Source organism: Oceanospirillum sediminis, from assembly GCF_014164585.1.
GTDB lineage: Bacteria > Pseudomonadota > Gammaproteobacteria > Pseudomonadales > Halomonadaceae > Oceanospirillum > Oceanospirillum sediminis.
Genome location: NZ_JACJFM010000036.1, coordinates 1 through 49812 on the forward strand (window position 1 = coordinate 1; position 49812 = coordinate 49812).

General features: G+C 46.3%; 40 protein-coding genes. 18 read left to right on the forward strand and 22 right to left on the reverse strand.

The window, feature by feature from the left end; genetic code table 11:
* Positions 1-362 precede the first annotated feature (362 nt).
* A complete protein-coding gene (locus H4O21_RS19555) occupies positions 363-539 on the forward strand; it encodes a hypothetical protein (protein ID WP_182810582.1) in 177 nt (58 codons plus the stop codon).
* A 112-nt stretch (positions 540-651) separates the two neighbouring features.
* On the opposite strand, the gene H4O21_RS19560 is transcribed toward H4O21_RS19555, so the two are convergent.
* Entirely contained in the window at positions 652-2550 is a 1899-nt protein-coding gene (locus H4O21_RS19560) for a propionyl-CoA synthetase (protein WP_182810583.1), read from the reverse strand.
* 411 nt (positions 2551-2961) lie between these two features.
* On the opposite strand from H4O21_RS19560, the gene H4O21_RS19565 reads away from it, so the two are divergent.
* The 5 genes from H4O21_RS19565 to H4O21_RS19585 all read left to right on the forward strand — a co-directional run bounded on the left by H4O21_RS19565 (position 2962) and on the right by H4O21_RS19585 (position 11584).
* Positions 2962-3291 (forward strand): ArsR/SmtB family transcription factor, encoded by a 330-nt coding sequence (locus tag H4O21_RS19565; RefSeq protein WP_370463940.1) that lies wholly within the window; start codon positions 2962-2964, stop codon positions 3289-3291.
* A gap of 343 nt (positions 3292-3634) precedes the next feature.
* Positions 3635-5359 (forward strand): hypothetical protein, encoded by a 1725-nt coding sequence (locus H4O21_RS19570; RefSeq protein ID WP_220495756.1) that lies wholly within the window; start codon positions 3635-3637, stop codon positions 5357-5359.
* Between the two features lie 2 nt (positions 5360-5361).
* Positions 5362-8667 carry a response regulator gene (locus H4O21_RS19575; protein WP_182810585.1) on the forward strand — a complete coding sequence of 1102 codons (3306 nt, stop codon included), beginning with the start codon at positions 5362-5364 and terminating at the stop codon, positions 8665-8667.
* Positions 8660-11098 (forward strand): EAL domain-containing protein, encoded by a 2439-nt coding sequence (locus H4O21_RS19580; protein WP_182810586.1) that lies wholly within the window; start codon positions 8660-8662, stop codon positions 11096-11098. Before H4O21_RS19575 ends, H4O21_RS19580 begins: the two co-directional genes overlap by 8 nt.
* 39 nt (positions 11099-11137) lie before the next feature.
* Complete coding sequence (locus H4O21_RS19585; RefSeq protein ID WP_182810587.1) at positions 11138-11584, forward strand: response regulator; 447 nt, start codon at positions 11138-11140, stop codon at positions 11582-11584.
* A gap of 60 nt (positions 11585-11644) precedes the next feature.
* On the opposite strand, the gene H4O21_RS19590 is transcribed toward H4O21_RS19585, so the two are convergent.
* Positions 11645-12586 carry a DMT family transporter gene (locus H4O21_RS19590; protein ID WP_182810588.1) on the reverse strand — a complete coding sequence of 314 codons (942 nt, stop codon included), beginning with the start codon at positions 12584-12586 and terminating at the stop codon, positions 11645-11647.
* A gap of 542 nt (positions 12587-13128) precedes the next feature.
* Here H4O21_RS19590 and H4O21_RS19595 point away from each other — a divergent pair.
* The gene (locus tag H4O21_RS19595; protein ID WP_182810589.1) at positions 13129-15078 is read left to right on the forward strand and encodes an acetoacetate--CoA ligase; all 1950 of its coding nucleotides are present in this window, start codon (positions 13129-13131) and stop codon (positions 15076-15078) included.
* Positions 15079-15347: 269 nt separating this feature from the next.
* The gene (locus tag H4O21_RS19600) at positions 15348-16382 is read left to right on the forward strand and encodes an IS481 family transposase (protein WP_182810590.1); all 1035 of its coding nucleotides are present in this window, start codon (positions 15348-15350) and stop codon (positions 16380-16382) included.
* Between the two features lie 94 nt (positions 16383-16476).
* On the opposite strand, the gene sohB is transcribed toward H4O21_RS19600, so the two are convergent.
* Positions 16477-17538, reverse strand: a complete 1062-nt coding sequence (gene sohB / locus H4O21_RS19605; RefSeq protein WP_368737576.1) for a protease SohB — start codon at positions 17536-17538, stop codon at positions 16477-16479.
* Positions 17539-17713: 175 nt separating this feature from the next.
* Here sohB and H4O21_RS19610 point away from each other — a divergent pair, with 175 nt between their 5' ends.
* Positions 17714-18028 (forward strand): SCP2 sterol-binding domain-containing protein, encoded by a 315-nt coding sequence (locus H4O21_RS19610; protein ID WP_182810591.1) that lies wholly within the window; start codon positions 17714-17716, stop codon positions 18026-18028.
* Positions 18029-18265: 237 nt separating this feature from the next.
* Here the strand turns inward: H4O21_RS19610 and ppnP are convergent, their stop codons facing one another.
* The 16 genes from ppnP to H4O21_RS19690 form a co-directional block, all read right to left on the reverse strand.
* Positions 18266-18547, reverse strand: coding sequence for a pyrimidine/purine nucleoside phosphorylase (gene ppnP, locus H4O21_RS19615; protein WP_182810592.1), 282 nt, complete (start codon positions 18545-18547; stop codon positions 18266-18268).
* A 116-nt stretch (positions 18548-18663) separates the two neighbouring features.
* Positions 18664-19467, reverse strand: coding sequence for a polyphosphate kinase 2 (gene ppk2 / locus H4O21_RS19620; protein ID WP_182810593.1), 804 nt, complete (start codon positions 19465-19467; stop codon positions 18664-18666).
* 155 nt (positions 19468-19622) lie between these two features.
* Positions 19623-20990: an MATE family efflux transporter gene (locus H4O21_RS19625; RefSeq protein WP_368737577.1), complete on the reverse strand. Its 1368-nt coding sequence runs from the start codon at positions 20988-20990 to the stop codon at positions 19623-19625.
* Positions 20971-22563 carry a sensor domain-containing diguanylate cyclase gene (locus H4O21_RS19630; RefSeq protein WP_182810594.1) on the reverse strand — a complete coding sequence of 531 codons (1593 nt, stop codon included), beginning with the start codon at positions 22561-22563 and terminating at the stop codon, positions 20971-20973. Before H4O21_RS19630 ends, H4O21_RS19625 begins: the two co-directional genes overlap by 20 nt.
* A gap of 155 nt (positions 22564-22718) precedes the next feature.
* Positions 22719-23519 carry a crotonase/enoyl-CoA hydratase family protein gene (locus tag H4O21_RS19635; protein WP_182810595.1) on the reverse strand — a complete coding sequence of 267 codons (801 nt, stop codon included), beginning with the start codon at positions 23517-23519 and terminating at the stop codon, positions 22719-22721.
* A 208-nt stretch (positions 23520-23727) separates the two neighbouring features.
* Complete coding sequence (locus H4O21_RS19640) at positions 23728-24699, reverse strand: branched-chain amino acid ABC transporter permease (protein WP_182810596.1); 972 nt, start codon at positions 24697-24699, stop codon at positions 23728-23730.
* Position 24700: 1 nt separating this feature from the next.
* Complete coding sequence (locus H4O21_RS19645; protein ID WP_182810597.1) at positions 24701-25588, reverse strand: branched-chain amino acid ABC transporter permease; 888 nt, start codon at positions 25586-25588, stop codon at positions 24701-24703.
* Between the two features lie 146 nt (positions 25589-25734).
* On the reverse strand, positions 25735-26955 hold the full coding sequence (locus tag H4O21_RS19650) for an ABC transporter substrate-binding protein (protein ID WP_182810598.1): 1221 nt from the start codon (positions 26953-26955) through the stop codon (positions 25735-25737).
* Positions 26956-27077: 122 nt separating this feature from the next.
* Positions 27078-27803, reverse strand: coding sequence for an ABC transporter ATP-binding protein (locus tag H4O21_RS19655; RefSeq protein WP_182810599.1), 726 nt, complete (start codon positions 27801-27803; stop codon positions 27078-27080).
* Positions 27804-27817: 14 nt separating this feature from the next.
* Positions 27818-28573: an ABC transporter ATP-binding protein gene (locus H4O21_RS19660; RefSeq protein WP_182810600.1), complete on the reverse strand. Its 756-nt coding sequence runs from the start codon at positions 28571-28573 to the stop codon at positions 27818-27820.
* A gap of 378 nt (positions 28574-28951) precedes the next feature.
* Positions 28952-30856, reverse strand: a complete 1905-nt coding sequence (locus tag H4O21_RS19665; RefSeq protein WP_182810601.1) for a propionyl-CoA synthetase — start codon at positions 30854-30856, stop codon at positions 28952-28954.
* A 214-nt stretch (positions 30857-31070) separates the two neighbouring features.
* Positions 31071-31961, reverse strand: a complete 891-nt coding sequence (mmsB, locus tag H4O21_RS19670) for a 3-hydroxyisobutyrate dehydrogenase (protein WP_182810602.1) — start codon at positions 31959-31961, stop codon at positions 31071-31073.
* A 203-nt stretch (positions 31962-32164) separates the two neighbouring features.
* The gene (locus H4O21_RS19675) at positions 32165-33292 is read right to left on the reverse strand and encodes an enoyl-CoA hydratase/isomerase family protein (protein WP_255487387.1); all 1128 of its coding nucleotides are present in this window, start codon (positions 33290-33292) and stop codon (positions 32165-32167) included.
* Positions 33277-34089: an enoyl-CoA hydratase gene (locus tag H4O21_RS19680; protein WP_182810603.1), complete on the reverse strand. Its 813-nt coding sequence runs from the start codon at positions 34087-34089 to the stop codon at positions 33277-33279. Before H4O21_RS19680 ends, H4O21_RS19675 begins: the two co-directional genes overlap by 16 nt.
* Complete coding sequence (locus tag H4O21_RS19685) at positions 34086-35252, reverse strand: acyl-CoA dehydrogenase family protein (protein WP_182810604.1); 1167 nt, start codon at positions 35250-35252, stop codon at positions 34086-34088. The genes H4O21_RS19680 and H4O21_RS19685 overlap by 4 nt, the downstream gene beginning before the upstream one ends.
* Positions 35253-35568: 316 nt before the next feature.
* A complete protein-coding gene (locus tag H4O21_RS19690) occupies positions 35569-37062 on the reverse strand; it encodes a CoA-acylating methylmalonate-semialdehyde dehydrogenase (RefSeq protein WP_182810605.1) in 1494 nt (497 codons plus the stop codon).
* Positions 37063-37255: 193 nt separating this feature from the next.
* Between H4O21_RS19690 and H4O21_RS19695 the strand changes: the two genes are divergently transcribed.
* The 5 genes from H4O21_RS19695 to H4O21_RS19715 all read left to right on the forward strand — a co-directional run bounded on the left by H4O21_RS19695 (position 37256) and on the right by H4O21_RS19715 (position 43835).
* Entirely contained in the window at positions 37256-38137 is an 882-nt protein-coding gene (locus H4O21_RS19695; protein ID WP_182810606.1) for an AraC family transcriptional regulator, read from the forward strand.
* A gap of 210 nt (positions 38138-38347) precedes the next feature.
* Positions 38348-38755 carry a MerR family transcriptional regulator gene (locus tag H4O21_RS19700; RefSeq protein WP_182810607.1) on the forward strand — a complete coding sequence of 136 codons (408 nt, stop codon included), beginning with the start codon at positions 38348-38350 and terminating at the stop codon, positions 38753-38755.
* A 184-nt stretch (positions 38756-38939) separates the two neighbouring features.
* Entirely contained in the window at positions 38940-40625 is a 1686-nt protein-coding gene (locus H4O21_RS19705) for an AMP-binding protein (RefSeq protein WP_182810608.1), read from the forward strand.
* A gap of 115 nt (positions 40626-40740) precedes the next feature.
* On the forward strand, positions 40741-41598 hold the full coding sequence (locus tag H4O21_RS19710) for a class I SAM-dependent methyltransferase (RefSeq protein WP_182810609.1): 858 nt from the start codon (positions 40741-40743) through the stop codon (positions 41596-41598).
* Positions 41599-41879: 281 nt separating this feature from the next.
* Positions 41880-43835, forward strand: a complete 1956-nt coding sequence (locus H4O21_RS19715) for a methyl-accepting chemotaxis protein (RefSeq protein ID WP_182810610.1) — start codon at positions 41880-41882, stop codon at positions 43833-43835.
* A 143-nt stretch (positions 43836-43978) separates the two neighbouring features.
* On the opposite strand, the gene H4O21_RS19720 is transcribed toward H4O21_RS19715, so the two are convergent.
* The gene (locus H4O21_RS19720) at positions 43979-44674 is read right to left on the reverse strand and encodes an adenosylcobinamide amidohydrolase (RefSeq protein WP_182810611.1); all 696 of its coding nucleotides are present in this window, start codon (positions 44672-44674) and stop codon (positions 43979-43981) included.
* Between the two features lie 84 nt (positions 44675-44758).
* Complete coding sequence (locus H4O21_RS19725; RefSeq protein WP_182810612.1) at positions 44759-45361, reverse strand: GNAT family N-acetyltransferase; 603 nt, start codon at positions 45359-45361, stop codon at positions 44759-44761.
* A 466-nt stretch (positions 45362-45827) separates the two neighbouring features.
* Here H4O21_RS19725 and H4O21_RS19730 point away from each other — a divergent pair, with 466 nt between their 5' ends.
* From H4O21_RS19730 to H4O21_RS19745, 4 genes are all read left to right on the forward strand, one after another.
* The gene (locus tag H4O21_RS19730) at positions 45828-46601 is read left to right on the forward strand and encodes an energy-coupling factor ABC transporter ATP-binding protein (RefSeq protein ID WP_182810613.1); all 774 of its coding nucleotides are present in this window, start codon (positions 45828-45830) and stop codon (positions 46599-46601) included.
* Positions 46576-47187 carry an energy-coupling factor transporter transmembrane component T family protein gene (locus H4O21_RS19735; RefSeq protein ID WP_182810614.1) on the forward strand — a complete coding sequence of 204 codons (612 nt, stop codon included), beginning with the start codon at positions 46576-46578 and terminating at the stop codon, positions 47185-47187. Before H4O21_RS19730 ends, H4O21_RS19735 begins: the two co-directional genes overlap by 26 nt.
* Before the next feature lie 3 nt (positions 47188-47190).
* Positions 47191-47748, forward strand: coding sequence for a biotin transporter BioY (locus H4O21_RS19740; RefSeq protein ID WP_182810615.1), 558 nt, complete (start codon positions 47191-47193; stop codon positions 47746-47748).
* A gap of 89 nt (positions 47749-47837) precedes the next feature.
* Positions 47838-48362: a peptide-methionine (S)-S-oxide reductase gene (locus H4O21_RS19745; protein WP_220495758.1), complete on the forward strand. Its 525-nt coding sequence runs from the start codon at positions 47838-47840 to the stop codon at positions 48360-48362.
* A gap of 157 nt (positions 48363-48519) precedes the next feature.
* Here the strand turns inward: H4O21_RS19745 and H4O21_RS19750 are convergent, their stop codons facing one another.
* Positions 48520-49572 (reverse strand): right-handed parallel beta-helix repeat-containing protein, encoded by a 1053-nt coding sequence (locus H4O21_RS19750; RefSeq protein WP_182810616.1) that lies wholly within the window; start codon positions 49570-49572, stop codon positions 48520-48522.
* Positions 49573-49812: the final 240 nt, after the last annotated feature.

The following is a 49812-nucleotide window of genomic DNA, read 5'->3' on the forward strand; positions in this document are numbered from 1 at the left end:
ACAGCTTACCGCTCCTGGTCGAAATGATCCATGCCTGAATAGCTAATTTGTTTTAAAAACAGTCTATTAAGGGCTTTTCAGGGCTGACTACATACAGAAACCCTGGAATAACGATGACCTGTTACTGACACTTGAGCAGTCACTGCAAGGATTACAGCTCAAACGGGAAAATGAGAAACTCAGTCACCAGCTATCTCAGACAAACAAGGAGCTTGAAGCACTTAACGGCAACCTGGAAGAAAAGGTTCAGCTCAGAACACAACAGATAAGACAAACTACCTTTAATCGCTGATAAAATTTCCGGAAACGAACAACTCTCGAATGATGAGCAGAAACTGCGTGTTTCAGAAGTCAAACCAGGCATGAGACTGACCAGAAATTTACTGAATGCAAATGATATCCTGTTACTTGCCGAAGGACATACCCTGACATCGGACAGCCTGGTTCGCTTAAAAACCTTTGATACAGACCGGTCACACCCCCTGGAGCTATTTGTCATTGCCCCGGTGACTCAGGAAGAACAAAAAGAAGCGGAGTAAATCAGAGCAAGCGGTAAAAAGCAGAATCAGATGCAACAGCAGCCACCAGAGTGGCTGCCACATACCTGAACTAAAGGTAGTTTCAGTTATTATTCAGCTAAATATAAAAGACTTATGCCGTAGCAACACCAATGTTATTTTCAGCCATAATCGCTTCAATCTCTGGTAAACTGGCCGGATCATCAATAGTAGATGGCACCTGATACTCTTTACCGTCAGCAATTGAACGCAGAATATTACGCAGAATCTTACCAGAACGCGTTTTAGGTAACCGATCCACCACGATAGTCTGCTTATAACAGGCCACAGCACCAATCTCTGAACGCACCAGAGCCGCTAATTCTGCTTCAAGTGCCTCATCAGTACCCTCGTAACCATCTTTAGTGATAACCAGACCAACAGGCAACTGCCCTTTAAGCTCATCATTGATACCAATCACTGCACACTCAGCAACACCCGAATGAGAGGCTATAATTTCTTCCATCTCACCGGTTGAGAGGCGATGCCCTGCCACATTGATCACATCATCAGTACGCCCCATGATAAAGACATAACCGTCCTTATCAATATAACCACCATCACCTGTCAGATAGTAGCCATCAAAAGTTGACATATAAGAATTTCTGAAACGACCATGATCACCATATACCGTGGTCAGACATCCAGGCGGCATCGGCAATTTAATACAGACACTCCCCTGTTCACCAGCAGGCATTTGGTGACTCTTGCTGTCAAGAATCTGCACATTAAAGCCAGCGGTAGGTACTGTTGCAGAGCCAGCCTTGGCTTCTCTTGGCTCAATACCCATCTGATTAGATGCAATCGCCCAGCCTGTTTCTGTCTGCCACCAATGATCAACAACCGGCACCCCGACCAGCTCTTTCAGCCAGTGGAATGTCGGGGGATCCAGTCTTTCACCGGCCAGGAAAAGATTTTTCAGAGAAGAAATATCATATTTCTTCAGCGCTTCACCTTCCGGATCTTCTTTTTTCACTGCACGGAAAGCAGTAGGTGCAGTGAAGAAGGCTTTAATCTTATATTCTTCAATCAGTCTCCAGAAAGCGCCACAATCCGGCGTCTTAACAGGCTTACCTTCATAAACAATTGTAGAGCAGCCTGCCAGTAAAGGCGCATAAACGATATAAGAGTGGCCAACAACCCAGCCCACATCAGAGGCCGCCATAAAGACTTCGCCCGGATTCATATCGTAAATCGCTTTCATACTGTACTTCAGAGCAACAGCATGGCCACCGTTATCACGCACAACACCTTTAGGTTTACCCGTTGTGCCTGAAGTATACAGAATATATAAAGGATCGGTTGCCAGCACGGGGGTACAAGGTGCAGGACTGGCATCCGCAACCAGCGACTGCCAGTCATAGTCCCGGCCTTCGATCAAAGAAGCGGTTTCCTGCTCACGCTGTAACAGAACGCAAAAGTCAGGCTTATGCCCAGCCAGTTCAATAGCCTTATCCAGCATCTGCTTATATGGAATAACTTTCTGAACCTCAATACCACAGGAAGCTGATACAATAGCTTTTGGCTGAGCATCATCGATTCTTACTGCCAGTTCATGAGGGGCAAAACCACCAAACACAACGGAATGAACAGCACCCAGGCGCGCGCAGGCCAGCATAGCAACAACAGCTTCGCTGACCATCGGCATATAGATAATAACCCGGTCGCCCTTTTCGATGCCTTTAGCAGCCAGGGCTCCAGCAAAAGTGGCAACCTGATCACGCAATTCGGAATAGCTCAGCCGGGCTTTAATCCCGGTAACCGGCGAATCATAATAAATAGCGATCTGATCACCACGCCCATTTTCAACATGATAATCCAGCGCAGCGTAACAAGTATTCAATTCACCATCAACAAACCAACGATCAGTTCCCTGTTCATCCTTACCCAGAATCCGGGTTGGTCTTTTATACCAAGGAATATCTGCAGCTTTTTCAGCCCAGAAAACTTCAGGTTGGTTAATTGATTTTTCGTATTCGGCCTGATAGGTCATAGCAGGAGACCTCTTTTGTAGTTGTTATAGAGTGTTTAACTGTTGAGGCAGTGATTGTCGACACATACCCCTTAAAATCGTCGACAACTTTAATAGATTAATACGCTATTGAAACTAAGACCAAAGGTGAACAATCCCGCAATATAGAGCCTAACGAGATGTCCCTCTTAATAATTCTCTTTTTAAATCCCCTACATAGAATGTCGACAACCCTGTATATTAGACAAACACAGACTAAAGACCAAAGCCAAAAATGTTGACAATATTAATAAAGTGAATACTCGGCTTTCCTAGAAAGCAAACTCCCTTTATAATCAGGCACTTTGCGGGAATAAGATTGATTATCTATTGATTTCCGTAATAACTGTACTAACATTTATAAAAACTAAATTAGTTCTAGCGAGTAAAAAAATGGCAACTTTCGAGGATGCAGCCCAGGAAAAAACGGGTCTGGCTTCAATGCGCGATAATGCTAAGGAGGCAACCGCGTTATTAAAAGCTCTGGCTAATGAAAATCGTCTTATGATCCTATGCTATCTGGATGGAAAAGAGTTATCGGTCAGTGAACTGAATGAATCTCTGGATCTGAGTCAATCCGCATTATCACAGCACCTGGCGGTCTTAAGAAGAGACAACCTGGTAAAAACCAGAAGAGAATCACAGACAATTTATTATTCACTGAATGGTGACAGAGCGGGCACCGTTATCCGAACACTACATCAGATGTATTGTCCCTCCTGACATCCCTGCTTGAGTGTTGACCGCAGGGACGCGGGAAGCATGCTTTAAGTATGCTGCCTGTCAGCAATAGTGTCTTCTGCCTCGATCAATCAGAAAAAACTACATTAAATTATAAACATAACCAGATAACATCCACTGGCGTCAGATTTTATTAGTATTGACTTTCCGGTTGATAGTACTCAAAATTAATGAAACCTTATATATTCAGCTTTGCCACAAAGGACTGGGAATGCGCCCCTCTTGCTTCTTCAATAAGCAGCTTCTGACTTTTTTCCTGATTTCAATTACTTTACTACTCAGCCCATACAGCTCGGCACGGTTTATCGCTCCAGCCAGAACTCCGATGGATAACTATGCACTGGTATCTCTGCTACACAATGATCTGACTCAGCTCTATCAGCTCTATAGCAAAGACGAAAAAGCAGTTACTCAGCCTGTCAGCACTCAGAAGCAGCCTCGCCATGTTTATCAGAAGGCTTTGGAGGTACTGGGAAAAATCAATCGCCTGAGAGTCATTAAAGGCCTTGGCCCTGTTGCCACCCCACACTATCCGGTGCGCTTAATTACCCCGGATGAAGTTTATGGGCTGGTCAAACATGTGCGAAATGAACTTCATCTGCTGATACCTGAGGATCAGCGCAAAAACAGAACTACTCCAGTTATTCATAAAAACATAGTTCCAGGCGATGTTTATTCAAGTCTGCAATGGGCTTCCCTCAGAATCGACCCTCTGTTAGGTGTAAGAGGATACACTCCTAATGAGGTGTACCAACTGGCAGAGTACATTGTTGAGCAGATCCGTTTTCTGCGTTTGAGCCAGAATCTTGCAGAAATACGCAAAAAGCCAGCAAAAACATCTGGCAAACACCCTAACCATGCTCTGAAAGCAGCTATTGATCTACAACAAAAAGTCTTTCAGGCGCAAATCAACCTATGGATGCCTCTTCCGGAAAAACCGCCTGAGATACCCCACAGAGTGATCAGCCCTACGGATGTATACGATGCTTTGCAGGTGATTCTGGCAGAGTTACAGCGCATGAAATATCGATTAGGTGTTAACAGAGAGATACCCTATCCAGCACTAAAAACAAATAAAACACCAGATGATGTTATCCAGTTACTGGTATACGCCAGCAACCTGATACCATCGTTTAATAGCGAAAGAGCCATAAGACAATACGATAATAATCAACTGGACAAGACACCGGATGATAGTTTCCGGGTTGCCAGTGAAGTATTACATATGCTGACTGAACTGAACAAAGCCAGAGGCATCACTGTTCGGGCTGAGCATGAAGAGATATATCAGGACATCACACCCAGACACGCTTATCAGGCAGCCCTGCATAATGTTCGCCGGACAAATGAGCTGAGAGCGATGTCAGGATATATTCCGGGCAACACTCCTTCACTCCCCCTCAGAACCATTACACCGACAGATATTTACGAAATAACCAGCCGATTAAAGCAGGAAATAGAGATTTTCTTTGCCAGCACAGGCTTTAACTACACAACAAAGCATCAGGATACGTTTTTTGGTAAGAAGCCAGAAGATATTTTTATTCTGATGCGCGCTATTCATGAACAACTGAATGCACTATCCGGAGCAGATACAGTCGGAGCCAATCCGATCATTGCTGAAGCCGATGACATCATTGCAACACTGAAAAACATCCATCAGCATCTGAGCTTTGAGTTACCAGAGTTCCCTGAAAAAAAAGAAGAAAATGCGCATCTCATTCTCAGCAAGCCGGGGATACATAAGAAGAGTATTCAGTTATTGAACCTGACAGATCAAGTCAGGGAAAAAGCGGGAAGTTTTGCACAGGTTGCTCCGGGCTATTCTGATCCCGGAAAATCCAGCTATGCAGCTATTTACGCCAATATGTCACAAATTCATGATGAATTGATTGCCATTAAACCTCATATTGGTATTTTTTCCGTCCACAGAAAACCTTCCACCATATCAGCAGAGAAGTCGGATGAAGAGAAAGCCTTACAGAAGTTGAATGACCGGCTACAGCTCATTGAAATCTATCTGAAAAACCTTCTGAATCCAGGGCACTGAAAATGCGCGAATTCCTTTATTCCACTCCAATGCGCTTTGGTATTTATTCCCTGCTGATTAGTCTTATCGGTATGATGGCTATTGCCTTTCTGACCTATGACAGTTCTGCAAAACTACTGGAAACGCAAGCTCTGGCCAGATTAAGTGATGACCTGCAACGTGAAGAGTCTCTGTTTATGGAGCAGGTCAGAACCCTGAAAGACGACATTAGGTTGCTGAGTAACAATGCCTCAGTATCGGGTATAGTCAGGGCTCGCCAGGGTAACGGTTATGATGAACAGGAAAATATGACACTGGCGATGTGGCAACAGCGCCTGTCATCAATGACAGGTACGGTTATGCAACAACGCAGTACCTATCAGATTGTTCAGCTCAGAGCATTATCAGATAATAGCCTGCTATTGAATATGGAGAGACAGGACAACGTTGTATTAACACTTCCAACATCTGCTTCAACCGCTGAATCTCTGAACGAAGCTTATGAACGCGCAAAAATATCCCTGATCAACCAGATCGATATCAGCAACCCTGTACTACTGAAAAAAGATCAACGGGTTGCCTTCCCTCCCCAGTCCGCCATTTTTGCCAGTCGATTAATCAGGGACAATCAAGGGCAGCCTTATGCGATCCTGGTAATCCAGGTCAACTTTGATCTTATGGCCTCGAACCTGAAAGCATCAAAAGATGATATATCCTACTTTGTTGCCAATGAAGCAGGGCAGTATATTGCCCATTCTGACCCTTACCGGAATTGGGGCGCAGAACTGAACCCTCAGTACACGATAGCTAAAGACTTTCCTCTACTGGATGATATCAGCTATCGCCAGAACAGTTATTTCGAAAAGAAATCCATTGAAACCCTGACAGATGATAGCGGACTGGTCATCAGACATATTCCTCTTCGCTCCGAAGGTTTTACTGAAGGGCTTCTTATTGGAGCTAAGGCTAATCTGACTCACATACACCAGCAATCACAGGATCTTTTCCGTAATATAATGCTGCTGATGGCTATTGGAGTACTGATCATAGGACTGGTTACCACTGCAGCAGCCTATCATCTGACCCGCCCCCTGTTGAGATTAAAAAAGGCGGCCGATGAGATCACTGCAGGCAATAACCAGACTACGATTCCTATTGAAGGTAAAGATGAGATCTCATCTTTGGGGCGCTCAATTAAAGCAATGCTTGAGCACCTGGATTTATCCCGACAGGAACTGGCAGAGATTAATGCCTCCCTGGAGCAGAAGGTAACAGATCGGACCATTGAGCTGGAAATTGCTCTGGACCAGGCCAACGCAGCAGCTATAGCCAAAGCACAGTTTCTGGCTACAATGAGTCATGAGATCAGAACCCCGCTGAATGGCGTTCTGGGTATGACAGAGCTTCTGCTTAATACCCCTCTTAACTCCTTGCAACAACGTCATCTGGAAACAGTCAAACGTTCCGGAGAAACATTACTGAATCTCCTTAACGATATTCTGGATCTGTCAAAAATTGAAGCAGGGAAACTGACCATTAATCATAGCGAGTTTAATCCAAACGAGCTCATAGAAAATTGTGTCATGTTATTTGCCGATACAGCAGGTAAGAAAGGGCTGGAAGTGATACCTGCCACTCTTCCAAATATGCAATACATGCTAATTGGAGACCCTGACCGTATCAATCAGGTTCTGATGAATCTGGTTAACAATGCTATTAAGTTCACAGAGCAAGGACAAGTTGTCGTCAGCATTGAAATACTGGATGAAAGAGATAAGCAATTCCTGCTGAGATTTAAAGTTGAAGATACCGGCATAGGCATTTCTGAAGAAGCCCAGCAGAGACTGTTCCAGAAATTTGTACAGCTGGATAATTCATCAACCCGAAAATATGGTGGCACAGGTCTGGGGCTTGCTATATCGCGCCAGCTGACAGAGTTAATGGGCGGACATATTTCTATGCACAGCCAGGAAGGCTACGGTACCAGCATCTGGTTCGACCTCCCCCTTGATAAAGGCCGCAGGAGTATCAGCCTGACAGCAGAGCATCAGACATTACTCAGTCAGACATCAGCCTTGATTATTGATGATAACAGCACAAACCGAGAGCTTCTCCATCACATCATGGAATCCTGGGGTATTCAGAACGATTCATCAGATAATGCTCACTCGGCATTTACGCAACTGACTCAGCAAGCAGAATCAGGGAATACCTATGATCTGATTCTGCTGGATCAGATGATGCCAGACATGACCGGCCTGGAGCTGGCCCGGAAAATCAGGCAGCATCCCTTAATGCAGAACCTGCACATTGTCATGCTCAGCTCAATGGAAATCGGATCGGAACAGGAATGGCAACAAAGTGGTGTTGATTTTTATCTGCGCAAACCGTTCAGACAATCGGAGCTGTACAACGCCCTGATATCAGTATTGTCAGGTCAAAAAAATCAGATATTGCCAGCTCAATCCGGCACAAATGATAACCCTATATTCAACCTCACAGAAAAGCAGGGCTGCAGAATACTACTCGTTGAGGACACACCAGTTAATCAACAAGTGTCACTGGGGATGTTGAGTCAGACCGGTATCACAGCAGATTTAGCCGAAAACGGCAGCGAAGCTTTAACGCTATACCAGAAAAAAGAGTATGACCTGATCCTGATGGATATTCAGATGCCAGTGATGGATGGCTATGAAGCCACTGCACATATTAGAGCATCAGAACAGAACAGCAAACACCACACTCCTATCATAGCGCTGACGGCACACGCTATGAATGGTGATAAAGAGCTATGTATCAGAAGAGGCATGGATGATCACCTCGCCAAGCCCCTGACCCGAAGAGCTTTGCTTGAAATGCTGGCTAAATGGCTACCCAACAGAACTCAGGAAAAATCCGTATACAGATCAGAGAAAAACGGCAGAACCGAACCTGCTGCCTTGCCGCCAGGTGAAGACCGGGAACAGAACGAATCGATTGTTCTTGATAAAAATGTACTGCAAAAACTATCTGAAGATCTTGGTGGTCAGAGCCTGCAGCCCGTATTAAACACTTTTTTATCTGGTTTACCTGAACTGGAAAGCAATATAATAAGTGCATTTAAAATAAAAGATTACGATAAAATGAAAAAATCGGCGCATCGACTGAAAGGCAGCGCCAGAAGTCTCGGAGCCTGCCAGGCTGGCGATCTGGCTGAACAAATAGAACAACACGCCAGATCAGAAGATTATAGCGAGTTAAAAGCTACAACCGAGCAACTGGGTCCTGCGATTAAAGCACTGGAAGAAGCCTTACAGGATTTGAATATTGAGGCATCCTGCAATGAATAATAGAGATACTAACAGAGTTCTGATCGTCGACGATGACCCTCTGTTTCTGATGATGCTTGAACAGTTCCTGGTAAACCAGGGCTATGCGGTTTTCAAGGCGGATTCAGGTGTTCAGGCTGTCAGCATCTTTAAGGAGTATCTGCCGGATGCCGTGCTCCTTGACGGTGATTTACCCGACATATCAGGAGTCGAAGTCTGCCAGCAAATTAAACAATTACCTGAAGGTCACCATATACCCGTCATTATGGTCACAGCCATGAATGATGAGAGTTTTATTGATCAATCATTTCACTCTGGTAGCAGTGACTACATCACGAAACCAATTCATTGGGCTGTACTTAAGAACCGTCTGAGCTATCTGCTACAGGTTAAAGAAACCACATCAGCTCTGCAGATCAGTGAAGCCAGAAAAAGTGCCATTCTGAACTCTACCGCAGACGGTATCATAACCGTTTCCCCACTGGGTAAAGTGATTGATATCAATCCATCGGCCAGACAGATTTTCGATCTGCCTGAAGATGATACCGATTTACTGCTACACCGCTATCTGCCCTCCTTTCAGGAGTTATTGGCAATTCTGCCTGGCAGCAATAATATATCCAGAACAAAAGCGATTCGCTTTAATCGGAAAAACCCTGAGGGAGAGCTCTTCCCAATCGAGGTATCCTGTAGTCGCATCATGCACTCATCTCAGGAACTGTACTCTCTGACGGTCAGGGATATCAGTGATCGAATTGCTCATGAAGAAGCTATGAAGCTGGCCAGTTCAGTGTTTAATAACACTTCTGAAGCCATCGTCATTACGGATGATAAAAATGTTATCCGCTCTGTGAATCCCGCATTCTGCAAAATTACCGGCTTTGCTGAAGAAGAAGTGATAGGTGAATCTCCAGCCCTGTTATCCTCAGGCCGTCATGCAAAAGAGTTTTATGACCAGATGTGGAAGCAGTTGCAAACTGAGGGCTCATGGCAAGGCGAAATATGGAACAGAAGAAAAAGCGGAGAACTCTATCCGGAATGGCTTTCTATCAACACAGTAAGAAACAGTGAAACCAACGATGTACTACGCTATATCGGACTGTTCAGTGATATTACTCAAAGAAAAAAATATGAAGAGGATATCTGGTATCAGGCTAATTACGATGCTCTGACCGATTTACCTAACCGTACTCTGTTTTCAGCCAAGCTAAAAGAAGCCATTGTACGCCAGAAACAGGAAGGCCGTCCTTTTGCCCTTATGTTTATTGACCTTGATCGCTTTAAAGAAGTCAATGACACCCTGGGACATTCCTATGGCGACCTATTATTACTGGAAGCCGCCAGACGACTGCAAAAAATTGCAGGCCCGGAAAACCTGGTTGCACGACTGGGTGGCGATGAATTCACCGCTCTGATTGATCAGAAGTATACAGTACAACAACTGGAAAAAATTGCTGAACGTATCGTCTCTGAGTTGAGAAAGCCCTTTGTCCTTAACGGCCAGGAGCTTAGCTATATCAGCGGCAGTATTGGCATCACCTTCTGTCCAGGCGATGCGACAGATATGGAAACCCTGCTGAAGCACGCTGACATGGCAATGTATCGGGCAAAGGAAGCCGGCAGAAATACGTATCGATTCTACACCGAAGAGATGAACAGCCATGCGCTGCACAGAATTCGTCTCGAAGAAGAACTCAGGTACGCAATAGAACATAAAGAGTTTATCCTTTTTTACCAGCCTAAACTGGATTTGACCAGCAATGATATTCATAGTGTCGAGGCCCTGATTCGCTGGCAGCATCGAACCAAAGGCCTCATTCCCCCCATTGAATTTATACCTTTTGCCGAAGAAACAGGCCTGATCAATGAGATCGGGGAGCAAATACTGGATATTGCCTGTAAACAGCTTCAACAATGGCAGCAGAAGAGTTCTCCTGTTGAAAAAATTGCGCTTAATATCTCCAGCTGTCAGCTAGACAAGCCAGAACAGTTTTTCAGCGGCCTTGAAGACAGACTGAATCGTTACGGGCTGCGACGTGATCAGATAAAACTGGAAATAACCGAACATCTGCTGATGGGCAAAGACGACAATGTGATCGCCCAACTGCATCATCAGAGACAATCAGGCTTGTCTGTTGCTATTGATGACTTCGGTACAGGATATTCATCCCTCAGCTATCTGCAGGTTTTCCCATTAGACGAGCTGAAAATAGATCAGTCATTTATCAGAAACCTGTCTGAAAATTCCAAAAACAAGACCCTGGTTCAAGCGATTATTACCATGGGACATGCTCTGAATATGAGCGTTATTGCGGAAGGGGTTGAAAATCAGGAACAGATGGATTTCCTGATCGATAATGGCTGCGACCAGGCTCAAGGCTACTTACTGAGCAAACCATTACCAGCAGAAGCTCTGGATAACTGGCTAGCAGACAATTTTTGTCGCAACTAATATAATACAAGAAACTTAACATTTTAAACCGGGCTGACAATGGAAAAAATCAGAATTCTTGCCGTAGACGACACAGAGGCAAACCTTAAGCTTCTTAAAATGTCGTTAAGTCGCCAGGGACATGACGTTATTACAGCTGTAAATGGAGAAGAAGCCGTCAAACTATTCAAACAGGAGAAACCTGACCTCATCCTGATGGATGTAATGATGCCTGTTATGAATGGTTTCGAAGCGACTAAAGCGATCCTGCAACAGGAAACTGACAAATGGCTTCCTATTATCTTTTTGTCGGCGGCAGCAACAGAGGATCATTTTTTTCAGGGCTTTGAAGCAGGTGGTTTTGATTATCTGTTTAAACCTATCAATCAGAAGATTCTGAAATCCAAAATTGATAATGCCATAAAAATTATCTCTATTCAGAACAAGCTGATACAAGAAAACAATGAATTAAAACAGCAAATTGCTGAATATCAGCAAGCGGACTGAGGGGCAAGAGCTTTACAGCAGAAACACTCCTGTAAAGCTCTTCTCAGACAGGCAAACAGGCTATTGTGCTTTATCAGACAGAGCATGGACATCCGTCACTGCGGTTGATTCCTTACTTTTACGTCGTTCAACTGCAACACGGAAGTGATCTCCCATAAAAAAGAGCATACTGAGCAAAATAACTGCAGCGCCTGACAGCATTTTTATTGTTACCGGCTCATTATTCAGCTGATTTCCCAGCATAAGTGCAAGAACCGGGGTAATCAGTGTGATTAACGAAACATATGCCGGAGGCAGATGACTGATAAGATAGAAATAAGCCACAAACCCGACTAAAGATCCAAAAACAGCCAGATAAGTCACACCAGCCACACTGGTCAACGTGATCTCGCTGATAACCAGCCCGGTACCAGTAACAAGACAGGCCAGCACATAAAAAGGTAAAGAAACCCATAAGGCTCCGACAGTCTGCTGCAACGGGTGCAGGTGTCCGCCATATATTTTCATCAGCACATTACTAATACTGAACAGAAAGACAGCCAGCAAAGAAAAAAGAATCCCTTTAATACCAAATCCGGATACCAGGATCTGATCAGTAAAGACAATAGCTAGTCCGGCTACCCCCATAAAAACAGCCCCCCACTGCTTCAGAGTAAGTCGGCTATTCTCCAGCAAGAAATGCCCAAGCAACCCTGTAACAATAGTCGTCAGGCCAAAGAGAACAGAAATAAGACCAGAAGGGATCCATTGCGCGGCCTGATAGGTTGCAGCCATTGCGCCAAAAATCCCGACCACCGATGCCAGATACGCTTTTAATGCACGCCAGTGCCAGCGTAGCTCCAGCGCTAAAAGTCTGAGCAGAACAGAACCCAGCATTGCAGCCAGTGTCATGCGTAGAAAAGCAGACATCAAAGGAGAAATTGAATCATTACTGAAAACAATGGCCAGAGGAGTCGTGGACCAGATAGCAATAGCTAATCCGTAGGCCAGAGAAACTGACATAGCGCTTTCCTTTTTAATATTCCAGAAATGCAGCGACCAGCTCTTAATAAAAAAGGCCGCTGTTACGAGCGACCTTTTGAGAGAGAATAAATCAATAAAGTCGCAGACGGACAAAAGCATTCCAGCATGCCAGTGCATACCAGTGCATTTTTGCCATCACTCTAGCAACTTTTATTGAAAACATAATATTCTCCGAAAAAATCAGACTTTCAACCCTATTGTAATCAGTCTGATTTGTACAACTATTTTTTTACAGCAAATAGTTCAAACGATTGTTTAATACGCTAAATACAGCTGACCTATAGAGCAAATACAGTCTGTATCACACCTCTGATACACTATCACCAGGACATAAACCTGATTTCAGACATGTCATAAACATAACTACAATAGCCACATAACCTTTACGTAAACGTAAACATAAAGTACATTAAGTAAACATAAAAAATACCCTCTCAGGAAAGGCAAAATAAGCGACAGAACGCCTTCCGGGATACGTTGAAAAATACTCAGAACCCGCCAGAATATCAGAGGAAATAATAATGAATAGCGCATTATGGCAGCCTGATAATACCCGCATTGACAACGCAAATCTGACTAAATTCACCCGGTTAATCAACCAGAAATACAGGCTTGATCTGACGGATTACACCTCACTTTATCAATGGAGCATTGATAACCCGGAAACTTTCTGGTCTGAAATGTGGGATTTTGGTGATATTCGCTCTGAAAAGAAAGGCACAGAAGTACTTCAGGATGCTGATAAAATGCCAGGTGCACGCTGGTTTCCTGACAGCAAGCTGAACTATGCAGAAAACTTGCTCAAATTCCGGGATGACAGAACCGCTCTTGTTTTTCGCGGAGAAAAAGATCAAAGAGAAGCCATCAGCTACAAAGAACTGTATAACCGGGTTGCGCAACTGGCATCTGCATTGAAAAAGACGGGCGTGCAAAAGGGTGATCGTGTTGCAGGCTTTGTCCCCAACTGCAATGAAACAGTGATTGCGATGCTGGCTACAGCCAGTCTGGGTGCAGTCTGGTCATCCTGCTCTCCTGACTTTGGCATTAACGGCGTGCTGGATCGTTTTGGACAGATTAAACCCAAAGTACTCTTCACTACAGACGGCTACTACTACAGCAAAAAAACACTGAACAACCTGGAACGTGTGGAAGGCATCCTTGAACAACTTCCAGAGATTGAGACCGTCGTTGTCATTCCGTTTACAGCCCCCCAGCCAGACATCAGTGCTATCAGAGGTGGGATACTACTCCAGGACTTTACCGACACCAGTGCTACAGAAATTACTTTTGAGCAGGTAAACTTCGACCACCCTCTCTATATCATGTACTCTTCCGGTACAACAGGGGTCCCGAAGTGCATTGTCCATTCCGTGGGCGGTACCCTGATTCAGCATCTGAAAGAACATATCCTGCAAACAGATGTTAACCGGGACGATGTACTTTTCTACTACACCACTTGCGGCTGGATGATGTGGAACTGGCTGATAAGTGGTCTGGCAACGGGCTGCACTATCGTGCTATACGATGGTTCCCCTTTCCATCCTCGCCCGGCTATTTTATGGAATATCGCTGAAGAAGAAAAAATCAGCATCTTTGGTACGTCAGCCAAATATATTGCAGCTCTTGAAAAAGTGGGTGTAAAGCCCCGTGAGACCCATAACCTTGAAAACCTGAAAGCAGTGTTATCTACAGGCTCACCGCTTTCCCACGAAAGCTTTGAATATGTTTACCGGGATATCAAGCAGGACCTGTGCCTGTCTTCAATCTCTGGTGGTACAGACATTATTTCGTGCTTTGCCCTGGGGTGTCCTACTCGCCCGGTATATGCCGGTGAGCTTCAGTGTCGGGGACTGGGCATGGCTGTCGATATCTTTGATGATGATGGCAAGCCCGTTCGTGGTGATAAAGGTGAGCTGGTCTGCACCCATCCATTCCCTTCAATGCCGATTGGCTTCTGGAATGATGATGGCGCAAAATATCACAACGCCTACTTTGATTCTTTTGATAATATCTGGGCTCATGGTGATTATGCTGAAATTACTGAACATGATGGTCTGATCATTCATGGCCGCTCAGATGCGGTTCTTAATCCGGGCGGAGTACGTATCGGAACAGCTGAAATCTATCGTCAGGTTGAAAAGGTGGATCAGGTGATGGAAAGCCTGTGTATTGGCCAGCAATGGAAAGATGATGTGCGGGTTATTCTGTTTATCAGAATGAAGGAAGGCTTTGAACTGACTCCGGAAGTCGAAAAAGAGATCAGAGATACTATACGAGCTAACACGACTCCCCGTCACGTACCGGCAAAAGTGATTTCTGTTACTGATATCCCAAGAACCATCAGCGGAAAAATCGTTGAACTGGCGGTAAGGAACGTAATTCATAACCGTCCGGTTAAAAATACAGATGCTCTGGCTAACCCGGAAGCACTGGAGCTATATAAAGACCTGCCTCAGCTACAGGAAGACTGATATAGCAAACCTGTCCAGTTCTGCTCTGACAGTTCAGAGCAGAACAGATAAGGCTGAGGCTGTAATCCCCGTATCAACAACGACGACTACAGCAGATTTATTGTTAGTCTCTTTTACCGGGACTAACAATAAACCATAACTTATCCTGTGCTTTTATTATGTGTATTAGTTCAGACCAGATCTGACACCGCTCAATGAATAAGTGAGAGTTACCGGTTTTGATTGATGGTGACCAAACCTGTAATCAAAACACAACAGAGGTAACTCTCATGCTCCATACTAACGATAAAATCATTCAACACAAAGTTGGCTTACTGAACCTCGCTGAAGAGCTGGGTAATGTGTCTAAAGCCTGCAAGATGATGGGCGTATCCAGAGATACATTCTATCGCTACCAGGATGCTGTAAAAGAAGGTGGTGTACAAAACCTTTTCGATCAGAACCGAAGAACGCCTAACCACAAAAACAGAGTCGATCCTGCTGTAGAAACAGCCGTTGTCGACTATGCCATTGAAGAACCTGCTCATGGCCAGGTCCGTGTTTCAAATGAGTTGCGTAAACAGGGTATATTTGTATCGCCCAGTGGTGTGCGCTCAATATGGCTTCGACATGATCTGGCTAACTTTAAACAGCGCTTGAAAGCCCTGGAAGCCAAAGTCGCTGAAGAAGGTATTATCCTGACAGAATCTCAGGTACAGGCTCTGGAGCGCAAGAAGCAGGATGATGAAGCCTGCGGTGAGATTGATACGCAGCATCCGGGCTATCTCGGGTCGCAGGACACTTTTTACGTAGGAACCTTTAAGGGTGTAGGCCGCGTCTATCAGCAAACCTATATTGATACCTACTCCCGAATAGCACAGTGTAAGCTTTACACAACGAAAACACCGATTACTGCTGCAGACCTGTTAAATGATCGGGTCCTGCCATTCTATGCTGAACATGAACTCCCGGTGTTACGCATTCTGACAGACCGTGGAACAGAGTATTGCGGTAAGGCAGAACAGCACGATTATCAGTTATATCTTGCGATCAATGACATTGAGCATACGAGAACCAAAGCCAGACACCCTCAAACGAATGGTATCTGTGAACGTTTTCATAAGACGATACTTCAGGAGTTTTATCAGCCTGCACTGAGAAGAAAAATTTACGGGACAGTCGAAGCCTTACAAAAGGATCTGGACGACTGGCTGGAATACTACAATAATGAGCGTTCCCATCAGGGAAAACGGTGTGATGGAAGAACACCGATGCAAACGCAGAAAGAAGGGAAAAAGATCTGGCAGGCGAAGTTTATGAACTGAATCTGACCTGACAGACACCGTCCTGAAAAACCGGTAACTGTCAGATCAAGTCTGGATTAGTACATATTATGAAATCCAGGATACAAGCAGATAATCAAAGCTCAATTTCAGAGCGACGAGCTTTAGTCAGGAATCGGTCGGTTGTTTTTTCTGCGGCAACCGACACCATCTCTCCTATCTTATCCATAAGACCTGTCTTCTGCTCATAACTCACCAGATAGACATCGGACTCTTCACAAGCAGCAAGCAGGTACTCATCACTGGTTTTCAGCTCATCCACCAGCCCCAGTTCCAGGGCCTGAGAGCCGTACCATACATCGCCATTAGCCACTCTTGTCAGATCCAGCGATGGTCTCTGTTGGTGAATAAAGTCCTTGAACAGATCATGAGTCTCATTCAGATCATGAACAAACTTTTTACGGCCCTCGTCTGTGTTTTCACCAAATACGGTCAGTGTTCTCTTATATTCACCGGCCGTCAGAACCTCAAAATCAATGTCATTCTTTTTCAATAAGCGATGAAAATTCGGCACCTGAGCAACGACACCAATAGATCCGACAATAGCAAAAGGTGCTGCAATCACTTTTTGTCCTGTGCATGCCATCATATAGCCACCACTGGCTGCAACTTCATCGATACACACCGTTAGCTCAACGCCTGCACTGGTAACACGCAGCATCTGAGACGCAGCCAGTCCATAGGAATGGACCATACCACCACCGCTTTCCAGCCTGACAACAACTTCGTCCGTACCTGGTCTGGCGATAGTTAGTACAGCAGAAACAGATTCCCTCAGAGAAGCCACATCAGACGCCCTGATATCGCCGTCAAAATCCAGAACAAAAATCCTTTTCCCGTCTTCTTCTCTGACATTGTCTTTCTGCTTTTTAGCCTGTTTTGCTTTTTCCTTATCAGCCTTTTTCTCAGCTTTCAGCTCATGCTCAAAAGCCTCTTTATCCATAACGGCTGACTTAATTGCCTTCTGTGTTTCCGACAACTTATCATTCAGATGCTCTATCTCAATTTCACCTTCACCATGTTTTTTCTTCCCATGGCTGGCAGCCAGTATAATAATGAGGATAGCGCCGATAAAAATTACGGCCAGAGTAATGGTTTTGGCCAGAAAAAGTCCGTAGTCACTAAAAAATTCGTACACAGATAACTCCATCACTTTCAGATTCGCCGCAAGCATACCCCATACTCATAACGGTTTGTATCGCTTTATCCCATTGTCACAAACAAAAGTGTTATAAGCAGGAAAAGGAGCTTGATTCAAACGTATGTTTGAAATATGCTGTAATTATCAACAACAATGAATCAGGATTTATATCATGACAGACGTAGCCAGCACACTGAGCAATTTACAAGCAAACTTTAATGCAGATGCTGCAGCGGGAATGGAAGAAGTGTTTCAGTTTGATATTTCAGATGCCGGTGAGTACTACATTGAAATTAAAGATGGCACCTGCAATATCGCTGAAGGTGAGCATGATGATCCATCCGTTACACTGAAAATGAATAAAGACACCCTGAAAGGCGTTCTGAGCGGTGAAGTAAATGGCATGACTGCATTTATGACAGGTAAAGTAAAAGCTGAAGGTAACATGATGCTGGCCACTAAACTGAATAGCCTGTTCTCTATCTGATCTATTCAATCGCACGCAAAACAGCTGTACACAAAACAACCCGCTATTGACAGCGGGTTGTTTGTTTATATCAATCAGCTCCGGTCACTTCAGCCCACTCAACACTGCCTCCGATTATATAGTGATATACCTGAACAAAAATTTTCTCTGCTAAAGCCTGAGAATATCAAAATGTTTCTGGCCAGGTTGTATCCAGAGAAAGTTCACCCGGTAGTCCTGGGAGGCTGAGAGAGAGTATTAACGATACTGACAAAGATAAGCTGTTTGTTCAGCAACTTTCAGATCAAAACTCTGATCGGCATCGACCTCAAAACGCTCACCCGCAGCATAAGTAACCCACTCTTCACTGCCTGGCAGTTTAACCGTCAGAGCACCGGATACCACAGTCATCGTTTCATGCTGGCTGGTACCAAATGTATATTCGCCCGCTTCCATAACACCTACGGTCAGCTGCCCCTGGTTATTCTCCAGAGCAATTGATTTTACACTACCGTCAAAGTATTCATTTACATTCAGCATTAGCTAGTCTCGCATTATAGTCAGAATAACAGCAGGGCTATAACACCCTGTTATAAAAAAAGAAGTGGGAGCAATTGCTCCCACTGGATATGTATTCTATACCACACTGCTGAATATCAGTACTTTTCCGGAACAAACGTCAAAGTATCAATAGGAGGACGCACATAGCCTGTGTCTTCCTGGCGCGGAGGTAACTTAATAGGTTCAGGTGTCAGATCTTCATAATCAATGACTGACAGCAGATGACTGATAACATTAAGACGGGCGCGCTTTTTCACCTCACCATCGACGACATACCAGGGTGCTTCTGGAATATCCGTATGCATAAACATATTATCTTTAGCACGTGAATACTCAACCCAGCGAGTACGGGACTGCAGATCCATCGGACTCAGTTTCCAGCGCTTATGCGGACGATTAATTCTGTCTTTAAAACGCTTCTCCTGCTCTTCATCCGACACAGAAAACCAGTATTTAATCAGGATAATCCCGGAGCGCACCAGCATGCGTTCAAATTCAGGACAAGAGCGCAGGAATTCATGGTATTCCGCATCAGAACAGAAACCCATCACGCGTTCGACACCGGCTCTGTTGTACCAACTACGGTCAAACAGAACAATCTCTCCTGCCGATGGCAGATGCTCGACATAACGCTGGAAATACCACTGTGTTTTTTCCCGCTCAGTCGGTGCTGGCAACGCCGCAACACGACAAACACGAGGATTCAGTGCTTCGGTAATACGCTTAATGCTGCCACCTTTACCGGCCGCATCACGCCCTTCAAAAACAACAACAACTTTCAGTCCTTTATGCTTGACCCACTCCTGAAGCTTTACCAGCTCCATTTGCATACTTTCCAGTTCGGCTTCATAGAAAGCTTTATCAATTTTCTTTTTCTTAGTCTTTTTTTCTTCAGCCATAAGAAAATTCCTTTTCATATTGTTACAAAACCTGATACGACAACTATTCCATAACAACAGGTTCTATCTCAAGTAGTTAAAGAAAAATTCACACACTATTCATAAAGTTATGTTAAGAACATTGACCCTGATCTATGTTTAAAATCAGATAAGCTCTATTTATAATTTTCAGCCAGAGATACAGCATTCAGATACTTTCTTACTGTCAGCAGAGAAATACCACACATCAGTATGTTCGCGACAACAGCCCCCCAGAATAAGCCATGCAGGCCAGCCAGCCAGGCGCCCAGCATACAGATGGGCACATAAAAAATAAAAAGCCGTAAGAAGCTGAGCTTCAGAGCGACCATAGGCTCATGCAACGCATTCATCGTCGAGTTTGCCAGAATAATGATCCCCTGCATGCCAAGCCCCAGAGGAACACTCCATAGAAACCAGCTCAGGTTTTCAGACAGTACAGGGCTATCTGAAGCAAACATATTCAGAATGCTGCGTTCAAATAACAGCAGAAGCCCCCAGATAACAGCCTGCCAGATAATCACAAAGCGAAAACTGCCAAAAACCCCCTGACGAACCCGGTCGAACTGCCCTGCTCCCATATTCTGGCTGACAAAAGGAGGAACCGTCATAGACATTGCAAACACGATAATCAAAGAGACAGACTCGATTCGACTGCCCACCCCATAGCTGGCAACAGCCTCATGGCCAAACCCGGCTACAATTCGGGTCAACATTGCCGCACTGATGGGAGTCAGGATACTGGAAACAACAGCAGGCAAAGCGATATGCCCAATAGCAGCCCAGCTTTCTTTCACTTCTTGCCACCGGGGAGTAACAAAACTTAATAAGTCCTGACGCACATCTTTCAGACTGAAAATCCCAAGGGTCAGCACACACCAGGCAATCAGGGTGGCCAGCGCAGCACCTTTAACACCCATAGCAGGTATTGGGCCATAACCAAAGATCAGGATTGGATCAAGAATTCCGTTAACCACTCCTGAGGCTATCATTACCAGACCGGGAACCAGAGTATTACCTGAAGCCCTCAAAGCACTACTCATAACCCTTGGCAAAATAACGAACAAAGTCCCCAGATACCAGATTGACATATAGTCATGAATCCATGGTATCAGATCTTCACTGGCCCCAAGAAAACGAAACAAAGGATCAATGGAAACCCAGCCCGCTACTGTCAGCAAAAGAGATAGTACCACTGCCAGCACTGCTGCATCTGTTACACGGCGCTTAACCAGCTGAAAAGATTTTTCTCCCAATAGTTTACCAACAACAGCGGATGTCCCTATTCCCAGCCCGATAGATAAAGAAATAATGGTAAAGGTTACCGGGAAGGTAAACGTGACAGCAGCCAGCGGAGCTGTGCCCAACTGACTGATAAACCAGGCATCAACCAGATTAAACAACATCAGGGTGATAATCCCTCCCATTACAGGAAGAGTCATACGAAACAGCAGAGGAGCAATAGGATCTTTTAACAGATCAGGCTTAGTACGTGTCAGACTCACCGGAAGCGGTTTCCTTTATTTCCTGAGCAGAGCACACCTGGTTACGACCATTTTCCTTTGCTTTATACAAAGCTCTGTCTGCCTGGCGGATAATTTCTGAGATATCAATATTAAGCGATGGAATAATAGTACAGATTCCCATACTGACAGTAACATATGGCGAAACCCTGGAAGCCGCATGTACCAACTCCAATGCCCGAATTTTTTCACAGCATTGCTCAGCCAGAGTAATTGCGTTCTCATTCGTATCTGGCAACAGAACAGCGAACTCTTCTCCACCATACCTGGCAACCAGGTCCATTGGACGTGAAATCATCTTCTTTAATGACTGAGCGACACGCCTGATACATTCATCCCCCTCAAGATGCCCATAATAATCGTTATAGAGTTTAAAGCAGTCTATATCGACCATAACCAGCGTCAGAGGTGTATTATTACGGATAGCACGTTTCCACTCACGCACCAGCACTTCATCAAAGTAGCGCCGGTTCGCTACTCCTGTCAGAGCATCTGTTCTGGAAATCTCTTCCAGCTCCTGATTTGAAGTCATAAGCTGACGGGACTCTTTTTCCATCTGCTCACTATGAGATGCAAAAATAATAAATAAGCGCATAATCAGCAAGGTTGAAGCCAAACCCGCCAGAAACACCAGATGCGGTAGCCATGTTTTCTTACTATCAAAATAATAAAATGTCGGAATCGCTTCCAGCTCCCACTGCCTCTGGCCAACCATATTAAGGGGCATACTCATTGATGCTGTTACTTTAAGCGGAAGTCTTGTTCTGCTGGGGTGAACATGCAGCAACGCTGGAGCACCGGGTTCAGTAATATCCCAGAGTTTCATATCAATGCCACTGACACGAATATTCATCAGAGCATCTTCGAAGGTCTGCGCCAGATTAATAACGGCAACAATAAACCCTGACACCTCATCAGAGGTCATCGTTTTATAGACGGGTAGTACAGCCTGTAACAGCGTTGCTTCTGTACTCTGGCTACTTCGAATCAAACCAGGAGACAGAACAAGCTGACGACTTCTGGCTGCCAGAGAAAACACCTCTTCCATAACAGGATCAGAGGTCAGATCCTGACCAGCTGTGATATAGGAAAAAGCCTCAGGTTCCTGATACAGAACCGGATGGTACATCAGCTTATCACCCGCAACTTTCAGCTCACCGGATTCCGACTTTTCCAGAACAGAAAAGTCCGGATCAGCCAGCATCTGCCGTATCATACGCTCAGATGTTATACGGTGTTCGCGATTCATCACACCAACCCAGTAAAAAGCTTCTATATACGGGTGACGTTGTCTGGATTGTAAAGATAACTGTGAAAATAATTGATAGTCAGGCAGTTCACGTTCAATGAACAATGCCCTCATAGTGTACAGTGCTTCAAGAGACGTAACGATTTCCCGATCCAGGCTTGCAGCCCGGTCCGCAACATCCTTTGCTAAAAGATGTCTTAATTGCTCTCTTTCAGAGAAGTGCAGCAGCCATGCCGACCCTACGGACAAAACCATGCCCAGAATTAAAATCAGAAAAACCCAGTGTCTGGTGGCATTTTCTTTCATTGTCTAACGCAGCTGCCCAAAACGACCTGTGTCGTCGTAAAGATGGATTCATAAAAAGGGCCGTGATTATTGCAGATACGGCCCATCAACTGAATAAAAAACTCGTTTTTTTTAATCATGTGTGAAATTTATTAATAAATCCATGCCATCTGAAATCAATTACCACGGAAAATTGCGGTCCTTTTTTCCAGCATAGCAGCAATGGCTTCTTCATGATCTGCGGTATGATGGGCCAGGGCCTGCATAGACGCAGACAGCTCCAGTAATGTTTCCAGAGAAACTTTCTGCCCCTCTTTAAGCAATTTCTTCGTCATTCTGAGAGCCCGCGGTGGATTAACCGCAATTCTTTCTGCCAGATGATTCGCTCGCTCCAGCAATTGATCCGGCGTAGTCACTTCTGACACCATCCCCCAGGACAGCGCTGTTTCAGCATCGACAGTTTCCCCGGTAAAAGCCATTTCACAAGCTCGGGACATACCGATAACCCTGGGCAAAAACCAGGCTCCACCATCTCCTGGAATGATGCCTATTTTCGCGAAGCTCTCAGCAAATTTTGCACGATCAGAAGCAATTCTCATATCACACATCATTGCCAGATCACACCCGGCACCAATAGCAGGCCCATTAACCGCAGCAATTAAGGGCACCTCCAGGTTATGCATTGCCAGAGGTATTCGCTGAATTCCACGTTTGTATCCTTCCCTCAGTTCAACAGGTGTTCCACCAAACATACCCGATTTATCATTCATATCCTTCACATTACCACCAGAGGAGAAAGCTTTGCCTTCCCCGGTCAGAATAACGACAGACACACCATCATCCTGGTTAATTTTTCTGGCTGCAGCCTCAAAGGCATCAATCATTTCATCACTGGAGATCGCATTTCGGGTATCATCCCTGTTCATTGTCAGAGTAACAATACGCCCTTCTTGTTTATAAAGCAGACACTCACTCATAAGAACCTCATATAGTCAGCCAGATATTTAATTGATCAGACTCAGGCCAGATTTTCCGGCTGGGTTGCAAAAAATAGCAACATACAGAAAAGCAGACACCAGACAAAAGCTGGTGTAAAACAGAAAGTCTGGTGTAAAACGAAAAAAAGCCTGTACAAAACGCACAGGCTTACAGGCACAAAGTGTAATACGAACAGCAATGGTTAAATCAACTGAAGTTCTTTTTCGCGAACTTCTGAATTTCGCCTACGATACCGCTACGGAAGATCAGTACGCAGATAACAAAGATAAGCCCCAGAATTACAGGTACCCAGGATGCCAGAGGCCCTTGAGACAGATAGTTCTGCAAGGTAACAACGGTTGCTGCACCAACTACAGGGCCAAAGATTGTCCCAACACCACCTAACAGTGTCATCAGAATAACCTCACCGGACATATGCCAGTGCGCATCCGTCAGAGATGACAGCTGGAACACCAGACTCTTAGTAGATCCAGCCAGGCCAGCCAGACCTGCAGAGATCACAAAAGCAACCAGCTTATACTTATCCACATCATAACCAAGAGAAACCGCACGAGGCTCATTTTCACGAATCGCTTTCAGGATCTGACCAAATGGTGAATGAATCGTACGGTGAATCAGAGCAAAGCCCAGTACAAAAATCGCAAATACGAAGTAGTACATTGGCATATTGTCAGCCAGGCTGATCACACCAAACAGTTCGCCACGAGGGATACCCTGCAGGCCATTCTCACCACCAGTAAACGGTGCCTGTACATACAGGAAGAATACCAGTTGCGATAAAGCCAGAGTAATCATCGCAAAGTAAATACCCTGACGACGAATAGCCAGCTTGCCAAATACAAACCCCATCGCAGCAGAGCAAAGAGTACCAATCAGAATACCAATCTCAGGTGTAACCCCCCACTGCATTACCACGTGCCCTGTGATATATCCGCCTGTCGCCAGGAAAGCAGCATGGCCAAATGACAGCAATCCGCCGTACCCCAGCATCAGGTTGAATGCACAGGCAAAAAGAGCGAAACACAGTACTTTCATCAAAAACACAGGGTAAATTGCCAGTGGAGCAACCAGCCCGAGGAACAGAAGTACAGCGTACAGCATCCTGTTTTTAGAGACACTTTTATCCATAGCAGAAGAATCCAGAGTTTGAGTCGTCATGTTACGCCTCCTTACCAAACAGGCCAGCTGGACGCACCAGGAGAACCACGATCATTACCAGAAAAATTACGGTCGTTGATGCTTCCGGATAAAATACTTTTGTCAGACCTTCAATCAATCCCATCAACAGACCGGTTACGATGGCTCCCATAATCGATCCCATACCGCCGATAACCACTACCGCAAATACCACAATCAGCAGATTGGAACCCATAACCGGGCTTACGGAATAGATAGGGGCTGCCAGTACCCCGGCAAATGCTGCCAGCGCTACGCCATAACCATATGTAAGCGTAATTAACAGAGGTACATTAATACCAAATGCCTGCAACAGTTGAGGGTTTTCAGTACCCGCACGCAGATAAGCCCCCAGCTTGGTGCGTTCAATCATGTACCAGGTACCAAAACAGATCACCAGAGAGGCCACAATAATCCATGCACGATATGTAGGCAGGAACATGAAGCCAAGATTATTACCGCCTGTCAGAGCCTGTGGCACGGAATATGGCTGACCAGAAACACCGAAGAAGTGAACAAACGAGCCCTCAATCATAAGAGCCAGACCAAACGTCAGCAAAAGGCCGTACAGATGATCTTCTTTATAAAGACGGCGTAACAGCGTTTTCTCAAGAGCAATACCAATAGCTGCAACAACCAATGGAGCCAGAATCAGAGAAACCCAGTAGTTTACACCCAGAAACTTAAGTCCTAACCAGGCGACAAAAGCACCCAGCATATACTGCGCTCCGTGCGCAAAATTGATGATATTCAACAAACCAAAAATAATTGCCAGCCCAAGGCTCAGCAGTGCATAGAATGAGCCATTAATCAGCCCAATCAGCAGCTGACCAAATAGCACTTGCGGCGGAAAACCAAGTAACTCAGCCATAACAAAACCCTTTAACGCTCTTGAAGACGCAACCACCCGGCAAACACAGGTGTAGTTATTTTTATTGTTAACAGATGAAGCAGATATCCTGGAGAGCCCAGGTGGTTGATGAGCGGCTCTTAATGAGCCGCTCAGTTCAGATCTGATTAACGACCTGCAACCAGTTTACATTTTGACTCAGACAGCGGACGGAAAGCCTTGTCTGCCGGGATAGTGCGCAGAATTTTGTACAGATCCCATTCACTTTGTGATTCAGATGGTTTCTTAACTTCAGCCAGGTACATATCATGAATCATACGGCCATCATCACGAATCTGGCCATTGGTAGCAAAGAAGTCATTGATAGGAGTCTTCTTCATCTGAGACATTACCGCCTCAGTGGCATCTGTACCTGCTGCTTTCACTGCATTCAGGTAATGATTAACTGAAGAGTAAATACCGGCCTGAACCATCGTCGGCATAGCACCAGTACGCTCTTTGTAGCGCTCTGCCCATGCACGAGTCTCAGGAGTACGGTCCCAGTAGAAACCAGTAGTCAGCTGCAGACCTTGCGTGGTTTCAAGACCCAGACTGTATACATCGGTCAGGAAGATCAGCAAACCGGCCAGTTTCTGACCTGCCTGTACAACACCAAATTCTTTAGCCGTTTTCAGAGCGTTAGTCGTATCAGCACCCGCATTAGCCAGACCTACAATTTTTGCACCTGAGGCCTGAGCCTGCAGAATAAATGAAGAGAAGTCATTAGTAGCCAGAGGATGACGTACACCACCGACTACTTTACCGCCACTTGCTTTAACAACACTGGTTACATCACCTTCCATTGCATGGCCAAATGCATAATCAGCGGTCAGGAAGAACCAGGTATCACCGCCTTCTTGTACAACCGCTTCACCTGTTCCGTGAGCCAGTGCATAGGTGTCATACACATAGTGTACAGAGTTAGCTGTACAGTACTGGTTGGTGATAGCGGAAGAAGCTGAGCCAGAAACAATAGAGATCTTGTCCTTTGCTTCAACAACCTTGTTCACTGCAATAGTTACCGCTGAAGAAACCATACCAGCAACCATGTCGATATTATCAACATCAATCCACTGACGTACTTTATTCGCACCGATGTCAGGCTTGTTCTGGTCATCAGCACTTACGATGGTGATTTTTTTACCATTCACTTTGCCGCCAAAGTCTTCAATAGCCATCTTAGCCGCTTCCAGACCACCAGAACCTGCCAGTGCGCTATATGTACCAGACATGTCAGCCAGGTAACCGATGCGAACCTCGTCATCAGAAATACCTTTAGCCTGCGCAGCTCCTGCTGCTGCCATAGCCGATACAATTGCACTGCACATCAGTTTTTTCAGCATTTTCATAGTCCACTCCATCGCTTTCGCGTTTGTTTTTTTATTGTTGTGTTTCAGTTGTGGTTTTAAATTGCCAGAATTCTGGCTTTTGGTACTCATTATTCTTATTTATCAGCTGCATTATGCAGCGGTTAAACACCCAGGTAGGTATTCAGGATATCCATCTTGTCTTCCAGTTCATGACTGGCAATTTCTTCTACGATAGAGCCGTGCTCCATCAGATAGTGGCGATCAGCCAGAGGCGCTGCAAAACGAAAGTTCTGTTCTACCAGAACAATCGTCAGACCTTTTTCTTTCAGCTTGGTCAGCACTTCAGCCAGCGTCTGGACAATAACAGGAGCCAGACCTTCAGTGATCTCGTCCAGTAGCAACAGATTTGCACCTGTACGCAGAATCCGGGCCATTGCCAGCATCTGCTGTTCACCACCTGACAGGCGGGTTCCCTGACTCATCCGGCGTTCATACAGGTTAGGGAACATTTCGTAAATTTCTTCAATGCTCATTCCACCACTACGCACAGTGGGTGGCAGCATCAGGTTTTCTTCTACGTTCAGGCTAGAGAAGATACCCCGCTCTTCCGGACAGAAACCGACACCAAGATGGGCAATCTGGTGAGCAGGCATTCCCACGGTTTCATTACCATTAATCATGATGGAACCTGTGCGCTTACCCACCATATTCATGATTGATTTCAGTGTGGTAGAGCGCCCGGAACCATTCCGGCCTAACAGAGTAACCAACTCGCCCCGGTTAACCTTCATATCAATGCCGTGCAGGATATGAGATTCACCGTAAAAAGCGTGCAGATCAGCCACTCTTAACTGCTCGACACCTGTTTTATGTTCGTTGTCAGACATTTTCACTTCCGCATTCATGCCGCTTCACTCCCCATGTAGGCTTCACGAACATCAGGGTTCTGAGAAACCTCTTCATAAGGACCTTCAGTCAGTACAGCGCCACGCTGCAGTACAGTGATCCGGTCAGACAGACTGGAAACAACATGGAGGTTGTGCTCAACCATCAGGATAGTTCTGCCAGCAGACACCTTTTTAATCAGGTGCATCACTCGCTCTACATCTTCATGCCCCATCCCCTGAGTCGGCTCATCCAGTAGCATCAGTTCGGGCTCAAGTGCCAGAGTAGTCGCCAGCTCAAGGGCGCGCTTACGACCGTAAGGCATTTCGACAGTAATGGTGTCAGCCCATTTCCCCAGATCAACTTCTTCCAGAAGCTCCATTGCTCTGTCATTAAGTACGTCCAGGGATTTATCTGACTTCCAGAAATGGAATGAAGTCCCCAGCTTTCGCTGCAGGGCAATTCTGACGTTATCCATGACGGTCAGATGTGGAAACACCGCCGAAATCTGGAATGAACGCACCATTCCCATTTTGGCAATATCAGTAGGTGAGCTATGAGTAATATCCTTACCATTAAATAAAATGGTGCCACGAGTTGGCGTCAGGAACTTAGTCAGCAAATTGAAGCACGTTGTTTTTCCAGCACCATTCGGGCCAATCAATGCATGGATATGTCCACGCTGAACCTGAAGGTTGACATCATCAACTGCTGTAAACCCTTTAAACTCTTTTGTTAAGCTCTGGGTTTCCAGCACAAAATCCTGGCTCATACCAAAGTCCTCGTTAGCCGGGAAGCCAGCTTATTCGCTTCTTCCCTGTTTTTGTATTTGTTATTTTTCTTAAGAAAACCAGTTCGACTTTATTATTTTTATATCGCCAGAACAGAGATCTCTTTTCTTTTTGGCTATGGCAACAGAGCTTTTCTGTCGCATATAACCTTTACGTAAACGTAACATTAAAGGGTTTAAAAAAACCGTACAATCCCTTTTTTCAGCCTTTAGACTAAAGGCTTATATCAAATCAAAACTTATGACCAATTTCAGTCATTCGTTACAAAAAAGGGACTGTACAGTCACCAATAAAAATACAAAAAAACCTTTTAAATCAAGTAAATAATAAAAAGATCAAAAAATCAATCCCGTGACCAATTAGTCTATCACTGCATCCGGGGCCAAACCTTCTTCAACCATTTTTTCAGTGATCTCCGGCAAAATTGACTCATCATCAATCGTTGAAGGCATCGCATAGTCTTCACCATTAGCAATTTTACGCAGTACAGCCCGCAGAATCTTACCCGAACGAGTTTTCGGCAGCCTGTCGACGACTACAGCCCGGTTAAAACAGGCAATCGCTCCGATCTGCTCACGAATCATAGCGACCAGCTCTGCTTCCAGCGCTTTATGGTCTGCATCAACCCCATCTTTAAGCAACAGAAGACCAACAGGCACCTGCCCCTTTAAAGCATCATGAACGCCAATAACGGCACACTCAGCAATAGCCGGATGTTTGGCAACCAGTTCTTCCATCTCACCAGTCGACAGCCTGTGTCCGGATACATTAATCACATCATCAGTACGCCCCATGATGTAAACGAATCCGTTTTCATCAATATAGCCACCATCACCGGTATGGTAATAGCCCGGATATTCGCCGAGATAAGAGTTCAGATAACGCTCATGATCATTCCACAGCGTTTGCGCACAGCCCGGCGGTAAAGGCAGCTTAATCGCGATACCGCCATTGGTGTTTGCATCAAGCTGAGTGCCCATTGGATCAAGTACCTGAACGTCATAGCCAGGCACAGCCCGGTTAGTCGAACCGACCCGAATGTCCGTTGCACCCAGAGCGGTTGCAGGAGCCGTTACCGGCCAGCCTGTTTCAGTCTGCCACCAGTGGTCATAGATAGGCTTCTGGGAAATTTCATGCAACCAGTGATATGTTGGAGAGTCCAGCTTTTCACCCGCTACGAAAATATGCTTCAGGGAAGATACATCGTACTGACGGAACTTCTCGCCTTCCGGATCTTCTTTCCGAATCGCCCGGAATGCGGTAGGCGCAGCAAACATACCGTTTACTTTATATTCTTCAACCACACGCCAGAAAGTACCTGCATCTGGAGTACGCACAGGCTTACCTTCGAAGAATACTGTTGTACAGCCCCCCATCAGAGGCCCATACATAATAAAAGAGTGGCCAACAACCCAGCCAACATCAGAGCAACCCATCCAGACATCACCAGCCTGCATGTTATAGATATTACGCAGAGCATAATGCAGCGCTACGGCATGACCACCATTATCACGTACAATCCCCTTTGGTTTACCTGTCGTGCCTGAGGTGTACATAATATATAAAGGATCTGAGCTGTTCATTGGCGTACAACCTACCGGCTCAGCCTTATTGAAAACCTCATACCAGTCCAGATCACGACCTTCCTGCATCTGAGCCTTAGCCTGAGGCCTCTGCAAAACAACCACTTTTTCAGGCTTATGCTCAGCCTGATTCATCGCCTCGTCAACCAGAGGCTTATATTCAATCACTTTAGTAAATTCGATACCGCAGGATGCCGTCAGAACCACTTTCGGCTTAGAATCATTGATACGAATTGCCAGCTCGTGGGGAGCAAAACCACCAAACACAACGGAGTGCACTGCACCTATCCGGGCACAGGCCAGCATAGCAATACCCGCTTCAGGAACCATCGGCATATAGATGATGACGCCGTCACCCTTACCTACACCAAGCTCCGTCAGTGCCCCGGCAAACCGGGCAACCTGGTCGCGCAATTCAGTATAGGTGTATTGCTTTTTAGTATTGGTAACAGGGGAATCGTAGATAAGTGCAGTTTGTTCGCCTCGTCCCTGTTCAATCTGATAATCCAGCGCAAGATAAGCACTGTTCAGCTCACCATCGCCAAACCAGCGATGAGTACCATCATCCAGACTTTCAAGGATTGTTTCTGGCTGCTTAAACCAGGCAATCTTACTTGCCTGATCTGCCCAGAATTTTTCCGGCTCATTTAAAGAACGCTGATGTTCACTTGCATAACTCATTTTCGGCCTTCCATTTGTTATTGTTGTGGTTAACCGTCAGGCTATCGGAGCCCATGGGGCTAAGATCCCCTGAGATTATTATTCGTCCATGTCGACTAATGCAGGCTTGTTCTTTTTATTGCCCACAGAACCATCTTCCCATAGCGACAAAGTGCCGCATTGTCATAAATCAAAAAGGGTCAGACCACTGTAGCAGAGGACTGACCCATTAGTATTAATCCAGATCTGAAAACATCTTCTGGATGCTGGAGAAGTCCAGACCACCGTTACCATTTGCAGCATGCAGAGCAAACAGATTACGGGCCATGGCTCCCATAGGGATACTGGATTGAGATTTCACAGCCGCATCAAAAGCAAGTCCCAGATCTTTAGCCATCAGATCAACCATAAAACCGCCCTGATAGCCATTAGAGGCTGGCACACCATCCATGACGCCCGGATACGGATTATAAACCTGCAGCGCCCAGTTATTGCCTGAACTCTTAGACATAATATCCGATAGAACAGCCGGATCCAGGCCATTCTTCACACCCAGGCCAATAGCTTCTGTCGTACCGGCCATCAGAATACCCAGCATCATGTTGTTGCAGATTTTAGCCACCTGGCCCGCACCGGCATCACCCGCATGAAAGATGTTCTTGCCCATTGCTTCCAGAACAGGCTTAACCAGTTCAAATGCTTCTGCAGTACCGCCCACAATGAAGGACAGAGTACCGGCTTTAGCACCGCCAACACCACCAGATACAGGCGCATCAACCATAGCAATGCCACGCTTTTCGGCTTCTTCTGATACACGACGCGCAGATTCAGGAGCGATAGTACTGGAGTCAATGATAACGGTGTTTTTATCGACAATATCCAGCAGACCAGCACCATCAACATACAGACCTTCAACATGCTTATTTGCTGGCAGCATAGATACCACAAAATCTTTATCTTTGGCGGCGTCTTCTGCACTTGCTGCTGCAGATGCACCTTCAGCAACCACACTTTCAACGGCGGCAGGCACCAGATCAAATACGGTCACTTCATGGCCTGCTTTAACCAGATTAATGGCCATTGGGCCACCCATGTTACCTAAACCTATAAATGCAATTCTGGACATAATCTTCTCCGATTTTATTTTTCTTGTAACAGGATTCCGTTCTGACCTGTAGAAACGTGTTTCTGCCAGGCTCAGCAGGGAGCACCGGGCTCCCCATTTCAATACACAACTCTTACGCCTGAAAGAACGTCTGTGTCAGCAGCCCGCATATGCTGCGATAACTGCAGATAAACACAGAAACAACCCTGATCAGGCATACATAATCAATACAGATCTGTCAGAGGGTGCTCACCTTCCCATGGAGACTGGAAGAAACCATCAATCCAGCTGACCTCCACATCGGCCAGGGTTGCAGCATGCCATTTTGGCTCTCTGTCTTTATCAATCAGCAGAGCACGAATACCTTCAGCAAATTCACCTTTATTTGCCGCCTGCACAGACAGATCCAGTTCAGCACGGAATACTTCTGCCAGAGACATCTGACGCGTCAGTTTTAACTGGCGCACAATCAGATGCATCGCCGTTGGCGAGCCTGCAGCCAGGGCACCAGCAGCCTTTGAGAACCATTTATCATCTGTAGAGACGGAGGTAATATTCTCAACAAGGCCAGAAACATCATCAGCATCGGTCACCTGCTGAATCAGATCAAACTGATTACGCACATTAGACTCAGGCAACGCCGACTGGCTCTCTTTTTCGCGCTGACGCAATACGCGGTTCACCACCTGTTCTGCATCTGCATCCCATCCGGCTGCCAACAGATCACCCATCACAGCATCACGCTTATCATGGGTTACAAAACGATCTGCCAACCCGACAAACAGGGCGTCAGCGGCATTAATGCTGGCACCGGTCAATCCCAGGAATAAACCTGTACGACCAGGCATACGATTCAGGAAATAGCTGCCACCCACATCAGGATAAAGACCAATAGTGATCTCAGGCATCGCAATACGAGAAGACTCTGTAACCACCCGATGACTGGCACCAGCCGTCAGACCCAGACCACCGCCCATTACAATACCGTTACCCCACAGGATAAAAGGCTTGCTGTAGGTATGAATCAGATAGTCCAGTCGATACTCATCGGTAAAAAACTTCTCGGCATAAGGATTCGGGCCGCCGGGATGCTCAACCATAGAGTTATACAGCTGAACAATATCACCACCGGCACAGAAAGCTTTATCACCACTTCCCTGCAGCCAGACCGCTACAACCTTGTCGTTATCCTGCCACTCCAGCAATTGTGGATATAACAGATCAATCATTTCAAGGCTCAGCGCATTCAGAGCCTTAGGGGCATTCAGAGTAGCCACCCCAACCAGGTGGCCATCATTGGTTGCCTTCTCTTCAAAAATGACAACAGCGTCAGACATTAAGCGTTCTTCCATTCTGGCTTACGTTTTTCCAGGAAGGCATTGACACCTTCTTTCTGGTCCTGAGTGTCGAACAGGTCAACAAACAGCTCACGCTCCTGCATGCAGCCCGTAGCCAGAGAATTATTGCCACGAGCGTTGTGTACCAACGTTTTACATGCCGTGACAGCTACCGGGCTCTGTTTAGCTACTTTTTCAGCCAATGCGATAGCGGTTTCCAGCCCCTGGCCTTTGGCGACCACTTCTTCCACCAGGCCGATCTTCTCGGCTTTCTCTGCAGTAATACGCTCACCGCACAGAATCATACGTTTTGCCCAGCCTTCACCCACCAGCCAGGCCAGATTCTGAGTTCCTCCGGCACAAGGCAGCAGACCTACCGCTGCTTCAGGCAGAGCCATTTGAGCCTGTTCTTCTGCAATGCGAATATCGCACGCCAGAGCACACTCTAAACCACCGCCCATGGCATAACCATTAATTGCGGCGATAGAAACACCACGGAACTCAGACAGGGTTTCAAACGCTTCACCGAAGATGCGTGCCATATGACGGGCAACCGCCTTGTCACCATCAGCAAACTTGTTCAGATCAGCACCTGCCGAGAAAAACTTCTCACCCTGGCCGGTGACAACCAGTGCATAGATATCCAGATCCGCATTCAGGTCTTCGATCAGTTTTTTCAGTGCTGGCAGACTTTCGTCATCCCAGGTATTCGCCGGAGGATTGTTGATGGTCAGGATCGCTGTATTGCCCTGAACTTCCAGCAGTAGTTTTTCAGTTGTAGATTTCACACTTGATTGATTAGAACCGCTCATCGAATGACCTCCAGCACGCCGTCCATCATGACACGACGAGATACAATTAAACGCATAATTTCGTTAGTGCCTTCCAGAATCTGGTGCACACGGGCATCCCGCATATAACGCTCAAGCGGGTACTCTTTGATATAACCGTAACCACCGTGCAGCTGAATCGCATCGTTGGTGACGTCAAAACAGGCGTCCGTAGCAAAACGTTTTGCCATAGCGCAGTAAAGGGTTGCTTCGGTATCTTTCTCATCCAGCTTAGTTGCCGCTAAACGTACCATCTGACGGGATGCCACCAGATTGGTGACCATATCAGCCAGTTTGAACTGCAGCGCCTGGAAGCTTGCCAATGGTTTACCGAACTGCTCACGCTCCTGCATATAACGCTGGGTATCATTGATCGCCGCTTGAGCTGCACCCAGTGAACAGGTGGCGATATTGATACGACCGCCATCCAGACCTTTCATGGCGATCTTAAAGCCGTCACCTTCGTTACCAATCATATAACGGGCAGGGATACGCACATCTTCAAAGGTGATCAGACGGGTCGGCTGGCTGTTCCAGCCCATTTTCTCTTCCGCTTTACCGTAGTGAATGCCTTCCGCATCCGCGGGGACAACAAAGGCAGAGATACCTTTAGGACCATCTTCCTGCGTTCCGGTACGTGCCATGACGACCAGCACATCAGTACTACCGGCACCAGAGATAAACATTTTGCTGCCATTCAGCACATAATCATCGCCATCGCGACGGGCAGAAGTACGCAACGAACCGGCATCGGAACCGGCGCCCGGCTCAGTCAGACAGTAGGAGCCCAGTTTCTCACCCATCGCCATCGCTGGTGCAAACTCATCACGCAACGCATCATCAGCAAAACTGGCGATCATCCAGGTGGCCATATTGTGAATGGTGATATAAGCCGTGGTTGAAGTACATCCCATCGCCAGCTCTTCGATAATCACACTGGCATCCAATCGACTCAGCCCCATGCCGCCTGCTTCTTCGGGCACATAGATACCACAGAATCCCATTTCACCGGCTTTCTTGATCACTTCTACCGGAAAAATGTGCTCAGCATCCCACTGAGCCGCATGAGGAGCCATCTCATTCTGAGCAAAAGCACGAGCCGCATCGCGGAACGCAACCTGATCTTCGGAAAGATTAAAATCCATACTCAATACCGTCTGCTTTCGTTATTCTTTTAATCGGACTTCTCTACTGAAAGTTTTTTCAGTGATTACCTGCTGAAAGGCGCTTTCAGCCACATGCGCTGCTTAAACCATGAAGTCCAGCACTTTTAATCAGATCATCTTTTTTGAAAATTCAGTTATCTGACAAGAGAAACCCTGCTACCTGTTCTGAATTTTGAAAAAAGATGACGTTTACGTCAACTGAAACACATAGAAAAAAATATATTTAGCGAAAAAGAGGGAAATTAAAGCAGGCGAAGGGGCAGCTTCGCCTGCTTTAAAGTTCTCAATAACTGAATTACTTCAGATTGATTGAGAAGTTTGGACCAGATTCGATATCTTCATTGAACCAACGAGCTGTAACTGTCTTGGTTTCAGTGTAGAAACGAACGGCCTGTTTACCATAAGCGTGCTGATCACCGTAGAAAGAACCTTTCCAGCCAGTGAAAGAGAAGAATGGCAGAGGTACAGGAATCGGAATATTGATACCTACCTGACCTACTTCGATTTCATGCTGGAACTTACGTGCAGCCGCACCAGAAGCAGTAAACATAGAAGTACCATTACCGTATGGAGAGTTATTGATCAGCTCAATCGCCTCATCCAGGGTATCAACCTCTACCAGACACAGTACAGGGCCGAAGATCTCTTCCTGGTAGATAGTCATTTCAGGCTTAACACCGGCAAACAGGGTTGGACCTACCCAGTTACCATCCGGGTAACCTTCTACAACACAGTCACGACCGTCCAGCAGCAGCTCAGCGCCTTCGTCTACACCCTTCTGGATCAGACCACAGATACGCTCTTTTGCCTGAGGGCTGATAACAGGACCATAGCTGGCACCCGGATCGTTCCATGCACCCGGACGCGCCTGCATCAGAGCTTCTTTAATCTCGTGCTTCCATTCGCGGGCTTCACCCACCAGAACGGTGACAGAGATCGCCATACAACGCTGACCAGCCGCACCAACAGAAGCACCCGCGATATTGTTGATTACACGCTGTTTAGCGGCATCTGGCATTACAACCATGTGGTTTTTAGCACCGGCGAAGCTCTGTACACGCTTCATGTTGTCAGTACCAGTCTTATAGATGTACTGACCTACAGGCACAGAACCTACGAAGGAGATCGCGCGGATATCTTCATGGTGTAGCAGGAAGTCTACCTGCTCTTTACCACCGTGCAGAATCTGCAGAACGCCTTTTGGCGCACCGGCTTCTACAAACAGTTCAGCAAGACGCATTGGCGTCAGCGGATCCTGCTCAGAAGGCTTCAGAATAAAGGTGTTACCCGATGCGATCGCCATTGGGTACATCCACAGCGGGATCATCGCAGGGAAGTTAAACGGCGTGATACCAGCACATACACCCAGAGGCTGGATGTAGCTGTAAGTGTCGATCTCACGTGCTACGTTTTCTACCGTCTCACCCATCATAAGGCTTGGGATGTTAGCAGCGTGTTCTACTACTTCAATACCACGCCACAGATCGCCTTTAGCATCTTCGAAAGTCTTACCGGTTTCAGAACTCAGAATCTCTGCAATCTCATCATGGTGCTCTTTTAACAATGCCTGATAGCGCATCATGACACGGGCGCGGTCAGAGATCGGCGTTTCTTTCCATGTTTCAAAAGCGGCTTTAGCACTTTCGTAGGCAGCTTCCATTTCGCTCTGAGTCGCGAAAGGTACTTCACACAGTACTTCCTGCGTCGCAGGGTTCGTGACAGGTATAAACTGTTCAGACTGACTCTGAACAAATTCACCGTCGATAAAAAGAGGGACGCGTTTTGTCATAGTATTCACCTTTCGACTAACCGGTAGTCCGGTTTTTTATTTTTATTGCTGGCCTGTTAATTCACATCAGCGCTTAAACAAACCTAGCGATTGCTTGGATATTTGTAAACTAGCACAGCTGAAAAAGGTCAAGGATTGACTAAATTGCCCACTTGATGGACTATATTGCTGTTAGCAATTGCGAGATAGACTTATGTCGAATACCTCTGACTGGCCGCTGCCATCTGATAGCATCCGCTATCTGGTTCCTCAGTTCCTATGTGATAAATTGCGCCAGCACCCTCTCACCTGTGGTCTGTATCCGGTATCCTTCGGGAATTATAAAAAAGCGCGCGGACACGAGATGCAGCGCAGTAATCATGATGATTTTCTATTGATCTACTGCATTCATGGCCGAGCCGATTTATGGCTTTCTGATGAATATCATCAGATAAGAAGTGGCGACCTTCTTTTACTACCGCCGGGTGTCAGTCATCACTACAAGACCCTTGATGACGACCCATGGACCATTTACTGGTTACATATGAACGGAGAGGATTGCGCTCTGGCAGCAGAACACGCCGGTTTCGAAAAAGGTGCCTATATCCACCATTACGGCACACATCCCGGCCTGATTCAGGACTTCGACCGGCTGATCGACTGCCGTTCTAATGGCTACAATCTGAACACATCTGTCTACTCGGCCAGCCTGCTTCGGCAGATTTTTTCCTTCCTGGCTCTGTTACAACCATCTGCGCCCTCCAGCCGGGGTTCTCAGCTTAATCTGGATACCGTTCATGCCTTTATGCAGGAAAACCTGCATACCCGGCTTGAACTGGAAACTCTGGCCAGCAAGGTCAATCTGTCTAAATTTCACTTTGTGAATAAATACAAAGAAATGACGGGGCTCACCCCTATTCAGCACTTCCTGCATATGAAGATCGAACGTGCCTGTTACCTGCTGGATATCACTCAACAAAGCGTCAGTGAGATCGGCTACAGTCTGGGATATGAAGACAGTTACTACTTTTCCAGATTATTCAAAAAGGTGATGGGAATAGCCCCCACTCAGTACCGGCGCAATCACCTGAAATAAAGTGACCTCCCGGACAAATGAATAAGAACAGCTCATGCACAGACAAGGCATTTTTTTGATAAAATCCCTCCCCTTTTCAACAGATTAGCCCTCACCTTCCAGATAACCGGGCTAAAGGGGCAAAGTGAAACTGCATTCACTTGCAAATTTTCACCTTTACGTAAACGTCAACATTGGATAGAGTTAGCTTATTCAGACAGGTAGATAACAATGATTACAATAAAGACATACAGTATCAGTGAACTGTCAAAAGAGTTTGGAGTTACGACCCGGACGATACGCTTTTATGAACAACAAGGCCTGATCAATCCGGGAAGAAATGGTCAGACACGAATTTACAGCGAAAAAGACAGGGTCAGATTAATGCTGACCTTACGTGGTAAAAGATTAGGATTCAGCCTGGCAGAGACAAAAGAGTTGTTTGATCTTTATGATTCAACACTCGAGGGAGATGAAAAACAGCTGAAACTGATTCTGGGTATTCTGGACGCAAAACGTCAGGAACTTGAGCAACAACTGCAGGACATTATAAAAGTTCGCCAGGAGCTTGACAGTGTGACCGACCGATGTCAGAAAGCCCTTGAAGTCGTCGTCAATAAAAAACAGAAGTCGGCTTAATATTATTTAAATATCAGCCTGCTTTTAATATCTGCCTGTTATTTGTCAAGAACATACCTCTGCACAATAAAATAATAAAAAGATTCTTGCAGAACACATTAAAAGGTCCGGGACTTCCGACACAAGAAGCACCCGAGACTCTGTTTTAAAACAACAATAAAAGATCAACCTTGGAAGGTGGGTTATGACAACTAATGCTTTGAGCTATGTAAGCGGTACCAGTGAAACTCCTCTGTTAGGCATGACCATTGGCGACATGTTTGATCAGACCGTTGCAAAATATCCTGATAATGATGCATTAATCTCTCGACATCAGGGTCTGCGTTACACCTATAAACAGCTGCAGGCTGAAGTAGATAAATGTGCAAAAGCCTTAATGCATATGGGTGTTAAAAAAGGTGACCGTGTAGGCATGTGGTCGCCCAATAACGCAGAATGGTGTATCACTCAGTTTGCGACGGCAAAAATCGGTGCAGTTCTGGTTAATGTAAACCCAAGCTATCGCACCCATGAACTGGAATACGCTCTGAAGCAGTCCGGCACCAGCACTCTGATTCTGCAGGGTGAGTTTAAAGCTTCTCACTACGTCAACATTATCTGTGAACTGGCACCAGAACTGCGCCGACAGATTCCGGCAAAATTCACTTCAGAGCGTCTGCCGGAGCTAAAACGGGTGATCTGTCTGGATGATGACCTGGCCACCGAAGGCATGTGGACCTGGTCCGATCTGATGTCAATGCATGACCAGACTACAGATGCCGAGCTGCGTGACCTGCAAGCAACGCTGCAGTTTGATGACCCGATCAATATTCAGTACACCTCGGGTACAACCGGTGCTCCTAAAGGCGCTACCCTGAGTCACCACAACATCCTGAATAACGGCTACTTTGTCGCACGCGGCATGGACTTTACCGATCAGGATCGTCTGGTTATTCCTGTGCCGTTATATCACTGCTTTGGTATGGTGATGGGCAACCTGGGTTGCGTTACTCACGGTGCGACCATGATCTACCCAGCGGATGGTTTTGATCCGGTTACCACCCTGCAGGCTGTAGCCGAAGAAAAAGCGACAGCTTTATATGGCGTACCCACCATGTTTATTGCTGAGCTGGAACACCCAACCTTCAATGACTACGACCTGAGCACCCTGCGCACAGGTATTATGGCCGGTTCCATCTGTCCGATCGAAGTGATGAAGAATGTTATCGCTAAGATGAACATGAAAGATGTGACCATCTGCTACGGCATGACAGAAACCAGCCCGGTGAGCTTCCAGACCAAGATGGACGCCCCGATTGAAAAACGTGTGTCTACCGTAGGTACTATTCACCCGCACCTGGAAGTGAAACTGGTTGATCCTGAAACCGGTCGCGTGGTTGAGCGTGGTGAGAAAGGCGAACTGTGTACCCGTGGTTACAGCGTTATGCTGGGCTACTGGAATAATGAAGAAGCGACAACTAAGTCCATCAGCAACGGCTGGATGCACACCGGTGATATGGCCGAGATGGATGAAGAAGGTTATGTAGCAATTACAGGCCGTATTAAAGATATGATTATCCGTGGTGGTGAGAACATCTACCCGCGTGAAATCGAAGAGTTCCTGTATACCCATCCGGATGTCAGTGATGTTCAGGTGATCGGTGTACCGGATCAGAAATACGGTGAAGAAGTGATGGCCTGGGTGTCTCTGCACGAAGGCAAAGACCTGACAGAAGAAGCCCTGCGTGAATTCTGTAAGGGCAAGATTGCTCACTTCAAGATTCCACGTTACTTCAAGATCACCCGTGACTTCCCTATGACGGTGACGGGTAAGATCCAGAAGTTCAAAATGCGTGAAATCAGTACGGAAGAGCTGGGACTTCAGGGCTAATAGCCCTTGAGGCAGCTCAGCCAACAGCCACAAGAACTGTTCAGAAGCAGCCACCCGGATAAACCTGAAGCGGTACTGTATTCATTCAGTACCGCTTTTTTTATGGACAGCAAATATGACTCCGACAATTACCGATCATTATCAGGCTCAACAAGAGATCACCCTGCTCTGGGAAAAAATATGCCAGACACTCAACGACGCTGAAATTGATATACAGCATATCACTTCAGACCTGCTGGCACCGGTAGATCAGCTGCATACCGGAGGACGAAAAGCCTCAATAGCCTTACTGGAGAAGACCTCTCTGCCATCCGGCTGCAGTATCGTTGAGATTGGCGCCGGGCTGGGTGGGACGGCCAGAGTATTAGCAGATAAATTAAACGCTCATGTCACTGCGGTTGATATCACACCTTCATTCTCTTACGCCTGCCAGCAGATCAACCAGCTGATGCACTACAACAGCATTAATACTGTTTGCGCCGATGCCTGTCGTCTGGATCAAATAGAGAGTAACAGCCAGGATGCTGTCTTGAGCCAGCACACCATCATGAATATACCGGACAAGTCTGCTGTACTGGACACTATTCAGCGTATTCTTAAACCAGGTGGACAGCTGTTACTACATGAGATTGTCGCCGGAACCAACAAAGACCCTATTACCCTGCCCGTCCCCTGGGCCAGTGAGCCTGAACACAGCCATTTACCGGATGATGCCCGGTTCAGAGCACTGTTTGAAAGTCATGGTTTTACGATCAGATCCTGGGAAGATATCAGCGATAACGCTCTGAACTGGCGCAAAAAGCACTCAGAAAGGGAAAACGGTGAGCGAGAAACGGGGCACACACAACAAAAATCCCCATTAAATCCAACACTTATTTTTGGTGCTCGCTTTCAGCAAATGGGAAAAAATGTTCAGCAAAACCTGGCCAATGGCAGAATCAGCATCATCCAGGCCGTACTGGAAAAACAATAAATATTTCTAAAAAACCGCAGCAATCCAGTTTTTTTAGTCTGACAATAATCGACTATCGTCATTATGACATTATTATTCATCTGCCAGCCCGGTCAGCCGGGCGGCGTTCTTTTCCTGTTATCACAGCATTTACTAAAAAAGAACTATTGAAAAAACAACTTTATTTAATCAATATTTCCAATAACATAGCTTATGTGATGTAGCACCCGATACAAGACAAAAAGAAGTTAAAGAAACATTATTTCTATAACTTCATTAAAATAATATGGAGAAACGTTACTATGAGCATTAATGGAAAAGCTCAGAGTCGTATAGAAGGCACCCCGCTTGTTACCCGAATGATGCTCACTGTACTGTTGCCCATTCTGGTTCTGATGTCAGTACTGACCGCCTGGCTATATACCGAAATTAAAGGTGAAACATCAGAGCTGATGCTTGACTCAGGAAAGAAGGTCGCAGAAGCCCGCTCTTTCGAAGTCTCTGCGGTCCTTCAGGGCTTCCGGCATCAGGTGAGTATTCTTGCCGAAAACAATCAGGTCAGCGTTTCTCCCAATAAAGATACTCTGCTTCAATGGATGAAAGAAAAAATCACCCTGCTTCCCGTGGCTGAAATGCTGTTTTATGTCGATAGCAAAGGCGATGCAACTTACCTGGCAGCTAACGGTAAGACCGGGCAGATTAATCTTAGCTCCAGAGGTTATGTGCAGGATATCCTGAGCGGTAAAAAATCGGAATTGATCACCAATCCGATTATATCCAAAACCTCAGGGCAACCCATTTCTGTCATCGCCCATAAAGTTACTAACCAGTCCGGTCAGGTGGAAGGGTTACTGGCCATCACCGTCACTCTGGATATGTTAAGTAAAATCACTACCTCTGCCTCAGTATCTGAAGGCAGCTATGGCTGGATTATCGATGGCACAGGTCTTATTGTTGCCCACCCATCCGAAAAGGCCCGCATGACCATTAATGTGACCGACGCAGATAAACACGGATTTACCGGTCTGAATGCTTATGGTGAAAAAATGGTCGCTGGCGAAGCCGGTACAGGAGAGATCCTGAACATTCAGGGTGAGCCTGTCACTATGATCTTCTCCCCTATACCTGGTACCCCAGGCTGGACATTTGGTATCTCGGTGCCTTCAGATAGCCTGTATGCCTCTGCAAACAGCCTATCGCTGCAATTAGTCACAGCCATGCTGGTTGGCCTTATCGTCGTAGCGGTCCTGGTTATTCTGGCCAGCATACGCCTGGTAGGCCCTATTAAAGAACTGGTTGCCGCAATGAAAGTGGTGACCAGTGACGATAGCGGTATCAACGCCCGCCTTAAAGCCAGCGGCCCGAAAGAGATCCAGGAAGTGACTGTCAGCTTTAATGAGTTTATGGAAAAGCTCAGCGAGTCGGTAGATAGCATTATTTCTGTCGCCAACAGCCTTAATAGCCAGGCGGGTCGACTCGAAAGCACTGGTGCAACACTGGCCGCCCAGGTTGAGACTCAGTCAACCGAAATGAACAATGTCGCCCTGGCGGCAGAACAGCTGACCAGTAGCTTCGAAGAAGTAGCACGCAGTGCACAACAGGCATCAGAAGAAAGTATCCATATGGGGGATCTGGCCAGATCAGGCTATCAGGCGATCACTGAGAATCAGAAACAGGTTAACGCTCTGTCAACCCGCATCAGTGATGCCGCTACAGAACTAAAAAAACTGCATCATTCCAGTGATCAGATTGGTGAAGTGTTATCAACCATTACAAGCATCGCTGAACAGACGAACCTGCTGGCACTCAATGCCGCTATCGAAGCGGCACGAGCAGGCGAACATGGTCGCGGGTTTGCAGTTGTAGCCGATGAAGTACGTACCCTGTCGCAACAAACCCGCCAGTCTACAGAGAAAACGCAGGATGTTATTCTGGAGCTTCAGCAGCTGATCACCAGCACGGTAGACACGATGGATGCCGGAGCCTCTGAAGCAGAACAAACCGTGAACCGTTCAAGGGAAGCCGAGCGGGTGCTGAACGATATTCAGCAGGCAATCTCTTCTCTGGAGAAAATGAACCATCAGATTGCCAGTGCTGCTGAAGAACAGCAAAGTACGCTGGATGAAGTGAACCGCAATATGACTCAGGTAAGCAGTGCCATTAACATTCTGAGAGATGAAACCCGTGAAATCCGCCAGCAAAGCTCCGAAATATCAGGAGCAGGCCAGCAGATGGAACAGGTTGCCCGAGCAATCTGATAAAACGGTTAATCTGGATTAATACGCCATTAGCGATCTCAACAAGCCCTGGAATTATCTTCCGGGGCTGCTTTTCTTCGCATATCTGGTTATCAGCAACAAACCTGAATCAATCACCAATAGTAAGTAAACACTGACATAAACTAATCCCGCTCTGGCCGGGATACCTCCCTGTCAATGGCTCCGGTAACAGCCTCAATCACCGCCTGAGCCAGATGCTCGCCAAAAAGCACATGCTTACCGCAGTAGCTGACATTATCAGGGCCTGCACCGTTCACAATGGCCACGGCATCTGTGCCGGTTCCTGTGGCAATCAACCCTGAAATAGCGCTTCTCACATCAGCATCCTGCAATACAGCAGCCTTTGCTTCCGTTACGATCATCAGAGCCTCTGTCATTGCTGCCGGTGTTAAACAGGCACTGGTTAGTACAATCAGATTGATCGTTCCTGTCTCTTCAGGTTCAGACGTCATCAGACGATATTCTGCTCGATCCCCTGCCCGGCGAGCATTAGACAAACCCGCCGTTGCCAGAACTACAATATCAACATCCTGCTCAGATCTGACGGCCATTCGAAAAGAGTTCATCGAAGCGGCGGTCATCATTCCTGTCAGCCGTCCCTTTCCTCCCAGACTGTCAGCATAGTCAATCAGCGTCTTCACAGGGGACCCGGCAGTATCAGTATATGCTGGCACTTTAAGATTCAGCATCTGGTCAGCCCAGACCAGACCACCGTTACACACCGCAGAACTGAGTATCTGGTGTGGTCGATCAAATACGATATGCAGATAGTTCTGTGTATGATGAAGTCGGGCATGCCGGGTTAATTGAAATGACATAAGCGTCCACAAAGAAGATGGTAAGCATTAACACTGTAAAAGAAAAAGAGACTGACTTACTGTAAGCCGCTTAGATATACGCCCCTATGAAAGCAGCCCTCTTGTGTCAGAGACTACCACTGACGTCAACGACCTTAACATGCGATCCGTTGTTTTTACGGCTTTTGCCATTGCGGTTTCTGAAACAGACTGGCCATCAATTCGGTATTGGTCTTTAAATTCACCCACAATATTGAAGCCTGTTTTAAGATATAAATTTTTTGCTGGCAGATTGTCGGATAAAACCGTAAGGTCAAGCCAGTCGATTGCTTCGTGCTCCTGACAAAAAGCCAGAACATACTCCAGCAGTATTGTGCCAAGCCCCTGTTTACGGCAAGTACTATCAACACCCATTCCAAGTAAAACCCGGTGTAAGCGATTACCATCACTATGGTGGCGAAGATCAATATGGCCTTTAATCTTGCCAGACTCATCTTTTGCCAGCCAGAGCTTTCTCCAGCCTGCATCACCACATTGATAAGAAAAACCCTGTACGAATTTTGCCTTTGCAGGTTCAGGTACTGCTTCTATCTCTCTGGACATTGGCAAAAAAAGAGGCGTTTCTCCCTGGCCGTTTTCCGAAAGCTGCCCATCCAGATATGAAAAAAATGCATCCAGATCAGATTTCGCCGCTTCAACTATTTTCATGATTACTCCGAGTTTGATTAATCTGCTTTACATATGACGCAGCTATAGCTACCACTATGTGAGAAGAGCCTTAGCAACCAGAGAAATACAACATCTTGTTTTTACAGAAAAACTTAAACACTTATAACATGTCTTCTGGTAGATTAGCAGGCATAAACCATAGATTTTCAAGTTGGGACATTTTAGAATCCCTGGCCACAAGTAATCACTTTTCTCATTTATAGACCTTCAGATACTGTGATGATAACCCGTGATTTGTCTCCTCAAGGTTCTTAACCAGAGTCTGATGACAAACGCCCAATCAGATGTAAACCAAAATATCAGAACAAGGTTTACCAATGAGAGCCTTATTGCTAATCTTCTGCGCCGGGACTGCTTTAACATCTGGTGTTCAGAAAGGTTGTCCCCTTTGCCACGGCATCGGATATCCCGTTTTAACCAGTATGAGTCTTAGTGCGCGATTAATATGAACAAACCGCTAGAAAAGCCCATTACACAAGTAACAAAGCCCATCACTCAAGGCTGCAGCATTCATCTGGATGAAGTTTGTCTGGAAATAGAAGGTAAGCAGGTGGTCAATAAACTGTCCTTATCGACAACCATCAAGCGCCTGGGCGTGATTGGTCGCAATGGTTCGGGCAAATCCACTCTGAGCCGTTTACTTTCAGGGCTAATTGAAACCAGTTCGGGCCATATCGAAGTGGCAGGCATTAACCCCTTTAAAGATCGCAAAGGCGCTTTACGGGAAATAGGCCTGCTATTTCAGAATCCTGAGCATCAGATTATTTTCCCGACAGTGATAGAAGAAATTGCCTTCGGTTTACGCCAGCAGGGACAGAATAAAAAAACAGCTGAACAAAATGCACTTCAGGTGTTAGCCAGCTTTGGTAAAGAGCACTGGCAGAACGTGCACACCTCTGCACTGTCTCAGGGCCAGAAGCACCTTGTTTGCCTGATGGCCGTGATGGCAATGAAGCCAAACCTGATTATTCTGGATGAGCCTTTTGCCGGTCTGGACATCCCGACCAAAAAACAACTGCGACGTTATCTCGATAAATTTTCTGGCAGCCTGATTCACATCAGTCATGACCCGGAAGATCTGAACGGCTATGAACAACTGCTCTGGCTGGAGGGCGGCGAAGTGGCCGCACTGGGCCGTTATGAAGAGGTGTTGCCACGTTACCTGAACGAAATGGATACACTGGGAGACAGCGATGATATCTCTGACCTCGCCAGTTGAAACTCGCGCGCATCAGTGGCCAGCCGGGCTAAAGCTGGGTCTGCTGTGCTTTGTCACCGGCCTGCTGTTTATAACAGACCATTTGATATTTCACAGTGTCTTTTTGCTGGCCATTGTCGTGCTTTATGCACTGCCCGGCCGGGCGTTTTTTAAAAGCGGCTGGCAACATCTGAAAATTCTCTGGCCCTTTGTGCTTATTGTTGTCCTATGGCATCTGTGGACTGACGAGCTTCAGCGAGGAAGCATTATTGCGTTTCGTATGATGTCTACTGTGGCTCTGGCCAACCTGGTCACAATGACCACCCGGCTATCTGACATGATTGATGTCGTGCACTTTCTGGCAAAACCCTTATATCGCTCAGGCTTAAATGGCCGGGCTCTGGAACTGGCGATAGCCCTGGTGATTCGGATGACCCCTGTGCTGGTTTCCAAAGGTCAGAACCTTACCTGGGCATGGCGTGCTCGCTCTACCCGGCATTCTGGCTGGAGAATTATTTTACCTTTCACTGTCCTCGCACTTGATGATGCTGACCATGTCGCCGAAGCCCTGCGGGCTCGCGGTGGATTAATCAACCCGGAGAAATAAATAATGGAAAAAAATATCGCCTACACCGCTCTGTTTGCGGCATTAATTGCGGCACTGGGTCTGGTGCCACAAATCACTCTGGCATTTGGCGTACCCATTACCGCACAAAGCCTCGGTATTATGTTATGCGGCACTATTTTAGGCAGTAAACGTGGTGGTCTGGCTGTATTGCTGTTCTTGTTACTGATTGCAATGGGCTTACCATTACTCTCTGGCGGTCGAGGTGGACTGGGCCTGTTCGTTTCGGCAACCAGTGGCTTTTTAATTGGCTGGCCGGTTGCCGCCTTTGTAACAGGTTTAATTGTTGAAAAGTGGCGTTCAGCTTCAATTACTCTGGTTGCAAGTATTGCATCTATTATTGGCGGTATTATTGTGCTGTATGCCTTCGGCATCGTTGGCATGTCAATTGTGCTGGATAAAACCCTGCCAGAAGCAACAGCATTAATGCTGGTCTTTATCCCTGGCGACATTATTAAAGCCGTGATTGCGGGCTTCCTGACGGCGGCAATTGCTAAAGCACGCCCAGCCAGTTTGCTGTCCCGTTCTGCTAAAGCAGCGTAATGATTGACGGGCATGGCGAAGTAACATGAATAGTCTGATCATACCAACGGTCTACGAATCCCCCTGGTACCATGTCTCAGGCAGACTTCATGACAAGGATATGTTCACTTCGCCTTCCCCATGATGAACTGAGGAATAAAATGCAGGAAATCTACTTTGCAGGCGGTTGTCTTTGGGGTGTGCAGGAGTACATGCGTCACTTACCAGGCGTTGCCTTTACAGAAGCGGGCCGCGCCAATGGCACCACTAAAACAACCGAAGGTGAATATGACGGCTACGCAGAGTGTGTACTCACCCGCTTTAACCCTGAAATCGTCTCTTTAAAGCAGTTGTTTGATTATTTTTTTGAAGTAATCGACCCCTACAGCGTTAACCAGCAAGGGGAAGATATTGGCGAAAAATATCGCACCGGAATTTACAGCACAGAACCAGAGCATTTAAAGCAGGCTGAGGACTATATTCGCAGCCGAAGTGATGCTGACCGAATTGCTGTAGAAGTCCTGCCGCTATCGAACTATGTCAAAAGTGATGACGAACATCAGGACAGACTCACCCGTTGCCCCGATGATTACTGCCATATCCCCGGAGATCTTTTGCATAAATATAAACGCTAGATTCAGGCCCGTATCCTGCAATAGTTGGCGGAACCACAGCACAGGCTTCATCCCTTCAGAAGGCTAGCAGGCGGTGCCACTAAACAACCCGCAAACCCACCAGCCAGAATAAGAGAGGCATCTCAGAAGATCGCCCCTCTCGTGTCCTGTCGGTCCTTTATTCAGATGGTGCCGATATATAATGTCGGTTATTGCTTTCCTCTCTGATAACAGAGTCATTCAGATAAGACAATGTACGGTATTTGCCAGTCACATCCATAATACCATCCGTTTCAATCAGATTACCCGTCAGAATATGAGCGGATGATGTATTCGTTGCATATAACTTGATGCCATAATTCGCGCTTTTTATCAGTGTATTATTCTGATAAAGGTGCGGCAACCCACCGGATAGAGCTGAGTTCTGTTGTGCGGCATTTCTGGCAAAAATGCTATTCTCACCTGCCGAGTGCACCAGGTTATTAATGACCCTGATATTATCGCCATCCAGCATCATGCCATTGCCGCCACTTTCTATAATCTGATTATCGGATATTTCTATATCATCACCACCCGCCTGGATACCTGTATTTTGCCAGACCGGAGCAAACGGACTGACACCGGTTCTGTAAATACGGTTGCCTGTTACCTGAGCATCCGATTGAATAGCGCCAATCTGAATACCATCCGCCGCAATATTTTCCAGTGTATTATTATAGATTTTTACATCACGTAACTGATGAGGATAAACCGTTATCTCTTCTCCCTCACAAACCAGATTCCGGCTTTTTGCGGTATAACCAATATACATGCCCTCGCCTTCTTCCGTGTCATGAATATAGTTATCATGTATATAAACGCCTTCCATGATAAAGTTTTCAGCCCATGTATCCGGGTTACAATTCGGGTCTGTTTTAACCAGCATTCCGGCAAAGCGCGCCCGATAAATTTCCAGATTATCCAGCTCAACATGATGACTCAGCATACCGACGCCAATGGTTCCTCCCAGACGTATCCCATATCCACCTGACACAGGATCAGGCGTGGAAGTGACTCTGACCCAGGACACATTATCCAGCGCCATACTGTATTCGTAAGGCGTGAACAGCACCTGATTATCCCGGTTGCGAATCACAACAGGCTGATCAGAAGTTCCGGTAATATTTTTAATTCTGAGAGGCCCTCTTTCCCCCGGAGCCAGACAAACCGTACTGCCAGGCGGAATTTGCATCTGATCGCCATCAAGTAAATACTGTCCAGAGGGTATTTCATAATCGCAGTTATAATCACTTCCTGAATCACCATTTGCCCAGGCGTTTATAGAACCAAAAAACAACGTCCCGGAAATATATGCTGCATTTTTTATACTCATATAAAATACTGAGCAGTGCGTAGTTCTGACGACTATGGGCTATGCACAACTGTTTCCCCACTTTTTCAAAAACAGGTATTTCCAGCTTTAATGGATTGT

What these genes read in the sequence shown, in the direction of transcription:
- H4O21_RS19555 (WP_182810582.1), top strand. Translation starts at nt 363, where the DNA reads ATGAGACTGACCAGAAATTTACTGAATGCAAATGATATCCTGTTACTT.
- H4O21_RS19560 (WP_182810583.1), bottom strand. Translation starts at nt 2,550, where the DNA reads ATGACCTATCAGGCCGAATACGAAAAATCAATTAACCAACCTGAAGTT.
- H4O21_RS19565 (WP_370463940.1), top strand. Translation starts at nt 2,962, where the DNA reads ATGGCAACTTTCGAGGATGCAGCCCAGGAAAAAACGGGTCTGGCTTCA.
- H4O21_RS19570 (WP_220495756.1), top strand. Translation starts at nt 3,635, where the DNA reads ATGGATAACTATGCACTGGTATCTCTGCTACACAATGATCTGACTCAG.
- H4O21_RS19575 (WP_182810585.1), top strand. Translation starts at nt 5,362, where the DNA reads ATGCGCGAATTCCTTTATTCCACTCCAATGCGCTTTGGTATTTATTCC.
- H4O21_RS19580 (WP_182810586.1), top strand. Translation starts at nt 8,660, where the DNA reads ATGAATAATAGAGATACTAACAGAGTTCTGATCGTCGACGATGACCCT.
- H4O21_RS19585 (WP_182810587.1), top strand. Translation starts at nt 11,138, where the DNA reads ATGGAAAAAATCAGAATTCTTGCCGTAGACGACACAGAGGCAAACCTT.
- H4O21_RS19590 (WP_182810588.1), bottom strand. Translation starts at nt 12,586, where the DNA reads ATGTCAGTTTCTCTGGCCTACGGATTAGCTATTGCTATCTGGTCCACG.
- H4O21_RS19595 (WP_182810589.1), top strand. Translation starts at nt 13,129, where the DNA reads ATGAATAGCGCATTATGGCAGCCTGATAATACCCGCATTGACAACGCA.
- H4O21_RS19600 (WP_182810590.1), top strand. Translation starts at nt 15,348, where the DNA reads ATGCTCCATACTAACGATAAAATCATTCAACACAAAGTTGGCTTACTG.
- H4O21_RS19610 (WP_182810591.1), top strand. Translation starts at nt 17,714, where the DNA reads ATGACAGACGTAGCCAGCACACTGAGCAATTTACAAGCAAACTTTAAT.
- ppnP (WP_182810592.1), bottom strand. Translation starts at nt 18,547, where the DNA reads ATGCTGAATGTAAATGAATACTTTGACGGTAGTGTAAAATCAATTGCT.
- ppk2 (WP_182810593.1), bottom strand. Translation starts at nt 19,467, where the DNA reads ATGGCTGAAGAAAAAAAGACTAAGAAAAAGAAAATTGATAAAGCTTTC.
- H4O21_RS19630 (WP_182810594.1), bottom strand. Translation starts at nt 22,563, where the DNA reads ATGAAAGAAAATGCCACCAGACACTGGGTTTTTCTGATTTTAATTCTG.
- H4O21_RS19635 (WP_182810595.1), bottom strand. Translation starts at nt 23,519, where the DNA reads ATGAGTGAGTGTCTGCTTTATAAACAAGAAGGGCGTATTGTTACTCTG.
- H4O21_RS19640 (WP_182810596.1), bottom strand. Translation starts at nt 24,699, where the DNA reads ATGACGACTCAAACTCTGGATTCTTCTGCTATGGATAAAAGTGTCTCT.
- H4O21_RS19645 (WP_182810597.1), bottom strand. Translation starts at nt 25,588, where the DNA reads ATGGCTGAGTTACTTGGTTTTCCGCCGCAAGTGCTATTTGGTCAGCTG.
- H4O21_RS19650 (WP_182810598.1), bottom strand. Translation starts at nt 26,955, where the DNA reads ATGAAAATGCTGAAAAAACTGATGTGCAGTGCAATTGTATCGGCTATG.
- H4O21_RS19655 (WP_182810599.1), bottom strand. Translation starts at nt 27,803, where the DNA reads ATGTCTGACAACGAACATAAAACAGGTGTCGAGCAGTTAAGAGTGGCT.
- H4O21_RS19660 (WP_182810600.1), bottom strand. Translation starts at nt 28,573, where the DNA reads ATGAGCCAGGATTTTGTGCTGGAAACCCAGAGCTTAACAAAAGAGTTT.
- H4O21_RS19665 (WP_182810601.1), bottom strand. Translation starts at nt 30,856, where the DNA reads ATGAGTTATGCAAGTGAACATCAGCGTTCTTTAAATGAGCCGGAAAAA.
- mmsB (WP_182810602.1), bottom strand. Translation starts at nt 31,961, where the DNA reads ATGTCCAGAATTGCATTTATAGGTTTAGGTAACATGGGTGGCCCAATG.
- H4O21_RS19675 (WP_255487387.1), bottom strand. Translation starts at nt 33,292, where the DNA reads ATGGAAGAACGCTTAATGTCTGACGCTGTTGTCATTTTTGAAGAGAAG.
- H4O21_RS19680 (WP_182810603.1), bottom strand. Translation starts at nt 34,089, where the DNA reads ATGAGCGGTTCTAATCAATCAAGTGTGAAATCTACAACTGAAAAACTA.
- H4O21_RS19685 (WP_182810604.1), bottom strand. Translation starts at nt 35,252, where the DNA reads ATGGATTTTAATCTTTCCGAAGATCAGGTTGCGTTCCGCGATGCGGCT.
- H4O21_RS19690 (WP_182810605.1), bottom strand. Translation starts at nt 37,062, where the DNA reads ATGACAAAACGCGTCCCTCTTTTTATCGACGGTGAATTTGTTCAGAGT.
- H4O21_RS19695 (WP_182810606.1), top strand. Translation starts at nt 37,256, where the DNA reads ATGTCGAATACCTCTGACTGGCCGCTGCCATCTGATAGCATCCGCTAT.
- H4O21_RS19700 (WP_182810607.1), top strand. Translation starts at nt 38,348, where the DNA reads ATGATTACAATAAAGACATACAGTATCAGTGAACTGTCAAAAGAGTTT.
- H4O21_RS19705 (WP_182810608.1), top strand. Translation starts at nt 38,940, where the DNA reads ATGACAACTAATGCTTTGAGCTATGTAAGCGGTACCAGTGAAACTCCT.
- H4O21_RS19710 (WP_182810609.1), top strand. Translation starts at nt 40,741, where the DNA reads ATGACTCCGACAATTACCGATCATTATCAGGCTCAACAAGAGATCACC.
- H4O21_RS19715 (WP_182810610.1), top strand. Translation starts at nt 41,880, where the DNA reads ATGAGCATTAATGGAAAAGCTCAGAGTCGTATAGAAGGCACCCCGCTT.
- H4O21_RS19720 (WP_182810611.1), bottom strand. Translation starts at nt 44,674, where the DNA reads ATGTCATTTCAATTAACCCGGCATGCCCGACTTCATCATACACAGAAC.
- H4O21_RS19725 (WP_182810612.1), bottom strand. Translation starts at nt 45,361, where the DNA reads ATGAAAATAGTTGAAGCGGCGAAATCTGATCTGGATGCATTTTTTTCA.
- H4O21_RS19730 (WP_182810613.1), top strand. Translation starts at nt 45,828, where the DNA reads ATGAACAAACCGCTAGAAAAGCCCATTACACAAGTAACAAAGCCCATC.
- H4O21_RS19735 (WP_182810614.1), top strand. Translation starts at nt 46,576, where the DNA reads ATGATATCTCTGACCTCGCCAGTTGAAACTCGCGCGCATCAGTGGCCA.
- H4O21_RS19740 (WP_182810615.1), top strand. Translation starts at nt 47,191, where the DNA reads ATGGAAAAAAATATCGCCTACACCGCTCTGTTTGCGGCATTAATTGCG.
- H4O21_RS19745 (WP_220495758.1), top strand. Translation starts at nt 47,838, where the DNA reads ATGACAAGGATATGTTCACTTCGCCTTCCCCATGATGAACTGAGGAAT.
- H4O21_RS19750 (WP_182810616.1), bottom strand. Translation starts at nt 49,572, where the DNA reads ATGCAAATTCCGCCTGGCAGTACGGTTTGTCTGGCTCCGGGGGAAAGA.